The organism is Vibrio sp. R15-SG3-ISO1B (assembly GCF_059833835.1).
On sequence record NZ_JCBDGG010000001.1, the window covers coordinates 1 to 50216 of the forward strand.

General features: G+C 49.6%; 44 protein-coding genes and 1 other RNA gene. 29 read left to right on the forward strand and 16 right to left on the reverse strand.

Annotation, left to right across the window (positions count from 1 at the left end; genetic code table 11):
- The 5 genes from AC6R0S_RS00005 to leuA form a co-directional block, all read right to left on the reverse strand.
- Nucleotides 1-783: DUF547 domain-containing protein (locus AC6R0S_RS00005; RefSeq protein WP_500636950.1), on the reverse strand; the 783-nt coding region annotated here is incomplete at its 3' end.
- A gap of 131 nt (nt 784-914) precedes the next feature.
- Complete coding sequence (gene leuD / locus AC6R0S_RS00010) at nt 915-1517, reverse strand: 3-isopropylmalate dehydratase small subunit (RefSeq protein ID WP_334554132.1); 603 nt, start codon at nt 1515-1517, stop codon at nt 915-917.
- A gap of 11 nt (nt 1518-1528) precedes the next feature.
- A complete protein-coding gene (gene leuC / locus AC6R0S_RS00015; RefSeq protein ID WP_500636951.1) occupies nt 1529-2929 on the reverse strand; it encodes a 3-isopropylmalate dehydratase large subunit in 1401 nt (466 codons plus the stop codon).
- 97 nt (nt 2930-3026) lie between these two features.
- A complete protein-coding gene (gene leuB / locus AC6R0S_RS00020; protein ID WP_500636952.1) occupies nt 3027-4118 on the reverse strand; it encodes a 3-isopropylmalate dehydrogenase in 1092 nt (363 codons plus the stop codon).
- A gap of 55 nt (nt 4119-4173) precedes the next feature.
- Complete coding sequence (gene leuA / locus AC6R0S_RS00025; RefSeq protein WP_500636953.1) at nt 4174-5721, reverse strand: 2-isopropylmalate synthase; 1548 nt, start codon at nt 5719-5721, stop codon at nt 4174-4176.
- Nucleotides 5722-6165: 444 nt separating this feature from the next.
- On the opposite strand from leuA, the gene AC6R0S_RS00030 reads away from it, so the two are divergent.
- From AC6R0S_RS00030 to ilvN, 6 genes are all read left to right on the forward strand, one after another.
- Nucleotides 6166-6693, forward strand: coding sequence for a phosphatase PAP2 family protein (locus tag AC6R0S_RS00030; RefSeq protein WP_487901394.1), 528 nt, complete (start codon nt 6166-6168; stop codon nt 6691-6693).
- Nucleotides 6694-6696: 3 nt separating this feature from the next.
- Nucleotides 6697-7743, forward strand: coding sequence for an MJ1255/VC2487 family glycosyltransferase (locus AC6R0S_RS00035; RefSeq protein ID WP_500631824.1), 1047 nt, complete (start codon nt 6697-6699; stop codon nt 7741-7743).
- 407 nt (nt 7744-8150) lie between these two features.
- On the forward strand, nt 8151-9110 hold the full coding sequence (gene leuO / locus AC6R0S_RS00040; protein ID WP_500626336.1) for a transcriptional regulator LeuO: 960 nt from the start codon (nt 8151-8153) through the stop codon (nt 9108-9110).
- Between the two features lie 166 nt (nt 9111-9276).
- Nucleotides 9277-11085 carry an AMP-dependent synthetase/ligase gene (locus tag AC6R0S_RS00045; protein WP_500631823.1) on the forward strand — a complete coding sequence of 603 codons (1809 nt, stop codon included), beginning with the start codon at nt 9277-9279 and terminating at the stop codon, nt 11083-11085.
- 436 nt (nt 11086-11521) lie between these two features.
- Nucleotides 11522-13246 carry an acetolactate synthase 3 large subunit gene (locus AC6R0S_RS00050; RefSeq protein ID WP_500626338.1) on the forward strand — a complete coding sequence of 575 codons (1725 nt, stop codon included), beginning with the start codon at nt 11522-11524 and terminating at the stop codon, nt 13244-13246.
- 2 nt (nt 13247-13248) lie between these two features.
- On the forward strand, nt 13249-13743 hold the full coding sequence (gene ilvN, locus AC6R0S_RS00055; protein ID WP_334554152.1) for an acetolactate synthase small subunit: 495 nt from the start codon (nt 13249-13251) through the stop codon (nt 13741-13743).
- Between the two features lie 73 nt (nt 13744-13816).
- Here the strand turns inward: ilvN and serA are convergent, their stop codons facing one another.
- The 5 genes from serA to AC6R0S_RS00080 form a co-directional block, all read right to left on the reverse strand.
- Nucleotides 13817-15046, reverse strand: coding sequence for a phosphoglycerate dehydrogenase (gene serA, locus AC6R0S_RS00060; RefSeq protein ID WP_487901390.1), 1230 nt, complete (start codon nt 15044-15046; stop codon nt 13817-13819).
- Between the two features lie 240 nt (nt 15047-15286).
- Nucleotides 15287-15943, reverse strand: coding sequence for a ribose-5-phosphate isomerase RpiA (gene rpiA, locus AC6R0S_RS00065; RefSeq protein ID WP_334554155.1), 657 nt, complete (start codon nt 15941-15943; stop codon nt 15287-15289).
- Between the two features lie 64 nt (nt 15944-16007).
- On the reverse strand, nt 16008-16595 hold the full coding sequence (locus tag AC6R0S_RS00070) for a 5-formyltetrahydrofolate cyclo-ligase (protein WP_500633014.1): 588 nt from the start codon (nt 16593-16595) through the stop codon (nt 16008-16010).
- A gap of 49 nt (nt 16596-16644) precedes the next feature.
- Nucleotides 16645-16826, reverse strand: a non-coding RNA gene (gene ssrS / locus AC6R0S_RS00075) — 6S RNA.
- A 7-nt stretch (nt 16827-16833) separates the two neighbouring features.
- Nucleotides 16834-17139, reverse strand: a complete 306-nt coding sequence (locus AC6R0S_RS00080) for a cell division protein ZapA (protein ID WP_334554159.1) — start codon at nt 17137-17139, stop codon at nt 16834-16836.
- Nucleotides 17140-17376: 237 nt separating this feature from the next.
- On the opposite strand from AC6R0S_RS00080, the gene AC6R0S_RS00085 reads away from it, so the two are divergent.
- Genes AC6R0S_RS00085 through AC6R0S_RS00095 form a run of 3 tightly spaced genes read left to right on the forward strand, consistent with a single transcriptional unit; the run spans nt 17377 to nt 20416 of the window.
- Nucleotides 17377-17955, forward strand: a complete 579-nt coding sequence (locus tag AC6R0S_RS00085; RefSeq protein WP_500636954.1) for a YecA/YgfB family protein — start codon at nt 17377-17379, stop codon at nt 17953-17955.
- A 20-nt stretch (nt 17956-17975) separates the two neighbouring features.
- Nucleotides 17976-19154, forward strand: a complete 1179-nt coding sequence (gene ubiH / locus AC6R0S_RS00090; protein WP_500636955.1) for a 2-octaprenyl-6-methoxyphenyl hydroxylase — start codon at nt 17976-17978, stop codon at nt 19152-19154.
- A gap of 35 nt (nt 19155-19189) precedes the next feature.
- A complete protein-coding gene (locus AC6R0S_RS00095; protein ID WP_500636956.1) occupies nt 19190-20416 on the forward strand; it encodes an FAD-dependent 2-octaprenylphenol hydroxylase in 1227 nt (408 codons plus the stop codon).
- Between the two features lie 124 nt (nt 20417-20540).
- On the opposite strand, the gene AC6R0S_RS00100 is transcribed toward AC6R0S_RS00095, so the two are convergent.
- The 3 genes from AC6R0S_RS00100 to ygfZ all read right to left on the reverse strand — a co-directional run bounded on the left by AC6R0S_RS00100 (nt 20541) and on the right by ygfZ (nt 22780).
- On the reverse strand, nt 20541-20747 hold the full coding sequence (locus tag AC6R0S_RS00100; RefSeq protein ID WP_334554167.1) for a DUF1107 domain-containing protein: 207 nt from the start codon (nt 20745-20747) through the stop codon (nt 20541-20543).
- 598 nt (nt 20748-21345) lie between these two features.
- On the reverse strand, nt 21346-21828 hold the full coding sequence (locus AC6R0S_RS00105) for an aminoacyl-tRNA deacylase (protein WP_500633017.1): 483 nt from the start codon (nt 21826-21828) through the stop codon (nt 21346-21348).
- Nucleotides 21815-22780: a tRNA-modifying protein YgfZ gene (ygfZ, locus tag AC6R0S_RS00110; RefSeq protein WP_500636957.1), complete on the reverse strand. Its 966-nt coding sequence runs from the start codon at nt 22778-22780 to the stop codon at nt 21815-21817. The genes AC6R0S_RS00105 and ygfZ overlap by 14 nt, the downstream gene beginning before the upstream one ends.
- A 180-nt stretch (nt 22781-22960) precedes the next feature.
- Here ygfZ and AC6R0S_RS00115 point away from each other — a divergent pair, with 180 nt between their 5' ends.
- A complete protein-coding gene (locus tag AC6R0S_RS00115) occupies nt 22961-23221 on the forward strand; it encodes an FAD assembly factor SdhE (RefSeq protein ID WP_334554172.1) in 261 nt (86 codons plus the stop codon).
- 13 nt (nt 23222-23234) lie between these two features.
- A complete protein-coding gene (locus tag AC6R0S_RS00120) occupies nt 23235-23639 on the forward strand; it encodes a protein YgfX (RefSeq protein WP_500633019.1) in 405 nt (134 codons plus the stop codon).
- A 2-nt stretch (nt 23640-23641) separates the two neighbouring features.
- On the opposite strand, the gene nadB is transcribed toward AC6R0S_RS00120, so the two are convergent.
- Nucleotides 23642-25270: an L-aspartate oxidase gene (gene nadB, locus AC6R0S_RS00125; protein ID WP_334554174.1), complete on the reverse strand. Its 1629-nt coding sequence runs from the start codon at nt 25268-25270 to the stop codon at nt 23642-23644.
- Nucleotides 25271-25631: 361 nt separating this feature from the next.
- Between nadB and rpoE the strand changes: the two genes are divergently transcribed.
- From rpoE to acpS, 11 genes are all read left to right on the forward strand, one after another.
- A complete protein-coding gene (rpoE, locus tag AC6R0S_RS00130) occupies nt 25632-26213 on the forward strand; it encodes an RNA polymerase sigma factor RpoE (protein WP_334554176.1) in 582 nt (193 codons plus the stop codon).
- A gap of 52 nt (nt 26214-26265) precedes the next feature.
- Nucleotides 26266-26895: an RseA family anti-sigma factor gene (locus tag AC6R0S_RS00135; RefSeq protein ID WP_487901381.1), complete on the forward strand. Its 630-nt coding sequence runs from the start codon at nt 26266-26268 to the stop codon at nt 26893-26895.
- Entirely contained in the window at nt 26892-27854 is a 963-nt protein-coding gene (gene rseB / locus AC6R0S_RS00140; protein ID WP_500631814.1) for a sigma-E factor regulatory protein RseB, read from the forward strand. The genes AC6R0S_RS00135 and rseB overlap by 4 nt, the downstream gene beginning before the upstream one ends.
- Entirely contained in the window at nt 27851-28321 is a 471-nt protein-coding gene (locus AC6R0S_RS00145; RefSeq protein WP_487901379.1) for a SoxR reducing system RseC family protein, read from the forward strand. Before rseB ends, AC6R0S_RS00145 begins: the two co-directional genes overlap by 4 nt.
- Before the next feature lie 167 nt (nt 28322-28488).
- Nucleotides 28489-30282, forward strand: coding sequence for a translation elongation factor 4 (gene lepA / locus AC6R0S_RS00150; protein ID WP_500636958.1), 1794 nt, complete (start codon nt 28489-28491; stop codon nt 30280-30282).
- 123 nt (nt 30283-30405) lie between these two features.
- The gene (gene lepB / locus AC6R0S_RS00155) at nt 30406-31302 is read left to right on the forward strand and encodes a signal peptidase I (RefSeq protein ID WP_500626461.1); all 897 of its coding nucleotides are present in this window, start codon (nt 30406-30408) and stop codon (nt 31300-31302) included.
- 30 nt (nt 31303-31332) lie between these two features.
- Nucleotides 31333-32010, forward strand: a complete 678-nt coding sequence (rnc, locus tag AC6R0S_RS00160; protein WP_334554189.1) for a ribonuclease III — start codon at nt 31333-31335, stop codon at nt 32008-32010.
- A complete protein-coding gene (gene era / locus AC6R0S_RS00165) occupies nt 32003-32977 on the forward strand; it encodes a GTPase Era (protein ID WP_334554191.1) in 975 nt (324 codons plus the stop codon). The genes rnc and era overlap by 8 nt, the downstream gene beginning before the upstream one ends.
- A gap of 91 nt (nt 32978-33068) precedes the next feature.
- Nucleotides 33069-33791: a DNA repair protein RecO gene (gene recO / locus AC6R0S_RS00170; RefSeq protein WP_487901376.1), complete on the forward strand. Its 723-nt coding sequence runs from the start codon at nt 33069-33071 to the stop codon at nt 33789-33791.
- On the forward strand, nt 33791-34522 hold the full coding sequence (gene pdxJ / locus AC6R0S_RS00175; RefSeq protein WP_334554195.1) for a pyridoxine 5'-phosphate synthase: 732 nt from the start codon (nt 33791-33793) through the stop codon (nt 34520-34522). Before recO ends, pdxJ begins: the two co-directional genes overlap by 1 nt.
- Before the next feature lie 5 nt (nt 34523-34527).
- Nucleotides 34528-34911 carry a holo-ACP synthase gene (acpS, locus tag AC6R0S_RS00180; protein ID WP_500633442.1) on the forward strand — a complete coding sequence of 128 codons (384 nt, stop codon included), beginning with the start codon at nt 34528-34530 and terminating at the stop codon, nt 34909-34911.
- Between the two features lie 14 nt (nt 34912-34925).
- Here the strand turns inward: acpS and barA are convergent, their stop codons facing one another.
- Nucleotides 34926-37718, reverse strand: a complete 2793-nt coding sequence (gene barA / locus AC6R0S_RS00185) for a two-component sensor histidine kinase BarA (protein ID WP_500636959.1) — start codon at nt 37716-37718, stop codon at nt 34926-34928.
- Nucleotides 37719-37893: 175 nt separating this feature from the next.
- On the opposite strand from barA, the gene rlmD reads away from it, so the two are divergent.
- The 6 genes from rlmD (at nt 37894) to AC6R0S_RS00215 (ending at nt 47354) form a co-directional block, all read left to right on the forward strand.
- Nucleotides 37894-39213, forward strand: a complete 1320-nt coding sequence (gene rlmD / locus AC6R0S_RS00190; RefSeq protein ID WP_500636960.1) for a 23S rRNA (uracil(1939)-C(5))-methyltransferase RlmD — start codon at nt 37894-37896, stop codon at nt 39211-39213.
- A gap of 50 nt (nt 39214-39263) precedes the next feature.
- Complete coding sequence (relA, locus tag AC6R0S_RS00195) at nt 39264-41483, forward strand: GTP diphosphokinase (RefSeq protein WP_500628645.1); 2220 nt, start codon at nt 39264-39266, stop codon at nt 41481-41483.
- 101 nt (nt 41484-41584) lie between these two features.
- Nucleotides 41585-42394 (forward strand): nucleoside triphosphate pyrophosphohydrolase, encoded by an 810-nt coding sequence (mazG, locus tag AC6R0S_RS00200; protein ID WP_500631809.1) that lies wholly within the window; start codon nt 41585-41587, stop codon nt 42392-42394.
- A gap of 172 nt (nt 42395-42566) precedes the next feature.
- Nucleotides 42567-44207 (forward strand): CTP synthase, encoded by a 1641-nt coding sequence (gene pyrG / locus AC6R0S_RS00205; protein WP_334554207.1) that lies wholly within the window; start codon nt 42567-42569, stop codon nt 44205-44207.
- A gap of 82 nt (nt 44208-44289) precedes the next feature.
- Complete coding sequence (gene eno / locus AC6R0S_RS00210) at nt 44290-45591, forward strand: phosphopyruvate hydratase (protein ID WP_334554209.1); 1302 nt, start codon at nt 44290-44292, stop codon at nt 45589-45591.
- A 389-nt stretch (nt 45592-45980) separates the two neighbouring features.
- Nucleotides 45981-47354, forward strand: coding sequence for an L-cystine transporter (locus AC6R0S_RS00215; RefSeq protein ID WP_500631808.1), 1374 nt, complete (start codon nt 45981-45983; stop codon nt 47352-47354).
- Nucleotides 47355-47436: 82 nt separating this feature from the next.
- Here the strand turns inward: AC6R0S_RS00215 and AC6R0S_RS00220 are convergent, their stop codons facing one another.
- A complete protein-coding gene (locus tag AC6R0S_RS00220) occupies nt 47437-48684 on the reverse strand; it encodes a multifunctional CCA addition/repair protein (RefSeq protein WP_500631807.1) in 1248 nt (415 codons plus the stop codon).
- A 116-nt stretch (nt 48685-48800) separates the two neighbouring features.
- Here AC6R0S_RS00220 and AC6R0S_RS00225 point away from each other — a divergent pair.
- On the forward strand, nt 48801-50216 hold a 1416-nt coding region (locus AC6R0S_RS00225; RefSeq protein WP_500636961.1), incomplete at its 3' end, for an ExeA family protein.

A 50216-nucleotide genomic window follows, 5' to 3' on the forward strand; every position in this document is an offset into this window, starting at 1 on the left:
CACCTTTCGTTCGTTCAGTTGCCAATCGTAATCGTAGCGTATTTTGCCTGAAAACTCGGCCAGTTCCGGGCGGTAGTGGGTTAGGTGATCAAACAGCGCTTCTTTGTCGCCAAAGTCTGCGGCAAACCAATCATAAATTGAGGAGAGAGTGAGTGTCTCACCTTGTATCTCTGCTCCTTTATAACTATTGATAAATGCCTCTGCGGCTTGTTCTAGCAGCGCTTCAGTATTCTCTGCGGTGAACGCAGACGCCTGCAAGTTTGGACAGCCAAGACTGGCGCAATTGACGGCGTAGTGAGTACGAGGATCCTGCCAGATTGGGCGTAAAATGCGGTGCTCGATATCGTTGAGAGTGACCTCTTGGCCATTGATCGTCAGGACATCTTGATCCCAAGGACCAAAGCTAAATAGCCCACCGAGTTTCGTTATGGATGATACGGGGTAGTGGTCGATGATGAGTTTAACGGTGACGGCATTGTACAGGTTTACCCAATAGGCATATTGCTGGTTCTGGCGTAATTGACGAGGGTCGAGCGTCTCCAATGACTCGATATATCGATTGAGTTTGAGTGTATCTTGAGGCTCAAACGCGCCATAACGCAACAGATGGTCTTCGCCTTGCACAACCAGATATTTATCAAGGAGCTCTTGCCATGCTTGATGAGAGATTGACTCAGCGTGTTCCGGGTTGCTTGTGTTCCAATATGCCCAAAGTTTTGATTCGGGTGCAGCCAACGCGGAGGTAGGGGCGAGCAGGAGAAGTGCAGCGAGCGATGTTTTCATCTTATACCTTTACAAATCTGATCTTACAAATCGTACATAATGATTGAGACCCGCCGAGTGGCTGATATATTTCATCTTCAGAGTGGTCAAAAAAAAGCTGGCAGGTTGCCAGCTTTATGGTAAGTGCGAGATTAACGCAAGAACTCGGGGATATTCGCCTCAAAAGCGGCGATCTTCTCTTCGTGTTGTAAGGTCAAACCGATGTTGTCGAGTCCATTGAGCAAGCAATGACGACGGAACTCATCGATCTCGAAACTGTACTCTTTGCCGTTAGCACGCACTTTCATCGCTTCTAAGTCCACTTCCACTTCCGCGCCTTCAGTGGCCTCAACAAATTGAAAAATCTCGTCGACTTCTTGTTCTGCTAAGCGCACAGGGACCATTTGGTTGTTGATCGAGTTGCCGTAAAAAATATCGGCAAAGCTCGGCGCGATCATGGCTTTGATACCGTAGTCGGCTAACGCCCAAGGAGCATGTTCACGTGATGAACCACAACCAAAGTTCTCGCGTGCGAGCAGGATTGAGGCCCCTTTATAACGGGGAGCGTTGAGGACGAAGTCCGGGTTAGGCTGTTCGCCGGCATCATCTAGAAATCGCCAATCATGAAAGAGGTGCTTGCCAAACCCTAAGCGCGACACCTTTTGTAGGAACTGCTTAGGAATGATTGCATCAGTGTCGACATTCGCTGCATCGAGAGGCACAACCAAGCCGGTATGTTGTTTAAATCCTGACATGTGGTGTCTCCTTAGTTTAACTCACGAATATCAACAAAGTGGCCAGCAATGGCGGCAGCCGCGGCCATGGCAGGGCTGACTAGATGGGTACGACCCCCACGGCCTTGTCGACCTTCAAAATTTCGGTTTGATGTGGAGGCGCAACGCTCTCCTGGCCCTAAGCGGTCATTGTTCATGGCAAGACACATAGAGCAACCAGGTAAGCGCCATTCAAAGCCAGCTTCTTTGAAGATGACATCGAGCCCTTCAGCTTCGGCTTGCGCTTTCACTTGCTCGGAACCCGGTACGATCAACGCTTGCACATGAGCCGCCACTTTGCGTCCTTTCGCCACTGCGGCAGCGGCGCGCATATCCTCGATACGAGAGTTGGTACAAGAACCAACGAATACTTTATCAACGGAGTAGTCAGACAGCGCTTTGCCAGCTTCTAGTCCCATGTAGGCAAGGGCTTTCTCAGCAGAGGCTTTCTCGATAGGATCTTGAAAGCTCTCGGGCGTAGGGATTGGACTATCGACGGCGATCACTTGTCCTGGGTTTGTCCCCCAAGTGACTTGTGGTTTGATGTCTGCACCATTTAGCGTAACGACTGCGTCAAACTTGGCGTCATCGTCGGTTTTCAGGGTTTGCCAATACTCTACGGCAGCGTCCCAGTTGGCACCCGTAGGCGCAAATTTACGACCTTTGATGTAATCGAAAGTGGTTTGATCGGGTGCAATCAGGCCTGCTTTAGCGCCTAATTCAATTGCCATGTTACACACCGTCATACGACCTTCCATCGACAGATCTCGGATCGCTTCACCACAGAACTCGACTACGTAACCCGTGCCGCCTGCGGCAGTGGTCTTCCCTATGATGGCAAGCACGATGTCTTTTGCTGTGATGCCTGGGGCGACCTTGCCTTTGACTTCAATCTTCATTGTTTTGGCGCGCGCTTGCTTCAAGGTTTGAGTGGCAAGCACATGCTCAACTTCTGAGGTGCCGATACCGAATGCCAAGGAACCAAAGGCGCCGTGCGTTGCGGTATGTGAGTCACCACATACGATGGTCATACCCGGAAGTGTAATACCGAGCTCAGGGCCCATGACGTGGACAATACCTTGGTATTTGTGGTTGATGTCATAAAGTGTGACGCCAAATTCTTTACAGTTTTTGGACAGCGTTTCCATCTGGATTCGCGCCATTTCACCGGATGCATTGATGTCTTTGGTGGTGGTCGAGACGTTGTGATCCATGGTTGCGAAGGTCTTGCTGACTTGACGCACGGTGCGTCCTTTCTCACGCAAGCCATCAAACGCCTGTGGTGAGGTCACTTCATGCACTAAGTGACGATCAATATAAAGGATAGGGTTTTCACCCTCGGCTTCGACGGCGATATGTGCGTCATACACCTTTTCGTATAATGTTTTACCCATTGCTCTTCCTCGTCGTCCTTGTCGATAAACCCGCCAATGCCAAGCGGCGATTGGCGGTGTCATGACGACTTATAGTCTGTTGTGTTTGGTCTGTCGATTACGAGTTTAAAATGTATCCAGCGATTTTGTCGCCCATCTCTGAGGTCGTCAGAGCGGGGTTGCTACCGGCAAGGTCTGCGGTAAGCTCACCAGCGGCTAGCGCTTTTGACACGGCATGTTCAATATCTTGCGCTGCGGCTTCTTCGCCTAGGCTGTAACGCAGCATGAGCGCTGCAGACAGAATTTGCGCTACTGGGTTGGCGATGTTTTTGCCTGCGATGTCCGGGGCACTACCGCCAGCGGGTTCATACAGACCAAACTTGCTCTCATTGAGACTGGCAGAAGGGAGCATACCCATTGAGCCGGTGATCATCGCACACTCATCCGAGATGATGTCGCCGAAAATATTCGAGCACAGCATGACATCAAACTGAGCCGGATCTTTGATAAGCTGCATCGTGGCGTTATCGATGTACATGTGAGAAAGCTCAACATCTGGGTACTCTTTTGCGATCTGTTCCACCACTTCTCGCCATAGAATCGAGCTTTGCAGTACGTTCGCTTTATCAATTGAGCACACTTTCTTGCGGCGCAGCTGTGCAGACTCAAACGCAATACGCGCAATACGCTCGATTTCAAAGCGGTGGTAGACTTCGGTATCAAACGCTTTCTCGTTGGCGCCTTCACCTTCACGTCCTTTCGGTTGACCGAAGTAGATGCCGCCAGTCAGCTCACGCACGACGACGATATCAAAGCCACGCTCAGAGATGTCTGCGCGGAGTGGTGAGAAGGCTTCCAGTCCAGAATGGATTTGAGCTGGGCGCAGGTTGCAAAAGAGTTGGAAATGTTTACGTAGCGGCAGTAATGCACCACGTTCAGGTTGATCGTTCGGCGGTAGATGTTCCCATTTCGGACCACCTACTGAGCCAAATAGAACGGCATCGGACTCTTCACACGCCTTCACCGTGCTCTCTGGGAGTGGCGTACCGTGGTTGTCGATGGCGATGCCACCCACATCATGCTGTTCACGCTCAAAGCGGATTCCGTGCTTACTCTCAATCGCATCCAGTACTTTATTGGCTTGCGCCATTACTTCTGGGCCGATGCCGTCACCAGGGAGAACGGCAATGTTGTACGTTTTGTCTGTCATGTTAATCCTTTAATTTTAATTATCGTGAAGCCTAGAGACCGGAGTCTCAGGCGTCTTATACGGTTGCGATTTTTTTCTGTTTGATTTCAGCAATTTGGTTTGCACGGTGAATGCTGTTGATCACGTGAAGAAGGGCTTGGCCTGAGGCTTCGACAATGTCCGTTGAAACGCCGGTACCGTGATATTTTCGGCCTTTGTAGTTGGCGATAATATCCGCTTGGCCCAAACCATCTTCCCCTTCACCTTTGGCGGTTAAGTCAAACTTATCCAGCACAATATCATACCCAGTGACGCGATAGATACACTGGTACAAGGCATCCACCGGGCCATTGCCGACGGCTGCTTCGCAGCGCTCTTCATCACCGCACTGCAACTTGATACTGGTGGTGGCCATTACGCTACCAGATTGCACGCTGAGATAGTTCAACTTGTAGTAGTCATCTTCTTCGCGCAAGTTAGAGAAGTGCGTCAAGGCTTCCAAATCGTAGTCAAACACTTGCCCCTTGCGGTCAGCCAGCTTCAAGAAATCTTCGTACAACGCATCTAGGTTGTACTCTTCGCTCTTGTAGCCCATCGAGTCCATATGGCTCTTCACCGCGGCACGTCCACTGCGACTGGTTAGGTTCAACGCTTGGTTTTTCAATCCAATCGACTCTGGCGTCATGATTTCGTAAGTGTTCTTATTCTTCAGCATGCCATCTTGGTGAATGCCGGAAGAGTGGCTAAACGCGTTGGCGCCGACGATCGCTTTGTTGGATTGAATCGGCATATTGCACAATTGGCTGACGAGTTTACTGGTGCGATGGATTTCGTCGTGTTTAAGGCCAGTGTGAACGCCAAGCAGTTCTTGACGAGTTTTGATGATCATCGCGATCTCTTCGAGAGAGCAGTTGCCCGCTCGCTCTCCGATGCCATTAATGGTGCCTTCAATTTGACGTGCACCTGCTTGAACCGCTGCAATTGAGTTGGCAACAGACATACCAAGGTCATCGTGACAGTGAACAGAGATAATCGCTTTATCGATGTTTGGCACGCGGTTGAATAGAGTTTGAATAATGCCGCCAAACTCGTTGGGCACCGTGTAGCCTACGGTATCAGGGATATTGATCGTACTGGCACCTGCATCGATCGCCGCTTCGACCATACGACATAGGTTGTCAATTGGAGTACGGCCAGCGTCTTCACACGAGAATTCGACATCATCGGTATAGTTACGCGCATGTTTAACCGCTTTGACACCCATTTCGACTACATCGTCGTAGCTGCGGCGAAGCTTGTCTTGAACGTGCACTGTAGAGGTTGAAATGAAGGTATGGATACGGAATTGGTCTGCGACTTTTAATGCTTCAGCCGCCGCATCGATGTCTTTTGCCACTGCACGAGAAAGCGCACAGATTCGGCTATTTTTGATATTGCGAGCAATCGCTTGGACGGATTCAAAATCACCCGGAGACGATACAGGGAAGCCTGCTTCAATAACATCAACGCCGAGTCTTTCAAGCGCGTAGGCAATCTGCAGTTTCTCTTTAACTGTCAAACTTGCTGACAACGCTTGTTCGCCATCACGCAATGTGGTGTCGAAAATAATGACTTGATCGTTCATGTTTGCTTCCTTAGTGATTTCTACACATTTGAGTGAGTGAATCGATGACTTCCGGTTTCGTTATAGTAAAAAAAAGCCCGCATATTGATGCGGGCTTTTTGAATCTGTGTGGTGGTTTTTCGTCCACAGCCTACCCGCGCGATTTGGTCACGATAAGGAGGAGGCTCAGCAGGAGAGAAAAACGCATATACATGATTAACGTGTCCTTAAAGGTCGTTATATATCCACAAAATTAAGTTAACAAATTAGTACCGTACTCAACCGCATAGGTCAACCCTAAAGTGCAAGTTTTCTCCTCTTTCTTGTTTTCTTTATTTTCAACAGACGCAAAGTTTTGCGTTCTCTACTGAATGTTGATGTCACGCAACTACAGTGAAACGTTCACGAACCTGTCACCAAAAACGCTTAATTTGTCATCAATACCGTCATGGAAAGGAGTCGGTCATGCGTACTATCGAACCTATCGCAAAGTTAGATTTGGCGTTCTCATTGTTTTGCTTGCAGCACAAGTTTTCTTGGCCTGTGTCTCGCTTGAGCAAAGCCGTTTCTCACACAGGTGATGGGCACCTCTATGTGTTATTTGGCGCTCTAGCGTGGGGCTGGGGTGGCGATACTGGGGCTTGGTTTCTGCTTGTTGGTTTAACGGCGTTTCTTATCGAGCTTCCGATTTACTGGACGTTGAAAAACCTATTTAAGCGCCGCCGTCCGCAGGAGTTGTCAGATCTGGTGCCCTCTTTTATTACGCCATCCGATCGCTACAGTTTACCCTCTGGGCATACGGCAGCGGCGTTCTTAATGGCCACCTTGATCGGACACTTTTATCCAGGCTTAGCGGTCATCGCGTTAGTCTGGGCCTGTTTCATCGCCTTATCTCGTATCTTGTTGGGTGTCCATTTTCTCACTGATGTGTTGTTAGGCGCCGTCTTGGGCATGATGTGTGCTCAAGCTGCCCTCACCCTGATTGGAGGTTAATGAGTGAAAATACTGTATGGCGTTCAAGGCACTGGTAATGGTCATATCGCTCGTGCAAGAGCAATGGCACAGTGTTTAAAAAAGAGCGGGTTGGAGGTGCAGTTTCTCTTTTCTGGGCGAGAAAAGTCTAAGTACTTCTCTATGGAGGAGTTTGGCGACTATCAAACTCGGCAAGGCTTTTCATTTGTGACCAATAAAGGTCAGGTGGATTACCTAAAAACCGCCTTGAGCAATAACCCCTGGCACTTTTGGCGAGAAGTCAAACAGCTCGACTTATCTCAGTACGATCTCGTCCTCAATGATTTCGAGCCTGTGTCTGCTTGGGCCGCACGGCAACAAAACATCCCATCGATTAGCATCAGCCACCAAAACGCCTTTCGCTACCCTGTCCCTTTACGTGGCGCGAGTTGGTTTGATAGACAAGTCATCGAGCATTTTGCCCCAGCCAATTATCACATCGGGTTGCATTGGTATCATTTTGATCAACCCATTTTGCCACCAATTGTGCATACGCACAGAGAAGAAGTGGCAGAAGAAGCGTTTATTTTGGTTTATTTGCCGTTTGAAAGCACCGCCGACATTTCGGAGTTGTTGCTTCGCTTTGTTAACCATCGCTTTATCTGTTATCACCCAGAAATCATCGAACCTGAACTTATCGACAATATCGAGTTTATGCCACTCAGCGTCTCCTCTTTTCATCACCATCTCAATCGCTGCGGTGGGGTGATTGCCAATGGTGGTTTTGAGCTGCCATCAGAAGCGTTGACGTTGGGTAAGAAGCTGCTACTCAAGCCCTTGAGTGGGCAGTTTGAGCAACTGAGCAATGTGGCAACATTAGAGGATCTCGGGTTGGCGTCGTCGATGGAGATGTTGGATGCCTCGATTGTTCGTCGTTGGCTCGATGAGCCTGGAGCAGAGAGTGTGAATTACCCCGATGTCGCACAGGCAATTGTGGCGTGGATTGAAAAAGGGCGTTGGGATGATCAGTTGGCGTTGACCGGTGAACTATGGGAGCGAGTGGATTTTCCAAGTTATGTTACCCCCTCCTAGCGTTGAGATAGGCGCTACGTTGATTCGACAAAAACAGCATCAGTTATTGATGCTGTTTTTGTATCTGCGAGAGTAACTATTGATTCCCTCCATAATAGCGGCGCGATATGGAAATGCGCTAGGCATATAAAATATTTGTATATTTCTATAAAAAACAGCGTTTTAGTTATTTTTATATGTGGATTAACATGTTGATTTGTAAGTTCTTTCTGATTTGTATGATAAAAAATACTGATTAAATATCAATCTAGTTGATAAGCGCAGTTTGATTCGTTGATAGTAGTAATGCGTTAGGAAATATCTGACTTAGAAATACGAGTGCCATCCCGTGCCACGGCTTTCTGTTCCCCACCTATTCGCATCAAAAATATTGAATGAATTTGACGAATTTTAATGAGGCTTGCCAAATGAATGACAAGAAAGAATCGGTTAGCGCTATGTCTAGCTACCGTATGGAAAGTACGTTACGTGGAGTGGATCTCAACCTATTAACCGTGTTTGATGCAGTGATGCAAGAGCAAAACATCACACGCGCTGCGCATAACTTGGGCATGTCTCAACCTGCAGTGAGCAACGCTGTCGCACGCCTAAAAGTGATGTTTAATGACGAACTCTTTATGCGTCAAGGTCGCGGTATCCAGCCGACTCAACGCGCTCGCCAACTGTTTGGCCCTGTGCGCCAAGCGTTGCAACTGATCCGTAACGAGCTGCCAAGTTCTGTGTTTTCTCCTGAAACGTCAACACGTCTTTTCAAGCTTGGTATTTGCAGCCCTTGTGACATGCGTTTTGCACCAAAAATCATGGCAACGATTCACGAGTTGGCACCGAATGTTCAACTGCACCTCGATGCGGAATTTGACCGTCAATTGGCTGAGCGCATGCGTTATCAAGAAATTGATTTTGTGATTGATTACGCCCGTTTTGATGAGCAAGGTTTCTCAAGCACAGAAATCTTCCAAGACGAATTGGTTGTCGTCGCATCAAAAGCACACTCGCGCATTAACGGCAGCGTGAGCGCAGATGACTTGCTGCGTGAGCGTCACGCAAAACTGTCTAAAATCCATGGTCAACGTAGCTTCTCTGAGCAAGCTTATCGTGATCTAGACTTACAAGCGTACTATGAAGGTACGAGCTTGAGTAACGTGCTGTACGTGGTCGGTCAGTCAGAGCTCGTGACTATCGCACCGCGTTGGATGGTTGAAAATGCCGCCAACAAAGAGCAGCTACAAGTACTTGAGTTCCCGTTTGAGAACGCCAGTATCAGTGGCTACCTCAGCTGGCACGAGTCGAGTGAAAAAGACAAAGGCCACATCTGGTTGCGTGATCAACTGATGATGGTGTGCGGTGAAGTGGTCGCTTTAAACTAATTGACACACTTTTCTTGTATTAAAAAACCTTGGGTGGCTCTGGCCTCCCGAGGTTTTTTACTATTTAGCGGCAGAAGTTTGATGAGTGTCAGTTGCCTTTTCAAACTTGAAATGTACACTTGTGCGCTGAAATAAGGCTTACAGGTGTAAGCTAAAGGTAGAAGTGATGGCCAATTTAGATTTTCATATCGTACAACGAATTCGAGACAGAATTGCACAAGGCGCCGAGCGCGCCGCGCTCAAGCACAAAGTGAACGGTGCTTGGCAAGACATCAGTTGGAAGCAGTTCGGTCAGCAAGTGGACGCCGTGTCGCTTGCACTATTGGCTCAAGGATTGAGAATACAAGATAAAGTCGGCATTTTTTCCAACAACATGCCGCAATGGACCATCGCTGATATCGGTGCGCTGCAAGCCCGTATCGTGACTGTTCCTATTTATCCGACCAACACCGCCGCCCAGTCCGCATACATCGTAGAAAACGCAGATGTGAAAGTACTGTTTGTTGGCGAGCAAGCCCAGTTTGATGCGGCGTTAGAGATCACGACACTGTGCCCGCAGCTTGAGTTGATTGTCGCTATGTCCGATGACATCGAATTAGGGGATGCGCCGAACGCGATGAGCTGGAAAGGGTTTATTGCCAGCGGCAGCCAAGCGCACCAAGCGGAGCTTGACGCGCGTTTAAGCCAAGCAAACGCCGATGATCTGCTCACACTGATTTACACCTCAGGTACCACAGGTCAGCCAAAAGGCGTGATGCTCGATTACGCTAACATTGCCGCGCAACTCGAAGGGCATGACAAACGTCTGAGCCTCTCTCAAGAGGATGTGTCGCTCTGTTTCTTACCGTTGTCTCACGTGTTCGAGCGGGCGTGGACTTACTACGTGCTCTACAAAGGCGCGACCAATTGCTATCTGCAAGACACCATGCAAGTGCGTGATGCCTTAGGCGAAGTGCGCCCTACTGTGATGTGTGCGGTGCCAAGATTTTACGAGAAAATCTTCTCGGCCATTCATGAAAAAGTGTCTAAAGCCCCACTGATTCGCAAAGTGCTGTTCACTTGGGCGGTGAATATGGGCGCTAAGGTGTCGGCGTGTCATCAAGAGGGACGAAAGCCTTCTTTTCTACTGAAAAAGTCACATGCGCTTGCGGATAAGTTGGTTTTGTCGAAGTTGCGTGCTTTATTGGGTGGTCGCATCAATTTTATGCCTTGTGGCGGCGCAAAGCTTGATGAAACCATTGGCCGTTTTTTCCATGCCTTAGGCATTAACGTCAAGTTAGGCTACGGTATGACGGAAACCACCGCGACAGTGTCATGCTGGAGCGATACCGGTTTTAACCCTGACTCTATTGGTGTCACTATGCCCGGTGCGCAAGTGAAAATCGGAGAGAACAACGAGATTCTCGTTCGTGGCCCTATGGTTATGCGTGGCTATTACAAAATGCCTGAAGAGACAGCGAAGAGTTTTGACGAGCAAGGCTTCTTGAAGACAGGAGACGCGGGGCATATTGATGAGGATGGCCATCTCTTTATTACCGACCGTATCAAAGAGCTGATGAAAACCTCCGGCGGTAAATACATTGCGCCTCAAGTGGTTGAAGGGGCGATCGGCAAAGATCACTTCATTGAGCAGGTGGCGGTGATTGCCGATACGCGCAAATTTGTCTCCGCTCTGATTGTGCCTTGTTTTGACAGCTTGGAAGAGTACGCCAAAGAGTTGAACATTAAGTATCACGACAGGGTCGAGCTGATAAAACACCACCAAGTGGTCGAAATGCTGGAAAAGCGAGTCAAAGATCTGCAAAAAGAGTTGGCCAACTTTGAGCAAGTGAAAAAGTTCAAACTATTGCCTAAAGCCTTCTCAATGGACGATGGCGAGCTAACGCCAACTCAAAAACTGCGAAGAAAAGTGATTAATGATAAATATCAGGACGAAATCGAAGAAATGTACAGTGATAAGCCGGAACGCAAGTAGTTCCGCGCTAGGATAATTTTTCGATTGATGAAAAATCCCTCAATGGCATACATGAGTCATTGAGGGATTTTTTTTGCGCTTTACTCATCAGCTTTAGCCAATGAGATTAGGGTGATAAGAAGTGATGAAACAATATATATGACTAAAATTTTCCATTACTTTAATGCCTTGTATTGCTTTGGTGCCACTTGGTGAGTATTTAAGGCCCTGTTTCCTTGTTTAGTAGCATCTTGTCAATTTTGCGAGGTAAATCGCATTAGACCTGGTGCTAATTAAACGTTACATTTGTTGCGTTACCTTGCTTTTTGTTACGACAGAGCAGGACATAGCCGAAAAAGTGTATGTATTTCGATTAGGCTACGAATAAGCCCTAGACTATGTAAAACCAGCTCAATTGATTGACCTTATTGATTGAGGTACTGGTAAGGAGAAAAATATGGCAGCAATGTTGTCCGGAGCAGAGATGGTGGTGCAATCTCTGATCGAAGAAGGCGTTGAACAGATTTTTGGATACCCAGGTGGTTCCGTTCTTGATATCTATGATGCGCTGCACGCCAAAACCGACCAAATCAAGCACGTTCTCGTGCGTCACGAACAAGCCGCTACCCACATGGCCGACGGCTATGCAAGAGCAACGGGCAATCCAGGTGTGGTGCTTGTCTGTTCTGGACCCGGTGCGACCAATACCATTACGGGGATCGCGACGGCGTACATGGATTCTATCCCGATGATCGTCATTTCTGGCAACGTGCCCAATAACCTGATTGGCAACGATGCGTTCCAAGAGTGTGACATTGTTGGTGTCTCTCGTCCTGTGGTAAAACACAGCTTTTTGGTGAAAAAAGCGGAAGATATTCCTGAAACGGTCAAAAAAGCCTTTTATATTGCCACTACCGGACGACCAGGTCCTGTGGTGATTGATTTGCCTAAGGATGTGATGAATCCTCTGGTGAAGCTGCCTTACGAGTATCCTTCATCCATCTCAATGCGCTCTTATAAGCCGACAACCAGCGGGCACAAAGGGCAGATCAAAAAGGCGCTGAAAGCGCTGCTCGACGCGAAAAAGCCGGTTCTTTATGTCGGTGGTGGCGCGGTGATCGCCGAAGCAGATAAACCGCTGCTCAAATTGGCAGAAGCGCTGAATTTGCCGGTTGTTAGCACACTGATGGGGCTAGGGGCTTTTCCCGGCACACACAAAAATGCGCTCGGTATGCTCGGGATGCATGGTCTGTATGAAGCAAACATGGCGATGCATAACGCCGATCTGATCTTTGGTGTTGGGGTTCGCTTTGATGATCGCACCACCAACAATCTAGAGAAATATTGTCCCGATGCGAAAGTTATGCATGTCGACATTGATCCCTCATCCATCTCTAAAAACGTCAAAGCGGATCTGCCGATCGTCGGCTCTGCGGACAAAGTACTGCAAGCTATGGTTGATCTGCTAGAAGATCAACAAGCATCCAACGATCAACAAGCATTGACTCGCTGGTGGGACGACATTCAAACATGGCGCGATCGCGCTTGCTTAGCGTATGAAACCTCTCCAGAGCGGATTAAGCCTCAGCAAGTTATCGAGACACTGCACAAGCTGACGAATGGCGACGCTTATGTGGCTTCTGATGTTGGTCAGCACCAGATGTTTGCCGCGCTCTACTATCCGTTTAATAAACCTCGCCGCTGGATCAATTCTGGTGGTCTAGGCACGATGGGCTTTGGCCTTCCTGCGGGTATGGGAGTGAAATTTGCTAAGCCGAATGAAGAAGTGGTTGTCGTGACGGGCGATGGCAGTATTCAGATGAACATCCAAGAGCTCTCTACGGCGATGCAGTATGATATTCCGGTGAAGATCATTAACCTCAACAACCGTTTCTTGGGCATGGTCAAACAGTGGCAAGACATTATCTACCAAGGGCGACACTCCAACTCCTACATGAGTTCTGTTCCTGACTTTGCAGCCATTGCACAGGCGTATGGGCATGTGGGTATCCGTATCGAAACCCCCGATCAGCTGGAAGCGGGCCTAAAGCAAGCTTTGGATATGAAAGATCGTTTGGTGTTTGTGGATATCAATGTCGATGAAACAGAGCACGTTTACCCAATGCAGATCAAAGGCGAGGGTATGGACAAAATGTGGTTGAGCAAAACGGAGAGAACCTAATTATGCGACATATTATTTCACTACTACTGGAAAACCAGCCGGGCGCCTTGTCTCGCGTGGTGGGGCTATTCTCTCAGCGTGGCTACAACATTGAGTCATTGACGGTATCACCGACAGACGATGAGACCTTATCACGCCTCAACATTACGACCATTTCAGATAACATGCAGCTTGAACAGATTCAAAAGCAACTGCACAAGCTGATTGACGTGCTGAAAGTGCAAGAAGTCACCGAGTTTGAGCATATCGAACGCGAACTGATGATGGTGAAAGTCAAAGCCAGTGGCTTTGCTCGCGCTGAAGTGAAGCGCACGGCGGATATTTTCCGCGGCCAAATTGTCGATGTGACCTCTTCGCAATACACCGTTCAGTTGGCCGGGACCAGCGACAAACTGGATGCCTTCATTCAAGCGATTTCTGAAGTGACGGACGTGATTGAAGTGGCGCGAAGTGGCGTGGTAGGCATTGCTCGCGGAGAGCGAACGCTCAAGCCATAAACCCATCTTTAATTAAGTTTATCCCAATAAAAAACCACCTCGCGGTGGTTTTTTATTGCTGCTCAACGAACCATTAGTGCAGGATTCGCGCGCGAATGGTGCCTTCAATGCTTTTTAGCTTCTCAAGCGCCTCTTCAGAGCGGCCCGTTTCAACGTCAATCACCACGTAGCCGATCTCTGCGCTGGTTTGCAGATACTGAGCCGCGATGTTGATGCCGTCTTCTGCGAAGATGGTGTTAATTTGCGTCAGGATGCCAGGACGGTTTTTGTGAATGTGCAGCAAACGCGAGCAGTCACGGTGTTCAGGCAACGACACCTCTGGGAAGTTAACACTCGATAGGGTTGACCCGTTGTCTGAGTATTTCGCTAATTTACCCGCGACTTCTACGCCGATGTTCTCTTGCGCTTCTTGTGTCGAACCGCCGACATGAGGAGTGAGGATAACGTTATCAAACTTCTGTAATGGCGATTCAAATGGGTCCGCATTGGTCTTTGGTTCCACCGGGAACACATCAATCGCCGCGCCAGCTAGGTGGCCTGATTCCATTGCATGGCACAGCGCTTCAATATCCACCACGGTACCACGAGCGGCGTTGATGAAGATTGAGCCTGGCTTCATGCGAGCAAACTCTTCAGCGCCCATCATGTTTTTGGTTTCTGGCGTTTCTGGTACGTGCAGAGAGATGACATCACACTTATTGAGAAGCTCACTCATGGTGTGGACTTGTGTCGCGTTGCCAAGAGAGAGTTTGTTTTCAATGTCGTAGTAGTAGACGCGCATACCCAAGTTTTCAGCGATGATGCCAAGCTGGGTACCGATGTGACCGTAACCAATGATGCCAAGGCGTTTACCGCGTGCTTCGTAAGAGTGATCGGCACTCTTCTTCCAAATGCCACGGTGGGCAAGGGCATTCTTTTCAGGGATACCGCGAAGGAGTAGGAGAACTTGACCTAGCACCAACTCTGCCACACTGCGCGTGTTTGAGAATGGGGCGTTAAACACTGGAATACCGCGAACGGACGCCGCATTAAGATCCACTTGGTTGGTACCAATACAAAAACAGCCAATCGCGACTAACTTTTCTGCAGCATCAATCACTTCCTTGGAAAGATTGGTGCGCGAGCGAATACCAATAAAGTGGGCATCTTTAACGGCTTCTAGAAGCTCATCTTCTGCAAGGGAACCTTTATGGTACTCAATGTTGGAGTAGCCAGCGGCTTGCAAAACTTCGACCGACGATGGGTGAAGGCCTTCTAGGAGTAGAATCTTAATTTTGTCTTTTTCCAGTGAAACTTTGGCCATTATGTTCATCCTTATAATGGGAAATTGGGGCTTAACTGGCGCACATGTTAAATGACAACGTTTTTTCGACACTTAGTGTGACGCAAACGTTTTCCTTGTGCGTCTTCTGCTCACTAAGTTAACAAAAAAAATACAGCTTGGGTAAGAAAATTACGGAATAAGGAATAATTTTTATCGGGCTAAAAAGAAAAACGGCACCTAAAGGCGCCGTTTGTAAGGAAATAACTAAATTAAGTCGTTTTATGCCTCGATTTGGGCTCCGTTTGGTGTCCCGGTGATCACGACATCCGCGCCGCGATGAGCGAATAGGCCAACGGTCACGACGCCTGCGATGGCATTGATCTGATCTTCGGTCTTTTTAGGTTCAACAATCTTCATATTGTGAACGTCGAGAATGATGTTGCCATTGTCGGTCAGAACACCTTCACGGTAGACAGGCTCACCACCAAGTTTAACCAGCTCACGTGCAACGTAAGCGCGAGCCATAGGGATGACTTCAACAGGCAATGGGAATTGACCAAGAACGTCAACGGCTTTGGTGTTGTCGACAATACAGATGAACTTGTCGGAAATCGCCGCGACGATCTTTTCACGAGTCAGTGCCGCGCCGCCACCTTTGATCATTTCACGTGCTGGGTTGATCTCATCCGCGCCATCGACGTAAACATCCAGTTTGGTCACGTCATTGCAATCAAACACTTCGATACCGAGTCCTTTGAGTTTCTCGGTGGAAGCTTCAGAGCTGGATACGGCACCTTTGATGTCGTCTTTCATTGTGCCCAATGCATCGATGAAGTGATTCACAGTGGAGCCCGTACCCACACCGACAATGCTGCCTTTTTCGACATATTGTAGTGCAGCCCAGCCGGCTTCTTTTTTCATTTCATCTTGAGTCATGCCCATCTCCTAAATGCGGTGTAAATATCGGTGAATTGCGCGCGATTATAGCCGCAAATGGCGTCTATTCCCAATCCCATATCCGACTTGGGGTCACTATTTTTGGAAGTGGCACGTCCCATTGCTCAGCAGGTAGGACATCAACGTGTTGGCAATCATGGGCTAAGCCAATTGGCTTTGCGCCTTGCGAGCAGGCAAACCATTTGGCTAAGGTACGATCGTAGTAGCCGCCGCCCATGCCAAGGCGTTGGCCACTGGAGTCAAACCCGACCAAAGGTGTGCAGATTAAATCCAGTTTTTCTACCGGGATGACTTGAGTTTGGTCAAGCTTGGGCTCTGGAATGTAGAAGCGGTTTTCCACTAACGGCGTGTTGGCGTGATAGTGCAAAAACAGCAGGTGGCCTTTGGAAAAAGGATGCAGCACAGGGAGATAGGTTTTTTTACCTTGTTGCCATAGCCATTCGATTAACGGCATGGTGTCAATTTCGCCGTCCGTTGAGAGATAAAGTGCGATGTGCTCGGCAGAGGTGAGCTCTGGAAGTGATGAAAACTGATGCACGAGATCAAGCGCGGCGAGGTGCTGCACATCACTGGCAAGTTGCTGTCGTTTTTGGCGGATGGTTTGACGAAATTGTTGTCGAGACTCAGACATGCTGCGTTACCCCTATCAAAGGGTAAATCCAACGCATGTTGCGCAAGGAGGATACCCCAGAGTGCCGTTGGAGATGTTGACCCTTGAACCAGCTGGTTCAAGGCGGATCAGCAATGATAACCGTAGGCTTCTCGGTGCATGCCGAGCTTGCTCAATAGCTATCAAGTACCGACCCTTGGGTATTGCTTATCGGCTCAGGGACTAATCCCCTCACGCACACTCCAGGGTAAATTCTTGATTATTGCTGTCCTGGCTTTACTTTATTCAATGCATCGTCAATCGATGCGGTGAGCAATTCCATGCGCTCACACATGTGATTCTGTTGCTCTTCCACAGTATCACGGGTTTCGAGTTCATGACAGAAGTTCAGCGCGACGAAGGTCAGCAATTGCACTTCATTGGTCATTTTAGTTTTTGCGGTCATCTCTTTTAGGCTTTCATCAAGGCGCTTTGCAGCTCGACGTAGTGAGTCTTCTTGTCCCGCAGGGCAATTCACTCTCGTCAGCTTTCCTAAAATTTCGACATCTACCGCTTGATTACTCATATCAATTCAAATATTCCGATTAAGATGACAATCCAGCGCCCTACGCAATGTCACCGAGGAGGAAACTATAGGAAAAGCCTAGATAAGATTCAAGCTTTTCACGACCGACTCGGGTGTAAAAAGACACGAAATGGACAATTTGCGTAAAAGCTATTCACTATTGTCGATTCGCGCGTTTTCGCCAGGTGTGGTAAGTGTTAGGATTAGTCCCATTCCTGTAAAATTTGGGTCATTTCTATGAGCAATAAATCCCTACCAGATTACCTCTCTCTCGCTAGCGAACTGCAAAGTGCCGGATTAGCTGTAAACCCTTCTGAGCTACACGGCTTATTGACGGGCATGCTCAGCGGTGGCTTGAGTCTGACTGATAAAAGCTGGCAGCCGATGCTGTTTGACTACACCAACGAAGGCATGGGATGGCCAACCAGTGCGTTAGCACACGCGCAAAAGACGTTGGATGTGACGGTTGCAGATATGACCAGCGCCAGCTTAGAGATGGCCTTGCTATTGCCCGATGAGGAGGCCAGTGCTTCGTTGTTTGATATGGCTGATGGTGTGGCCGATTGGGTAAACCATTTTATCTCTGGGCTTGGCTTGGTAGGCACCAATTTGAAAAAAGCGTCTCAAGAGTGCAAAGAAGCCCTAGCGGATCTTGAGGAGATCTCGAAATTGGGTATCGACGAAGATGATGATCTGCAAGAGCAGGCCGATCTACTTGAGCAAGTGATCGAGCACATCAAAGCGTGCGTACTGACGATTCATGCCGAGTTCGGTCAAAAACCGAGTACGCCCGAGCGCGCACCTACGATCCATTAATTCGTCAGTAAGGAATCAGGATGAAGCAGTATGATGTGGTGATATCAGGGGGAGCCATGGCGGGAATGACGCTGGCTCTCGCGCTGGATACTCTGTGTCATGGTGAGTTGTCGATTGCGGTTGTGGAGTCTTTCGAGTCCGATCACAGTCGACACCCTGGCTTTGATTCGCGTTCGATCGCGCTCTCTTATGGCAGTGCGAAGCAGTTGAAGCAGTGGGGGCTGTGGGCAGCCATCGCGCCAGTGGCAACGAGCATCAATCATATCCATGTCTCTGATCGCGGCCATGCAGGCATGACGTCGATCAGAAGAGAAGAGATCGGTGATCAAGCGTTGGGCTACGTTGTCGAATTGGCCGATGTTGGGCGTATTTATCACCAACTGGTCAGTGAGCGCCCCGCGATTACGCTCTACTGCCCAGACTCCGTGCTACAACTTGAGAGAAGTGCTCAGCACGTTGAGATCGCCCTCTCTAGTGGCGAGCATATTCGAAGTCGATTGCTGGTTGCGGCAGACGGTGCGTTATCACCGAGCTGCGATCAAGTGGGGCTGACCCTCGATGAGCATGACTTTGAGCAAGTGGCGATCATTGCCAATATTCGTGCTCAGCAGCCTCATCATGGACAGGCATTTGAGCGCTTTACTGAAAGCGGCCCTTTGGCGCTGTTACCTATGTCTCAAGAGCGGTTGTCTTTGGTGTGGTGCGTCAAACCTGATCGCGCTAGCGAGTTGCTTTCCCTCTCTGACAGCGTGTTTTTAGCTCAGCTACAAACGGCGTTTGGTTGGCGACTTGGCCAGTTGCAACAGGCTGGCCAACGCGCCAGCTATCCACTGATTTTGCGTACTCGTCGACAAACGATCGCCCATCGTATCGCGGTGGTGGGCAACGCAGCGCAAACCTTGCACCCTATCGCAGGGCAAGGGTTTAACCTAGGTATCCGAGATGTGGCGACGCTGGCTGAGCTGATTGCGGGCGCACCCAACGATCCTGGGCACTATGATCTTTTGTCCAAATATCGCCAGCGTCGAGAAACGGATCGTGAGCAGACCATTGCGTTGACCGCCGGTCTGGTTCATACCTTCTCGAACGATTACTTAGCCATGCGAATTGGTCGAAACGTCGGACTGGCGGCAATGGAGTGGGCGCCGCCAGTGAAAAAGCCATTTTTACAACGCACATTGGGTTTGGTGGCACGTTAACCGGCCATCACATCGTAGAAAAGAAAGGACAGTTCATGCAAAGTGTTGATATTGCTATCGTTGGTGGCGGAATGGTTGGTCTAGCGTTGGCCGCAGCGCTCAAAGAGACCGATTTGCGGATTGCCGTGATTGAAAGTCAGCAACCCGAGCCTGAGCTAGGAGCATTGCCGGACGTGCGCGTCTCTGCGCTCAGTCGTTCCAGTGAACTTCTATTGCGCAATATTGGCGCTTGGGATGGCATTATTTCAAGACGTGCAGCGCCTTATCAAGCGATGGAAGTGTGGGAGCAAGACAGCTTTGCACGTATCGAGTTTGATGCCACGCAGCTCGCCCAGCCCGATCTCGGCCATATTGTTGAAAACCGAGTCATACAGCTCGCGTTGCTTGAGAAAGTGACGCAGCAAGCCAATGTATCAATGTTTATGCCGGCCAAGTGTCAAACCCTTGCGGTCGGTGAAAGCGAAGCGTGGTTGACGTTGGATGATGGTCAAGCATTGACGGCCAAGCTGGTGGTTGGCGCAGATGGCGCGAACTCTTGGGTTCGACAGCAGCAAGATATTCCATTGACCCATTGGGATTATGGCCATAGTGCGGTGGTGGCGAGTGTCGTCACAGAAGATGAGCATCAAAGAGTCGCTCGGCAGATTTTTACTGCGCAAGGGCCGCTTGCGTTTCTTCCGCTTAATGATAGTAAGATGAGCTCGATTGTCTGGTCCACCGATCCGAACCGAGCTCAGCGCTTAGTCGAGATGAGTGACACTGAGTTCAACAAGCAGTTGATGGTTGAGTTTGACGGGCGGCTAGGGCTATGTGAAGTGCAAGGTGAACGCTTCGCCTTTCCTCTTAAAATGCGTTACGCACGAGACTTTGTTGCTGAGCGTATCGCCTTAGTGGGCGATGCCGCGCACACCATTCACCCATTAGCCGGTCAAGGCGTGAACTTGGGCTTGCTGGATGCGGCTAGCCTAGCGCAAGAGATCGTCGAGATTTGGCAATGCGGTGAAGATATTGGCCGCAAGCGCAATTTGCGTGCTTATGAACGCTGGCGTAAAGCGGAAGCGGCGAAAATGATTGCCGCCATGCAAGGATTTAAAGATCTGTTTGCCGGCGATAACCCTGCGAAGAAACTGGTGCGAGGGATTGGTATGTCTTTGTTGGGGCAACTACCGGGCGCAAAAGATGAAGTGATGAAGCGCGCACTTGGGCTTAAAGGCAATCTCCCTGAGTTGGCCAAACGGGCTCGAACACTTCAACACGATTAACCTCACTCAGTGCTTTTATCAATCGCCCATAGCCGGGAAAAGAATAAAGGGTTGGCCACTAGCCAACCCTTTTACTTTACCTCTTTGAGTGTTCCACCCGCGCTCATTGGCGGTATGGAAACGCTCAAGCGTACGCGCAACGGAGCTTCATAATTTCTTGATTCACTTCCTTCACCGCTTTGAAGTGTTTGCTTTCTGCTTTTGCGGGTAGGATGAGCTTGCCATTATCAAACTCAAAACCTCCGACTCCGTAGATGTAGATTCTTCCCTTAAATAGCCGACTCACGTGTTTAGCAATCATACTTGGTGTATAGCGCTTAAACAGTCTCATACGTTGTTCCTTTTCTTTAGCAAGCACTGCGAATCATACTAAATTCCCCAATTATAATGTGTGATTGTTATGGGGGAATATGCAGTTAAAGTCTTTCTATTTGGATATTTGTGTTGCTGTAGGCAAATTTACGGATAAATATCCAAATTGGTGTGATTGTTACCTCATTTATGTTCTGTCGATTCTGTTCGGTTTGGGGTTTCTCAACGTCGGCAATTAAGCCAGAGCAATATGACAGAAATAAGAATAGCCCAAACTAATAGGAAAGTGTTAGGAAATTGTTAACTGCCAGAAAAAATGCCCGCACAAGGCGGGCGAATAGTCACAGATGCATTACACAAAAAGTGGATGTCCTGAAACAATCAGTGGATTCACTTTTTTGTTGGAGAAGGATTACACTACGCGCTTTACACTAGGTGAATAAAATCGCAGTGCCAAGCAATACATCTTAATTCGCTCGATTCTTAAACCAACGCGAGCAGGATACTGCATTTTATTTCTGGTGACTATATATGCTTTAAAAATGAATAAAAATTTTTAATTAGTGATTGCTAATTGCGATCTATATCACACATTGTCTGAAAATGAGAGCTGTGTATCAAGTATGAATGATATCTGATACCAAGGGTTGGCAAAGCTTAAGCAGGTCGTTGCACTGAAGAGCGATACCTGCAAGGGGAGAACCACTACTAATGGTGACAATGGGTTCATTAAGAATGTGAGCATCGAACAGGATCGGCATTTCCTGAGCGAGTAGTAAAGGCACTACAGCTCCGATAGGGTAGCCGGTGATAGTGGGGACATCGTCTATCGGAACGCAAGTCATGCGGCGCCAATTGAGCTGCGCTCTCACTTTTTTCGGGTCAACGCGGCAGTGCCCAGGGGCACACGCCAAGGCGTAGCGATCGCTCATATCACGCAGCAAAATAGACTTAACCATTTGGGCTGGGCGCACGCCACGTTGCCTTGCTGCCTCGTCAATTGTGATCGCTTCGCTCTCGTGAGGCAGCAAGCGATAGGGCACCTGCTGCTGCTCTAGAAATTGCGTGACTTGAGTACGGATACGCTTACGCCTCGTCAAGTGAGTATGGCAACGGTGCAAACGTCAGACGAGAGTGCTCAAGGTGCTTGAAACGAAAGGGCGTCTCTGCTTCTAGATTGTTTGGCAGCACCGCTAACGCGAGGCACACGCCATCGGTGTATTGGTAGCTCGCCAATACATGGCCCGCACTGCGCCAGTTGTCACCGACCGCACGCTCAAGTTCCGCGTTTTCTTCCAGCACTGCATCGCACTGGCCTTTTAAAATAAACAGGGCTCGCTTGTTGATGCCACGGTATTTCGCTCGTGCTACGGTTTCTTGTCCGGTGTAGCAGCCTTTTGTGAAACTAATCCCGCCGAGCGCTTGAAGGTTCAGCGCTTGAGGAATGTGCTCATTTTGCTGTGTTTGAGTAAGGCTAGGGCTGGCTGACTGAATGTCGTACAGGCGCCACAGTGACTCATCGCTCTTTTGCCCTTCAAAGGCATCGACGATTTGAAATGCCGTCTCTTCATTGGTGATCACAACCCAGCGCTGCTGACCGATACGTACCGCGCTGCCTTCGCGTAGCGAACGCACATCACCGCGCTCTTGAGTCAAAGTATCAATAAATGCATCGGCGGCACTGCCCATCACGCCGAGGAGTGTTAGCGAACTTTCACTGAACTCCACTTTGGAAAAAATGGCGTATTTTTTTAGCTCGGCGATCTCTTTCTCAACTAAAGCCTTAGGCTGAAACATCCCATAACCTTGTTGGTGATGAAAGAGATGAAACGCACTCCATACCTTACCTTTCGCATCGCAATGGGCGCCGAGGCGAACTTCATCTTGCGCCAGAGTCACGACGTCACAGGTCAACTGCCCTTGCAGGTAAGACTTACTGTCTTGGCCGGTTGCCTGAATCAGCGCCCAAGACTCCAGTGGGGCTATGGCAAGCGAAGGAAGAGCGTCTTGCGAAGAGAGTGGGAGTGGCGAAAATGTCGTGTTCCAGTCCATAGTTGACTACCTAATGAGTAATGAAGGTGACTTAATTGGGCTATCATAATGCCCCTCTGCGCCCTGAAACAACCTTTGTCTTCAACAGCAAGCGTTCGGACTGTGACTGAGTTAGTAGTTGCAAAGTGCTTTGCTTGTTACACTCGGCTAAAACAACCGACAAGGTGAGGAATAAATAGAATGTACACCGCGGAAGAGAAAGCGCGTATCAAATGGGGATGTCGCCGAGGAATGTTGGAGCTGGATGTGGTCATCATGCCGTTTTTCGAAGAGTGCTTTGATAGCCTACAAGAAAACGAACAGCGTGATTTTGTGTCACTGCTGGAGTGTGATGATCCAGACTTGTTTACCTGGATAATGGGACATGGTCGCAGTGAAAACTTAGGTCATGCAGCAATGGTGGACAAAATTGTCGCCCATAACCTCAGTAAGGTACGTTAACTCCCCTTCATCCATGAGCGTTTACGCTCATCCTTCTTTTATGGCCGCTCAAGTCAACGTCATTGTATCGATGTTGACTTGCTGTCTGCTCATCACAAGCGCCTTACCTTTAGTTGTGACGCCTATTGTGTTGTTGCCTCTGTTTCGATGGGCCAACTCAGACGGGATGCTCCAGGAGTCTCTAAAGGGGGCTATCACATTTGATGCTTATTTTTGCTATCACTACCAAGGTCGACAGTTTGGGATCAAAGCGGTCTCCACCGCTTTGTCTGCGTGGGCGCTGTGTTTGACGCGTAGTGACGGTAAGCGTGTGTTGTTGTGGCGAGACAGCCTGCCCGATGAGCACTATCGACATTTGCTGGTGGCGTTGCGTCAAACCAAGTTGCAGCAAACAAAAAGGGAGCAGCGCGCTCCCTAGTGTTAATTTTTGATCGACTGACGTCTATCTGGCACGAGAATGGTCGGGCCGCTGTCTTTGGCCAGTTCAGGGTAGTCGAGGGTGTAATGCAAGCCGCGACTCTCTTTACGTTGCATGGCACAGCGCACCATTAACTCAGCCACTTGGAGTAGATTTCGCAATTCCAACAGGTTATTCGAGACTTTAAAGTTGCTGTAGTACTCATGTGTCTCTTGCTGAAGCAGTTGGATACGGCGCATGGCGCGCTCTAAGCGTTTGTCGGTACGGACAATGCCCATGTAATCCCACATGAACAGGCGCAGTTCATGCCAGTTATGTTGGATCACCACCTCTTCGTCTGAGCAGCTGACTTGGCTTTCATCCCAAGCCGGTAAGTTCGAGGCCAGTGTCGCCGATGGCAGTTTCTCAATGATGTCTTGTGAGGCAGACCATGCATACACCACACACTCGAGCAGAGAGTTCGAGGCCATGCGGTTGGCACCATGCAAGCCGGTGTAACTCACTTCACCGATCGCATAAAGCTGCGCCAAATCGGTTTGACCATTGAAGTCGACCATCACGCCACCACAAGTGTAGTGAGCAGCCGGAACGACAGGAATCGGCTCTTTGGTCATATCAATGCCAAGATCGAGCAAACGCATATTGATGGTTGGGAAATGCTTTTCGATAAAGTCTGCCGGTTTGTGGCTAATGTCGAGATACATGCAATCGGCACCTAGGCGTTTCATCTCGAAGTCGATAGCGCGAGCCACCACATCTCGAGGGGCCAGCTCTTCTCGCTCATCGAAATCGGGCATAAAGCGGGAACCATCGGGGCGGCGCAAGTACGCACCTTCACCACGCAGTGCTTCAGTGAGCAAGAAGTTTCGCGCCTCTGGATGATAGAGACAGGTTGGGTGGAATTGGTTGAACTCTAAGTTCGCCACTCGGCAGCCTGCACGCCACGCCATTGCGATACCGTCACCGGATGAGACGTCAGGGTTTGAGGTGTATTGGTAGACTTTAGAGGCGCCGCCGGTGGCTAACACCACAAACTTTGCGCGCACGGTTTCGACGTGTTCTTGGTTACGGTTCCAAATATAGGCGCCGATGACTTTGTCTTTATCACCGCCTATTTTATCTTCTGTAATGAGGTCGAGCGCGTTATGGCGTTCGAGCACCGTGATGTTTGGGTGGTTGTGAGCGTTGTCTTGCAGCGACGTTTGCATTGCCATGCCCGTCGCATCGGCAGCGTGCAAAATACGTCGGTGGCTGTGGCCGCCTTCTCGCGTGAGATGGTAGCGAGGCGATTCGCCATTGCCGTCGTCATCTTCTTTGTCGAAGGGTACACCACCATCAATCAACCACTGTACGCATTTTTTTGCATTTTCGGCGATAAATTTGACGCTTTCCTCTTCGCACAATCCTGCACCAGCGATGAGGGTGTCTTGGACATGGGATTCAATACTGTCTGATTCGTCGAAAACGGCGGCAATGCCTCCTTGTGCATAGTAAGTCGCGCCTTCACTACGCGGTCCTTTGCTCAATACAATGACCTTGCCATGCTCCGCCACTCTAAGCGCCAATGAAAGACCCGCAGCGCCGCTGCCCACCACTAACACATCACATTGATGTTCACGGTTTGTGTTCATAAAACTGTTACGTTCCCGAGTTAATTTGTACCCGACAAAATCCATCCTCCACGGTCAGCTGTCGCGTACGGGTAGCCATGAATTGCAATAAAAGCTTGCTCTGGCTTGCTATCATAGCACCGCCAGTGGTGCAATTCTTCGTAAATTACATTGCTTTTCCCCTTGGCACTGCGCACAATCAAATCGTCTTCGTGGCAAGGGCATCACTTCTCAAAAAATAGTGAAATTTGTTTTGAACTTTATTTTTATTACTAGGTCACAATAGTGCTCAAGTAAGCAGTGGTGTCAATACTACATTTTGCATAATTAATGCTCATATCTGAGAGGATAAGAGTCGATAACAATAGGAGTACCCGCTCGAATGAACGAGCAGCTGACCGATCAAGTATTAATTGAGCGAGTTCAGAATGGAGATAAGCAAGCGTTCAACCTGTTGGTGATTCGCTATCAAAACAAAGTCTGTAACCTTATCTCCCGCTACATCAATAACCCAGGGGATGTCCCGGATGTAGCACAAGAAGCATTTATTAAGGCGTATCGAGCCATCCCAAGTTTTCGAGGCGAGAGCGCGTTTTACACTTGGTTGTATCGAATAGCCGTTAATACTGCGAAAAACCATATTGTTGCCCAAGGTCGCAGACCACCCGCGCAAGATGTGGATACTGAAGAAGCTGAATATTACGAAAACGGTAGTGCGCTGAAAGAAATATCGAACCCTGAGAATTTAACGTTGTCCAATGAATTGAAACACGTTGTTTTCAGTGCGATTGAAGCACTGCCTGATGATTTAAAAACCGCGATGACGTTGCGTGAGCTCGATGGCTTGAGCTATGAAGAGATTGCTGCGGTTATGGATTGCCCAGTAGGAACCGTACGTTCGAGAATATTCCGTGCTCGAGAGGCGGTGGAGAAGAAAATCCAACCGCTAATGCAACGTCAATGATAGGTAAATGACAACCCTAATGCCTGATAGATAGGATTAATGGTGAATGATAATGGCTGACAAAGAGAAACTTTCAGCGCTCATGGATGGAGAGTTGGTGGACAAAGGTCTGATTGCAGAGCTCGAGCAAGATGCGTCCAGCCAACAAGCTTGGAAGCATTACCATCTCATTGGTGATGTCATGCGTGGCGATGCGCCGCAAAAGCCTGAATGGAATATCGCAGACAGCGTCGCTTTGGCTTTGGAGTCTGAGCCTGCGCATTCGACTCTGCAAGATACGTCAGTGCGAGAGATCAACGAGACTGCGGTAGAGTCGCAGCCGACGCCTGCTCAAGCCCGTCGTCAGTTGCCTGCATGGCTCAATCAGTTTGGCCAAGTCGCGGTCGCGGCTTGCGTATCGCTGGCCGTTATTTTAGGCGTTCAGCAATACGGTGGGTCTGACGCCGCTGCGCCAGAATCAGACCAGTTACCTGTTTTGCAAACCATTCCGTTTGCGGGCAGTGCAGAGCCGGTCAGCTTGACGCGTTCGTCGGTTGAGCCGCAATCCAGTACGGCGAGTCAAGTCGATGTGCAAGAGCAACGCCGTCGCATAAACGCTATGTTGCAAGATTATGAACTTCAGTTGCGTCTGAACAGTAAAACAGAGCAGATGAATGACCACCCAGAAATGGTAGTTGAATGAGAAAAATCCTGATCAGTGCGCTGGCACTGTTCAGTTTGAATACACCAATCGCCTTTGCAGCCGATGACGCTGCGAAGGCGTTGTTGGATCAAATGAACGATGCCAGCCAGCACCTCAATTACGAGCTTTCTTACATCCTGATCAAGAAAAACAGTATTGAGCCTTTGCTGTACCGTCACGCGCGAGCGGACGACCAACAACTTGCCCACCTTGTCTATCTCAGTGGGCCTATCCGTGAAGTGATTCGCCGTGGCAATGAAGTCAGCTACATTGAGCCTGGTGTCGAACCGTTTACGATTGAGTCGGGTGAAATTGTCGCCCCCACCATCCCTTTGCTTAATGCCGACGTTGATGAATTAAGCCAATTCTACGACTTCGTCCAAGTGGGCCGAGCTCGCGAGGCTGGTACGGCGTGCCAAGTGCTGCGTGTGGTACCCAAAGACGGATTGCGTTACTCCTACGTGCTGTGGGTCGATGAGAAAACGCATTTGCCTCTAAGAGCGGATCTGGTGGATCGTGATGGCGAAGTGTTAGAGCAATATCGCACCATTTCCTATAGCGTCAACGACCATATCGGCACGATTTTAAGTGGTTTGAATGAGGTAAAATTGCCAGAGGTTCTTTCACTGCCCAAAGGCAGTTTAGACAATCCTAATTGGCATGCAGACTGGATTCCAAACGGCTTTGAGCCCAAAGAGCTCAACCGTTATCGTATGGCGAACACTGAGCGCATGGTGGAGAGTCAAATGTACAGCGACGGTCTGTTCAGTTTCTCGATTTATGTCTCCGACAGTGACAACTTGTCACTAAAAGGGCAACTTGTTCGTCAAGGTCGAAGAACGTTGCACAGCTTTGTTAGTGGTTCAGCGGAAATCTCTGTGATTGGCGATATTCCTCCTGCGACGGCAAAACGCATCGCTCAGTCCGTCACGATTGATGCTTCAAGGCACAACCAATGATGACGGCATTGGCGACCGTCTCCTCGGTCAAGGCGCACCATGGCGGATTTCACGTGGAGCTGAGCTGTGAGCAGCAGACCAGTTGCAGCAGTTGCTCGTCGCAAAAAAGCTGCGGCACGGGGATTGTGTCGAAAGCGGTTGGCAATAAATCACTCTACTGGCACTTAGAGACCAAACAAGCGGTACGTGAAGGGCAGGTGGTGGAAATTGGCCTGCCTGAGAAACGCGTGTTGCAGTCGGCCGCGCTGGTCTATCTGTTGCCATTGTTTGGTTTGATCCTGGGGGCTTGGCTTGGCTCCGCTCTCATCGCGCCTTGGTTTGACCTTGGCGAGGGCGTCGTCATTTTGTGCTCCGCACTGGCAACGGCAGCGGGTATCCTCTTTGCCAAGACGTTCGCCTCTCATCTTGAGCGACAGTCGTCGCAACAAGTCACTTTGATACGGATTCTGGGTGAGCCAATTAGCTAGTGCGTAGCGCTTAGAAATTGGGTAGAATCTGCCAACTTGTTTGAAATGCCGTCATATGACGGCTTTCTCATACCAATCTGGATAACTCTCTGAACTGAACTGCTCAGCAGAGGGTTATTTCGATTGGTATTTCGTCCCTATTTGAAAGAGTTTAGTCACACCAAATCATGAAGCACATTCGTAACTTTTCGATCATTGCCCATATCGACCACGGTAAGTCGACCCTATCAGACCGTTTAATCCAAGTTTGTGGTGGTTTAAGCGACCGTGAAATGGCCGCTCAGGTTCTCGACTCAATGGATCTGGAGCGTGAGCGTGGTATCACCATCAAATCGCAGAGTGTGACACTGAACTACACCGCTAAAGACGGTGAAACTTATCAGCTCAACTTTATCGACACTCCAGGGCACGTTGACTTTGCCTACGAGGTGTCGCGTTCTTTGGCGGCTTGTGAAGGTGCGCTGTTGGTGGTGGATGCCGGTCAAGGCGTTGAAGCACAAACCCTAGCGAACTGCTACACCGCGATCGAAATGGATCTGGAAGTCGTGCCTATTCTGAACAAGATTGACTTGCCTGCCGCTGATCCTGAGCGCGTTGCCGAAGAGATCGAAGAGATCGTCGGGATTGATGCTATTGAGGCTACTCGCTGCTCAGCGAAGACGGGTCTAGGTGTCGAAGATGTGCTGGAAAACATCGTTGCTGCGATTCCAGCGCCAGAAGGCGATCCCGATGCACCTCTGCAAGCGTTGATCATCGACTCTTGGTTTGACAACTACTTAGGTGTCGTCTCTTTGGTGCGCATCAAGAACGGTCAATTGAAAAAGAACGACAAGATCAAAGTGATGAGCACAGGTCAAACTTGGGGGGTGGATCGTTTAGGTATTTTCACGCCAAAACAAATCGATAGCGACATTCTTCGCACTGGCGAAGTCGGTTGGGTTGTGTGTGGTATCAAAGACATCTTGGGCGCGCCTGTTGGTGATACGCTGACTTTGGCGAAAAACGGCAGTGAAAAACCACTACCGGGCTTTAAGAAAGTCAAACCTCAGGTGTATGCGGGTCTCTTCCCTGTCTCCTCAGACGATTACGAAAACTTCCGTGACGCGCTAGGTAAACTGAGTTTGAACGATGCCTCTTTGTTCTACGAGCCAGAAAACTCGGCGGCACTGGGCTTTGGCTTCCGTTGTGGTTTCCTTGGCATGCTGCACATGGAGATCATTCAAGAGCGTCTAGAGCGTGAATACGATCTTGATCTTATCACCACTGCGCCAACCGTAGTGTACGAAGTGGAAAAGACCGACGACACGCTGATCTATGTGGATAGCCCAGCAAAACTGCCGGCGATCAACGATATCGAAGAGATTCGTGAGCCAATTGCACGTTGTAATATTTTGGTGCCTTCTGATTACTTAGGTAACGTGATTACCTTGTGTGTTGAAAAGCGCGGCGTTCAAGTGGATATGGTGTACCACGGCAACCAAGTGGCGGTGACTTACGATATCCCGATGGCAGAGGTGGTGCTTGATTTCTTCGACCGCTTGAAGTCTACCTCACGTGGTTACGCTTCTCTGGATTACAACTTCCAACGCTTTGAAGCGTCTAACATGGTACGTGTGGATGTACTGCTCAACGGTGATAAAGTCGACGCGCTGGCGCTAATCACGCACAAAGATCAATCGCAAACTCGCGGCCGTCAGCTGGTGGAAAAAATGAAAGAGTTCATTCCACGTCAGATGTTTGATATTGCGATTCAAGCGGCGATCGGTAACCACATCATCGCTCGTTCTACGGTGAAGCAGTTGCGTAAAAACGTTATCGCTAAATGTTACGGTGGTGACGTGAGTCGTAAGAAGAAACTACTGAAGAAGCAAAAAGAGGGTAAGAAGCGTATGAAGCAGATCGGTAACGTCGAGCTGCCACAAGAAGCGTTCCTTGCTATTTTGCACGTAGGCAAAGATTAAGTTTGCCCATCGGTAAAGATTGAGCGCGATAGTGGGTCGGCGATGTTGACTGGCTTTAGCGCCAACGTTTTGAGTGAAAGGGGCTACCCTTTCACTTTCGTATTTTTGAGATAAGGGAAGTCAATGGCGAACACATTTTCACTCATCCTAGTCATCGTCACTTTGGTGACTGGTATTGTTTGGCTACTGGAGAAGCTGGTTTTTGCTAAGCAGCGTCAACGCCAAGTGATGGATATCGAAGCACAAACCACAGGTTTGGATGACGCGACGTTAGCCAAAGTGAAAAAGCAGCCTTGGTGGATCGAGAACAGTGTCTCCATCTTCCCCGTGATTGCGATTGTGTTGGTGCTGCGCTCGTTCATTTATGAGCCGTTTCAGATTCCATCAGGCTCCATGATGCCAACGCTATTAGTCGGCGACTTTATCCTGGTTGAGAAATACGCTTATGGACTCAAAGATCCCGTTTGGCGTACGCAACTGGTGGAAACAGGCAAACCGGAGCGCGGTGATACGGTCGTCTTTAAGTATCCACCACAACCGAGCATCGATTACATCAAACGCGTGGTCGGCCTTCCGGGTGATACCGTGCGTTACAGCAGCAAAAAAGAGATCTGCATTCAGCCACAAGGTGAGAGCACTTGCCGCCAAGTGGGATTATCGAATGTGGTAGAGAGTCCGTTTATTCAAGACGGCGTACCACTTATCCAACTGAATGAAGAGTTGGGTGAAGTGGAGCATCAAATTTTGGTTAACCCACTTCGCCGTGATCGCGTGTCGGCGTATCAGCCACGCAGTGGTGTGAACGAGTGGGTTGTACCGCAAGGGCACTATTTTGTCATGGGTGATAACCGTGACAACAGTGCTGACAGCCGCTACTGGGGCTTTGTTCCAGAGGCCAACCTCGTTGGCAAGGCCGTTGCAATTTGGATCAGTTTTGAGTTTGATCGTGGTGCAGACAGTGTCTTGCCGACTTGGATTCCAACTGGTGTGCGTTTTAACCGCATTGGTGGCATTAACTAGCTTGTTTATAGCACAAACTATCGAGAGAGCATGAATTCTCCAATCACTAATCTAGAAAACAGACTCGGCTATCCGTTCAACGATGCCGAGTTACTCCAACTTGCGCTGACACACCGCAGCGCAAATGGAAAACACAATGAGCGTCTTGAGTTTCTGGGCGATTCAATTTTAAGTTTTGTCATTGCTGACGATCTTTATCACCGCTTCCCTAAAGTGAACGAAGGGGACATGAGCCGTATGCGTGCGACCTTAGTGCGTGGCAATACGCTAGCGGAACTGGGTCGAGAATTCGAACTCGGAGATCACTTAAAATTAGGTCCAGGTGAGTTAAAAAGTGGCGGTTTCCGTCGTGATTCCATTCTTGCCGATGCCGTAGAGGCGATCATTGGGGCGATATACTTGGATAGCGATATTGAAGTGGTCCGTAGGATTATACTCAGCTGGTACCAGAGTCGTTTGGATGCCATTAAGCCGGGGGTATCGCAAAAAGATCCCAAGACGCGTTTGCAAGAATTTCTGCAAGGGCGAAGAAAACCGCTTCCTGTCTATACAGTGACTACTATTAAAGGTGAAGCACACAACCAGCAATTTACGGTTTCGTGTGAAGTGGCAGGTATCGGAGATCCTGTCATTGGCAAAGGCACCAGCCGCCGCAAGGCAGAACAAGCGGCTGCGGAATTAGCGCTAGAGCAACTTAACAATGACTGACTCAACCGACAACAACGAATTTGATATCGATGCGTTCTTTTCATCAAGTGGTGAAACCGCGTCGCCAGAGAACCAACACTGTGGTTTTATTGCCATTGTTGGCCGACCGAATGTTGGCAAATCGACACTGCTGAATCGCATTCTAGGTCAAAAAATTTCGATAACTTCACGTAAACCTCAGACTACGCGCCACCGTATCATGGGTGTGGATACAGAAGGGGATTACCAAGCGATTTATGTCGATACCCCAGGGCTACACATTGAAGAGAAACGCGCCATCAACCGTTTGATGAACCGCGCGGCCAACTCTTCATTGAGTGATGTCAATCTGGTGTTTTTCCTCGTTGATGGCACCCACTGGACCAAAGACGACGAGATGGTGCTCACCAAGTTGCAGAAGTCGAACTTCCCTGTTGTGCTGTGTGTCAACAAAGTCGACAACGTTCAAGATCGCAACGAAGTGATGCTGCACATGATGGATCTGTCGAAGAAGATGGAATTCGTCGATGTGGTACCGATTTCGGCCAAACACGGTAAAAACATTGATGTGCTGCGCAAGCATGTCCGTGAACACTTACCTAAAGCGGCCCATCACTTCCCTGAAGAGTATGTGACTGACCGCTCTCAGCGCTTTATGGCATCTGAAATTGTGCGTGAAAAGTTGATGCGCTTTACTGGCGAAGAGTTGCCTTATTCGGTGACGGTGGAAATCGAGCGTTTCGATTACAACCCAGACACCGACGGTTTCCACATCAACGCACTGATCTTGGTGGAACGCAGTGGCCAGAAGAAAATGGTCATCGGTAAAGGCGGCGAGAAAATTAAGACGATTGGTCGCGAAGCGCGCCTCGATATGGAAGAACTGTTTGGCCGTAAGGTCTACTTAGAAACGTGGGTCAAAGTGAAATCGGGTTGGGCGGATGACGAGCGCGCACTGCGCTCTCTCGGTTACATCGACGATCTTTAACCGTTGGCTCTCTTAGCGCCTCGCTAAGAGAGCATTCTCCTCACTGGGTTGACGAAGGATCGTAACCTCGTGTCTGTTATGATCAAAGGCTATGTCATCAGAAGGTTTACAACGCTGCTTTGTACTTCATCGCCGACCCTATAGTGAATCGAGCCTGATTCTTGACGTCTTCAGTGAAGAGTATGGCCGCATCACTTTGATGGCAAAAGGCGCGCGCAGCAAACGTTCTAACCTCAAAGGGGCGCTGCAACCCTTCACACCACTACTATTGAAATGGTCAGGCAAAGGTTCAATGAAAACGCTGCGCCAAGCCGAGCCTATCAGTTTAGGTCTCCCTCTCTTTGGTATTCATCTCTATTCTGCTATGTACGTCAATGAGTTGATTGGCCGAGTGTTAATGGCCGAAGTGGCGATGCCTGCTCTGTTTCATGACTACCTGCATGCGTTGACGGAGTTGGCGCAAAGCGAGAATCCAGAGCCTGCTTTGCGCCGCTTTGAGTTGGCGCTGCTGTCGGCGATGGGGTATGGCGTGGATTTTTTACACTGTGCGGGCAGTGGCGAGCCAGTCTCACCGGAGATGACCTATCGCTATCGCGAGCAGAAGGGATTCATTGCCTCAGTGAGAAACGACAACCTGACGTTTTTAGGCAATGAACTGATCGCGATCAGCGAGCGTCGCTTCACCACAAAAGAACAACTCAAAGCGGCAAAACGCTTTACACGACTGGCCTTAAAGCCGTATCTTGGCGGCAAACCTTTAAAAAGCAGGGAACTTTTCATCGCAAGGGTTCCCAGAGCACGGAGTATGGAATAATGAGCTCAATCTACCTTGGCGTGAACATCGATCACATCGCAACTCTACGTAACGCACGCGGGACAAAATACCCAGACCCTGTCCATGCCGCAGAAGTGGCTGAGCGCGCCGGTGCAGATGGGATCACCATCCACCTACGCGAAGATCGCCGTCACATCAACGATCGTGATGTTCGTATCTTACGTGAAACGATTCAAACGCGAATGAATCTGGAAATGGCCGTTACTGATGAAATGGTCGAAATTGCGCTGCAAACCCAGCCAGAGTATGTCTGCTTGGTGCCAGAGAAACGCGAAGAGCTGACCACTGAAGGTGGTCTGGATGTGGTAGGTCAACTTGAGAAAATCAAAGCAGCGACCCAAAAACTCACCGATGCCGGCATTAAAGTCTCTCTGTTCATTGATGCCGATCGCCAGCAAATCGACGCCGCAAAAGCGTGTGGTGCACCCTACATTGAACTGCACACCGGCCACTATGCAGATGCAACCAATGATGCAGACCAACAAGACGAACTGAAAAAGATCGCCGCAGGCGCCAGCTACGCCGCCGATCTCGGCATTACCGTGAATGCCGGGCATGGTCTCACCTATCACAACGTGGCTCCGATTGCGGCCATTCCAGAAATGTACGAGTTGAACATCGGTCACTCTATTATCGGCCGCGCGGCCTTTGACGGTTTGGCAAAAGCCGTGGCTGACATGAAGGCCATTATGGTCGAAGCTAGAAAGTAGTCACTATGGCGATCGTAGGATTAGGCACAGACATTGCGGAAATCGAGCGAGTGGAAAAAGCCCTCGCTCGCAGTGGTGATGCGTTTGCCCAGCGAATCTTAACGCCGCCTGAGCTCGATACGTTTCATACCATTAAACAGAAGGCGCGTTTTCTCGCCAAACGCTTTGCTGCGAAAGAAGCCGCATCAAAAGCATTGGGAACGGGAATCGCGCTCGGCGTGACCTTTCAAGACTTTACCATCAGCAATGACGAACTCGGTGCGCCTGTCCTAACGCTGGCCAATAAAGCTTTAGCATTGGCGAATCAAAAGCAGGTGGCGCATGTCCACCTGTCGATCTCTGATGAGCGCCACTATGCGATGGCGACGGTGATTTACGAATCGGCCTGATGTCAGGCCGAGACCTAATTAAGTGCTAGGTAGTGGGCCGACGCCTCGGTCACTTTTTCCATCTCATCTTGCAACTCAAACAGCTCCGGCTCCACCTCTTCAATACTCGCGTCTGAGCGCAGCGCTTTCTCTAGTGTCGCGCAAATCGACTTAAGACGTGGTACACCGCAATATGAACTGCTGCCATGGAGTTTGTGGACATGATGAATCAGATTCTCTCGACCTTCTTCATCCCCATCCCCCGTGAGCGCCTGTTCGACAACCGAATTGACCTCGGGAATGTAGTCGACCAGCATTTGCAACATCTCTTTGGCAAGCGAGGCTTTGTTGGCGGATTGCTTCAGCGCGGCGGGCCAGTCAATGACGATTTGGCTATCACTCGTTGACGGTGTGCTCTGCACATCCGGTGTTGTGTGGACTGAAAGATCGAGCTTTTCCAACTCTTGCACAGTAGCATTGGGGTTCCAGTGCATCAACACCTGCTGCAATACATGCTCTTCTATTGGTTTGGTGAGGTAGTCATCCATGCCGGCTTTGAGTAGGCGGTCGCGCTCGCCTAGCATGGCATGAGCGGTGACAGCGATCACCGGAGTCTGCTCATTGAGCGGCAGTTTTTTAATCGCTTTGGAGGCGGTAACCCCATCCATTTTCGGCATTTGAATGTCCATAAGGATCATATCAAAATGCTGATGTTCCGCCTGCGCGACGGCGTCTTCGCCATTGCTACAGGTGATCACTCGCTCAACGCGCTCTTTGAGTAGGGCGGTGATGAGTTTCAAGTTCGCGGGATTATCATCCACCGCCATCACCGTCAGTGGCAATTTATCGGTGCTGACAGGCGTACTGGGCTCCAGTATAGGCAGCGCCTCTTGGTTCGCGGCTAACGTCTGTAGAAGCTTACGGCGTGACAATGGTTTGGTGATGCAGTGAACTTGATACTTTTGAATCAAGTGATCAGACAAAGCAAGGGCGGTACTTGGCATGCCGAGGACAACGTGCGGCGCGTAGGCCATGGCGCGTTCCACCAAGCTTTCTACTTCGCTAACGGTGTTATCTTGGCTCGGAGCCAGATTAAGCAGCACGTAATCATAGTTGGCGGCTTCTTCAGGCATCGACGAGCGGTAAGTGACCGACAACCCTTCGCGAGTCAACATGTTTTGTACGATCGAGGCCGCTTGCATATTAGGTTCAATTAGCAGCAACTGGCGCTGCGCTAGGGCTTGCGCTTCGATGAGATCGCTCACCGGCATATCGGTGGCATGCAATCTCAAGGTAAACCAGAAGGTAGAGCCTTGGTGCAAGCGACTGGTTAGGCTGATTTCACCGCCCATTTGACTGACGAGTTTCTGCGTGATGACCAGCCCAAGCCCGGTGCCACCATAGCGGCGCGAGATGCTGGCGTCTGCTTGACTAAAGGCTTGGAAAAGCTGCGCTTGTTGACGCTCTGAGATACCGATACCCGTGTCGCGTACCATAAATTGCAACTCGACCACGTCATCGCGCTGTGAGCGAAGTTCGACGCTGATATCGATGTTGCCACGCTCAGTAAACTTGATGGAGTTGCCCACCAGGTTGGTCAACACTTGTTGGATGCGCAGCGGATCGCCGGCGAGACCCGCCGGAATTTTCGGATCCACTTTGAGCGTCAACTCTAGCCCTTTTTCATGGGCGCTGGTGGCTTGCAGGCTAACCACCTCTTCCAGCGACTCTTGGAACTCAAAAGGAATATTCTCCAGCGCCAGCTTACCTGCTTCAAGTTTCGAGAAATCAAGGATGTCATTGATGATGTTGAGCAAGTTGTTGGCGGAGCGTTCGATGGTCTGCAAGTAATCGGTTTGGCTGTTGGTGAGTTTGGTTTTCAACATCTGGCGAGTAAAACCGATCACACCATTGAGCGGCGTTCTTAGCTCGTGTGACATGTTTGCCAGAAACTCGGATTTCACTCGCGCCGCTTCTTGCGCGCGTTTTTTCGCAATATCGAGCTCGACGTTTTGGATCTCAAGTTGTTCAAGGGTTTCGCGTAGATCGGAAGTGGCTTGGTCGATGCTGTGCTGCATTTCCACATGGTATTCCGACAGCGAGACCGCCATTGCGTTGATGCCGTTTTTCAACGAGTCGAGCTCGCCGTGCATTTTGCCTTCGATACGCACATCCAAATGCCCGCGACGAATGCGATCCACCATGTTTTTCATGTGAGAGATCGGACGGGTAACGTCGTACATCAAGCGGTAGGCGAAGACGGCGGATAGGCCGAGTCCGACGAGCAACACTAACGCAGCGGCAAAAATCTCTTGATACTGCTGCAAGCGCAGCGAAGAGAGATCGAGCTCAATCGAGACATAGCCGAGTGCTGGTGTGGTACTTTGCCCTTCGAGTGTGGCGGTTAAGCCCGCCTCAGAGATAACGGGCGCGCGAAGAATTAAGGTGTTGTCGCGCAAATCAGAGGTGAGTAGCAGCGGGATGGGCTCTTGTTTTGGAAAGGTCAGCGACTCGAAGTTAGGGTGAAAGTTCGAGGTCACGAACAGATCGTGCTTGTAATCAAACACGGCAATACTGCGGACAAATTTCGAGTTCTTACGATGCGCAAAGCTGATGATGCGCCTGACGGCTTCGCGGCTGTTGTTGCGAAGCCCATCTTCACTGGCAATCGCCAAAGGCTCAACGATATTTAAACCTGAATTGATGACCTGAGTTTCCAAATCGTGATAGCGATTAAAGGAAAAGAAGGCGGTCAGTAGAAGACCGATGATCAATGTGGGGGCGAGAGTAAGAGAAATAACGCGGGCGCGTAAGCCATATCTGGTCATTATTGTCTAAACATCGTGGTGTGGATATGGGAAAATAACTTCCATAAATAGAAGCCGCCGAAGGTTTAAGCATAATCAACTCGGTCGGCTCACACAATGATTCTGCTGTAAAAGCGGGAATCGACACTGTAATTAGAGCAAATACAGTCTGTTGACTGCGAAATAGGCACGGCACATGGCGCGTTTCTTCCAACCTAAAAAGAAAACTCAACTCAATACTAAGCATCAATCTATTCTGGTAGAGAAACTCGATCACCACGGTGCGGGCATGGCATACCAAAATAAAAAGCCGATTTTTATTGAAGGCGCTTTGCCTAAAGAAGAGGTATTGATTCAACTGACGGAAAGTAAAGCCAAGTACGCGCGTGCCAAATTGATCAAAGTTCTCACGCCTAGTTCAGAGCGTATTGCGCCATTTTGCCCGCATTACGACATGTGTGGCGGTTGTAACATGCAGCACGTCTCTAGCGCCGATCAACAAGCGCATAAATCGCGCACCTTGGCGCAGTTGATGCGCAAATTCAGCGGACAGGATGCAGCGCTCTCAGCCCTGATTTCTGGCGATGAGCAAGGCTATCGCCGCCGCGCGCGCATCAGTATCAAGTGGGATAAAAAGCAGCGTCAGTTACAGTTCGGTTTTCGTAAAAAACAGAGCCAAGAGATCATCACACTGACCGATTGCCCAGTATTGGCACCAGAGCTAAGCGCGTTAATGGCGCCACTGTATGCCTTGTTGTCGGAGTTCAGTCAGCCAGAGCACCTTGGCCATGTGGAGTTGGTGAAAGGAGACAACGTCAATATTCTGGTTGTAAGACATCTCAAGCCGCTGGCCGAGAGTGAAGAGGCGGCGTTGATCGCCTTTGCGACCACTCACCACATCACTCTTTACCTGATGCCGGAAAGTCATCAGTTGAAGTTGGTGAAGGGCGAGGCTGGGGTCTACCAAGAAGCAGGCGTGACTATTGCGTTTGAACCAAATAACTTTATTCAGGTCAATCAGAAGGTCAACGCGCAAATGGTCCAACAGGCAATGGCGTGGCTAACGTTGAGCGACAGCGATCGTGTGTTGGATCTGTTTTGCGGTCTAGGCAACTTTAGCTTGCCAATCGCTAAGCAGGTTGCGCATGTGGTTGGTGTTGAAGGTGTGGAGGCGATGGTTGAGAAAGCGGCGAACAATGCGGCGCTCAATCAACTCTCCAATGTCGAGTTTTTCCAAGCGAATTTGGAGCTGCCCATCGCAAATAACGCCTGGGCGGGCGAAAAGTTCGATAAAGTGTTGCTCGACCCAGCACGAGCGGGCGCGAGTGGTATCGTAGAACAACTTTCTGCCTTGGGTGCGACTCGTGTCGTTTATGTTTCTTGCAATCCTGCTACCCTAGCAAGGGATTCGCAAAGCCTTCTCGAGCAGGGCTACCAATTAGAAAAACTCGCGATGTTGGATATGTTCCCCCATACCAGCCATTTAGAATCAATGGCGTTATTTGTTAAGGATTAGACCCGCCCGTTGGGCGAGGTTAAAAAAATAAAAAAACTAGGACGATAGAGATGGTTGCGGTAAGAAGCGCACACTTAAATCAAGACGAACAGTTTGAGCTAGAAAAATGGATTGCGAGCCTGAATCAGGACGCAAAAATTGCCCAGCGCTTAAAAGAAGTGTACCGCCAGTGTGAAAAGGTACTTGAGGGTAATGAACAAGGCCCACTGCTGTTATGGCGTGGCCGTGAAATGATCGAAATTTTAATCACGCTGTCGATGGACAAAGCCACCTTAGTGGCGGCGCTGCTGTTTCCGCTCGTCTCGGCTGGTGCCTACGCGCGTGATGCCTTTGAAGAAGACTTTGGCAAAGAAACCATCAAACTGATTGATGGCGTAGAAGAGATGGCGGCACTTGGCCAGCTCAACATCACCATGGAAGGCAGCGCTGCATCGGCGCAGGTGGACAATGTCCGCCGAATGCTACTGGCGATGGTTGATGACTTTCGCTGCGTAATCATTAAGTTAGCTGAGCGAATCTGCAACCTCATTGAAGTAAAGAAAGCGCCCGATGAAGTGCGCCGCGCTGCAGCGAAAGAGTGTGCGAATATCTACGCACCACTGGCCAACCGTTTGGGTATCGGTCAGTTGAAGTGGGAAATTGAAGACTACGCCTTTCGTTACCAGCAACCGGAAACCTACAAACAGATTGCGAAGCAGCTCTCTGAGCGACGCATTGTCCGTGAGCAGTACATCAAAGATTTTGTCGATGATCTCTCCGATGAAATGAAAGAGGCGGGCATCAACGCGGAAGTGAGCGGGCGTCCCAAGCACATCTATAGCATCTGGCGCAAAATGCAGAAGAAAAATTTGGCGTTCGATGAGCTGTTTGACGTGCGCGCAGTGCGCATCATCGCCGATAAACTGCAAGACTGTTACGCCGCACTGGGGATGGTGCACACCAAATACAAACACCTGCCCAGTGAGTTTGATGACTATGTCGCAAACCCAAAACCGAATGGCTACCAATCCATTCACACCGTAATTCTCGGCCCAGAAGGCAAGACCATCGAGATTCAGATCCGCACCAAGCAGATGCACGAAGATTCTGAACTTGGCGTGGCCGCGCACTGGAAATACAAAGAGGGCGGCGCTGGTCGCAGTGGGTACGATGAGAAAATTACCTGGCTACGCAAACTGCTTGATTGGCAAGAGGAGATGTCCGACTCGGGTGAGATGTTGGATGAAGTGCGCAGCCAAGTGTTTGATGACCGCGTCTATGCCTTTACTCCGCGTGGCGATGTCGTCGACTTACCGATGGGCGCGACTCCGCTCGATTTTGCTTACCACATTCACTCAGAAGTGGGGCATCGCTGTATTGGTGCCAAAGTAGCGGGCCGTATCGTACCTTTTACCCATAAATTGTCGATGGGCGATCAAGTGGAGATCATTACCGCTAAAGAGCCCAACCCATCGCGCGACTGGTTAAACCCGTCGATGGGGTTTGTGACCTCAGGGCGAGCACGCGCGAAGATCAATGCTTGGTTCCGCAAGCAGTCTCGTGAGAAAAACCTCGAGGCGGGGCGCGAGATTCTCGAGGTGGAACTGGCGAAAATTGGTGCGACGTTAAAAGACGCCGAGCGTTACTCGCTGAAGCGCTTCAACGTTAACTCGACCGATGAACTGTTTGTTGGGGTGGGCAGTGGTGATTTGCGGATTAACCAGATCATTAATCATATCAATGCGTTGGTGAACAAGCCCACCGCTGAAGAAGAAGACAAGCAAGCACTAGAAAAGCTCCAAGAAGCAGAGCACAAAGCGCCGGCTCAGAGCCGCCCTAAGAAGGATGCGGTTGTGGTCGAAGGGGTCGACAACTTGATGACTCACCTCGCTCGATGCTGTCAGCCAATCCCGGGCGATGAAATCTGCGGTTATATCACCCAGGGCCGTGGCATTTCAGTACATCGCGCCGATTGTGAGCAGCTTGATGAGTTAAGGCACCATGCACCAGAACGTATTATTGATACCGTTTGGGGCAGCGGTTTTGTGGGCTCCTACATTCTCACCGTCCGTGTTGAGGCGATGGAGCGCGGTGGGCTGTTAAAAGACATCACTACGCTGTTTGCTAATGAGAAAATCAAAGTGACCAGCATGAAGAATCGCGTCGACTACCGTAAACAGTTATCGATCATGGATTTTGATCTTGAAGTGAACAACATCGAGGTGTTATCACGGGTGATCAAACGTGTGGAACAGATCCGAGACGTGATGAGCGTTAAACGTTTGGGCTAACCGGAATCCGTAGCAATTATTGACAATGCGCGTTAAGCGCGACCAACAGTTCGAAGGTGAGTGGTTATGCTGCTCACCTTTTCATTTTGTGAGGGAGAGGCATGAGTCATCCAATTGAACAATTAGAGCAAATCATGGCCAAGCTGCGTGATCCAGAACACGGCTGCCCATGGGATTTAAAGCAGTCTTTCGACACCATAGTGCCGCACACCATTGAAGAAACCTATGAAGTGGTGGATGCGATTCACAACCGCGATTGGACCAATCTAAAAGAAGAGCTTGGCGATCTGTTGTTCCAGGTGATTTTCTACAGTCAACTGGCTAAAGAGCAGCAATTGTTTGATTTTTCTGAGGTGGTCGACACAGTGAATGAAAAACTCACGCGCCGTCACCCGCATGTCTTTGGTCAAGCGGAGTTTGCCAGCGACGAGGAAATTAACGCCAATTGGGAGGCGGAAAAAGCCAAAGAGAAAGCGCAACTAGGCAAAAATGAACAAAGTATCCTAGACTCAATACCAGCTTCTCTACCGGCGCTTTCTCGTGCTACAAAAATTCAGAAAAAGTGCGCCAAAGTGGGTTTTGATTGGGACACTTTAGGACCAGTGGTGGATAAAGTACGCGAGGAGGTCGATGAAGTCGTCGCGGAAGCGGTCCAAGTCTCGGTGCAAGATGACAAGGTCGAGATGGAGCTCGGTGATTTGCTGTTTGCGGTGGTGAATCTTGCTCGTCACCTCGGTCATGACCCAGAATCGGCATTGAGTAAGGCGAATCTTAAGTTTGTGCGTCGCTTTAAAGGCGTAGAATCACGCGTTGCGGCGCAGAATAAGACGCTAGAACAGTTACCCTTAGAGGCGCTTGATGCTCTGTGGGATGAAGTAAAAGCGGCGGAAAAAAATACTCGCTCAGAGTAATCACGCGAATTCGTCTGAGTACAGTCAGCCGTCGTGTGAATTTGATTTGAAGCAAAAAAGAAAAAATCACAGTGTGATAGATTTCACGTTGTGGCGGTTAGGGTCTTCTGGTATATTTTCGTCCCGTCCAGAAGAATTCCATTTCCCTCATTCAACCAATTTCAGGTTAAACATGACGACAAATTACATTTTTGTTACTGGCGGGGTTGTATCCTCTCTAGGTAAAGGTATTGCAGCTGCATCTCTAGCCGCTATTCTAGAAGCTCGTGGTCTTAAAGTGACCATGATGAAGCTTGACCCTTACATCAACGTTGACCCGGGCACCATGAGCCCAACTCAGCACGGTGAAGTGTTCGTCACGGAAGATGGCGCAGAGACCGACCTAGATCTTGGTCACTATGAGCGTTTCATTCGCACCAAGATGACTAAGCGCAATAACTTTACTGCCGGTCGTGTTTACGCAGACGTGCTTCGCAAAGAGCGTCGTGGTGACTACCTAGGTGCCACCATTCAAGTTATCCCTCACATCACTAACGCCATCAAAGACCGTGTTATTGCCGGTTCTGAAGGGCACGATGTGGCTATCGTTGAAGTTGGTGGTACGGTCGGTGACATCGAGTCATTGCCGTTTATGGAAGCGATTCGTCAGCTTGCTGTTGAACTCGGCCGTGAACGTGCGATGTTCATGCACTTGACGCTAGTCCCTTACCTTGCTGCGGCGGGTGAAGTGAAAACCAAGCCGACTCAGCACTCAGTGAAAGAGCTGCTCTCTATCGGTATCCAACCTGATATTCTGGTTTGTCGTAGCGATCGCATGATCCCAGCGAACGAGCGTAAGAAAATTGCCCTTTTCTGTAACGTTCCTGAGAAAGCGGTGATTTCGATGAAGGATGTGGATTCGATCTACAAGATCCCTCAACTGATCAAATCGCAAGGTCTTGATGATCTTGTGTGTGCACGTTTTGGTATCGACGCTCCAGAAGCAGACCTGTCTGAATGGGAGCAGGTTATCTATGAAGAAGCGAACCCAACGGGCGAAGTGACCATCGGTATGATCGGTAAATACATCGAACTGCCGGACGCGTACAAATCAGTCAACGAAGCGCTTAAGCATGCTGGCTTGAAAAACCGCTTGAACGTCACCATTAAATACGTAGATTCACAAGATGTTGAGACTAAAGGCGTTGAAGTGCTTGCCGGTCTTGACGCTATTCTAGTACCGGGCGGTTTTGGTGACCGTGGTATCGAAGGTAAGATTCGCGCAGCGCAATACGCGCGTGAAAACAATGTCCCTTACCTTGGTATCTGTCTTGGTATGCAAGTCGCGTTGATTGAATACGCTCGTAACGTTGCGGGCATGGAAGGCGCGCATTCAACAGAATTTAATAAAGAGACGAAATACCCTGTGGTAGGCTTGATCACTGAGTGGGTCGACGGTGAAGGTAAAGTTGAAGAACGTACCGAAACGTCGGATCTTGGTGGTACTATGCGTCTTGGCTCTCAGCTATGTCACTTAGAGAAAGGAACTAAGGCTCGCGAGCTATACGGTAGCGCGACGATTCATGAACGTCACCGTCACCGTTACGAAGTGAACAACGTCCTTCGACCACAAATTGAAAAAGCGGGCTTGAAGGTCTCTGGTCTTTCTGCAGACAAGAAGCTGGTGGAAATGATTGAAAACCCAGCGCACCCATGGTTCGTTGCGGCTCAGTTCCACCCAGAATTCACATCGACGCCTCGTGATGGTCACCCATTATTCGCAGGTTTCGTGAAAGCCGCTGGTCAGCACTCACGCGGCGAGTTTGAGAAGTAAGTAAAAAGGATACGGGCGGCGGCGAAGGTTGTGCTGCTGCCTTTTAAATTTGACATTTATATTTGAACGAGAGGAAACATTAATGTCTAAGATCGTTAAAGTTCTAGGTCGTGAAATCATCGACTCACGTGGTAACCCAACTGTAGAAGCTGAAGTACACCTAGAAGGCGGTTTCGTAGGTATGGCTGCTGCTCCATCTGGCGCATCTACTGGTTCTCGCGAAGCTCTTGAGCTACGTGACGGTGACAAAGCACGTTTCCTAGGTAAAGGTGTTCTTAAAGCTGTTGAAGCAGTAAACGGCGAAATCGCAACTGCTCTAACAGGTAAAGACGCGAAAGACCAAGCGGCTATCGACGCAATCATGATCGAGCTAGACGGCACTGAGAACAAATCTAAGTTCGGTGCAAACGCAATCCTAGCGGTTTCTCTAGCGAACGCTAAAGCTGCTGCAGCAGCGAAAGGCATGCCTCTATACGAGCACATCGCTGAGCTAAACGGTACTGCTGGTCAGTTCTCTATGCCTCTACCAATGATGAACATCATCAACGGTGGTGAGCACGCAGACAACAACGTTGACATCCAAGAGTTCATGATCCAACCAGTTGGCGCTAAGACTCTAAAAGAAGGTCTACGTATCGGTGCTGAAGTATTCCACAACCTAGCTAAAGTTCTTAAGTCTAAAGGCTACAGCACTGCAGTGGGTGACGAAGGTGGTTTCGCTCCAAACCTTAAGTCTAACGCTGAAGCGCTAGAAGTGATCGCAGAAGCGGTTGCAGCGGCAGGTTACGAACTAGGTAAAGACGTAACTCTAGCTATGGACTGTGCTGCATCTGAGTTCTTCGACAAAGAAGCTGGCATCTACAACATGAAAGGCGAAGGTAAAACCTTCACTTCTGAAGAGTTCAACCACTACCTAGCTGAGCTTGCAAGCAAGTTCCCAATCGTTTCTATCGAAGATGGTCTAGACGAGTCTGACTGGACTGGCTTCAAGCACCAAACTGAACTACTAGGTGACAAGCTTCAACTAGTAGGTGACGATCTATTCGTTACTAACACTAAGATCCTTGCTGAAGGTATCGAGAAAGGCGTAGCTAACTCTATCCTTATCAAGTTCAACCAAATCGGTTCTCTAACTGAGACTCTAGCTGCAATCAAGATGGCTAAAGACGCAGGTTACACAGCTGTAATCTCTCACCGCAGCGGCGAAACTGAAGATGCAACTATCGCTGATCTAGCGGTAGGTACTGCTGCAGGTCAAATCAAGACGGGTTCTATGAGCCGTTCTGACCGTGTTGCTAAGTACAACCAGCTAATCCGTATCGAGGAAGCGCTAGGTGAGCGTGCACCTTTCAACGGTCTTAAAGAAGTAAAAGGCCAAGCTTAATTCTTTATTGAATAAGGTCTAGCTTTAAAGCTCTTTAGAAACGCTCCACTTCGGTGGAGCGTTTTTTTTTGGAAACGCTCGGTGAGCGTGCACCTCCATATTTCAAGGAAGCGGTCTTAAAGAAGAAAAGGCCAAGCTTAATTCTTCATTGAATAAAGTTTAGCTTTAACGCTTTTTGGAAACGCTCCCTTCGGTGGAGCGTTTTTGTTTTTCTATCCACAATATCAATGATATTTACGACCTGTTTACATCATTGCTCATTATGCACTCAGTTCTATAACTAAAGTATCTAGATAATGGAAATTGAGTATTTTCTATTTTGCCAACAAACCGTTACCGTATTTGTCTTACATTATTCAAATAACAACGTTGGTTAAAAAGGAAACATCATGAGTGTCGCAGTGATTGCAAATTTAGTGGTATTTGCAGCGCTTCTTTTCTTCTTGAATCTTCAGCAAAGAAAAGGCGCAACACTATCAAGACAAGTGCTGATTGGATTGGTGCTAGGTAGTGGATTTGGTTTAGCGTTACAGCTGATTTACGGTGAAGGTAGCCTAGCGATTGGTGCGAGCCTAGACTGGATCAATGTGGTTGGCCGCGGTTATGTTGGTTTGCTGCAAATGGTCATCATGCCTTTGGTACTGGTCTCAATGTTTGCGGCGGTAGTGAAGCTTGAGAACTCGGCCTCCCTTGGCAAAATTAGTGGCTTAACCATTGGCGTGCTGCTGTTTACCACCGCGATTTCTGCTTTGATTGGTATTGCAGTGACGCAAGGCTTTGGTCTTTCTGCGGAAGGCTTAACAGAAGGTTCGCGTGAAGCGGCGCGTCTGTCTGCCTTAGAAGGTCGAATGGATCGTGTCAGTGACCTGACGATTCCCCAGATGTTAGTCAGCTTTATTCCAACCAACCCCTTTGCTGATCTGACGGGTGCGCGTTCGACCTCGATTATCGCCGTGGTGATCTTCGGTATCCTTTCTGGCGTTGCCGCGCGTAAGGTGATGTTGGAAAAAACCGAACTGGCGGCGCCGATTCGTACCTTTGTTGAAGCTGTGCAATCCATTGTCATGCGCCTAGTGAAAATGATCATGGCTCTGACGCCTTACGGTATTGCCGCTTTGATGGCCAAAGTGGTCGCGACCTCAAGTGCGAGTGATATTCTTAATCTGCTGGGCTTTATCATCGCCTCTTACTTTGCGATTGCGTTGATGTTCCTTGTGCATGGTGTGTTGGTCTCTTTTGTTGGCGTGAGCCCGAAAGAGTACTTCACTAAGATCTGGCCAGTATTGACCTTTGCTTTCACGTCACGCAGCTCGGCAGCGACCATTCCATTGAACGTTGAAGCGCAAATCAGCAAATTAAAAGTGCCGCCTGCGATTGCCAACTTATCCGCCTCATTTGGTGCCACTATTGGTCAAAATGGTTGTGCGGGTATCTATCCGGCGATGTTGGCTGTGATGGTCGCGCCGACGGTTGGTATCAACCCAATGGACATCAACTTTATCCTGTCGTTGGTGGCGATCATTACTATTAGCTCATTCGGTATTGCTGGTGTAGGTGGCGGCGCGACCTTTGCTGCACTGATTGTGTTGCCTGCGATGGGGCTGCCGGTAACAATTGCTGCACTATTGATCTCGATTGAGCCGTTGATTGATATGGCACGTACAGCGCTCAATGTCTCAGGCGCGATGACAGCCGGTACGATTACCAGTCGCTTGTTAAAACAGAAAGCGGATGAGCGGGAACTCAATGAGCAAAGCGCATAACCGTTACTCTGTGTAGAGTGGAAAGCCTAAGCCTTGTTGCTTAGGCTTTTTTCGTTTCGGTGACGATTTTTCTTTTAAGCATCTACTCTTCGTTTTGGTCACTAGAGAGACGCTTCGCTTTGCTTTGGGCAATCGCTTCGACGCGGCGTTGATTGAGCGCTTGGCGAATCTCTGCACCTTGATAACCAGCGGCAATGATGTCTTTGACTTCAACGCTCAGCGCCGCTTGGTAGGCTTGTTCGAACCATAGTTTTTGTGGATAGGGTGCGGTCTCAAAGCCTTTTCTTCCCTGGCTATCTGCCATGCAGCAGAGCAGGATATCGTCTAATCGTTCAGGCTTTCGCCAGACGTCAAAGGTATCGAGCACTTTGAGTAGCGTTGCCGGCTTGAGCTCAGCGGCGCGATGAATATTGGAGTGGTATTGGCAGACGAGCAACGCCAAGTCGCGGTATTCATTGGGAATCTTTACCCGCTCACATAGATCTCTAATCAACTTGAGTCCGGTATGACAGTGCAGTTTATGACTCGGCCACTCATTTTTTGGCGTGACCCCTTTGCCGAGGTCATGCACTTGAGCGGCAAAACGCACGCTTGCAGAAGGCGACAAGCGCGCCGCACGCTCAGCGACCATTAGCGTGTGGATACCAGTATCGATTTCTGGGTGCCATTGCTCTGGTTGCGGTACGCCAAATAGGGCGTCAAGTTCGGGCAGAACGACTGCGAGCGCGCCGCATTCGCGCAGTACGGAAAGAAAAATGTGCGGGTTCTCTGTGGTGAGCGACTTTTGCCACTCCAGCCAGATTCGCTCAGGGGTAAGTTGAGACAGTTCTCCCGACTCGGCAATGGAGCGCATCAAGCCCAGCGTTTCTTGAGCGACCTCAAAGCCTAAATGATGGAGTTTTGCTGCGAATCGAGCGACTCTTAACACGCGCAGCGGGTCTTCCACAAACGCCTCTGAGACATGACGAAGTTGGCGCAGCTCGATGTCGTTTAGGCCACCGTAGGGATCAATCAGCTGTCCCTCACTGTCTTGCGCGATGGCGTTAATGGTCAAATCGCGGCGGCGTAAATCCTCTTCGAGCGTCACATCCGGTGCGAAGTAGCAATCAAAGCCAGTGTAGCCCGCACCGGTTTTCCGCTCTGTGCGTGCAAGCGCGTACTCTTGCTTCGTCTTAGGGTGAAGAAAGACAGGGAACTCTTTACCTACGGGGGTATAGCCTTGCGCGATAAGATCATCGGGTGTGGCCCCAACGATCACCCAATCCTGATCGTAAACGTCAATATTGAGCAGGTGATCGCGTACCGCGCCACCGACAAGGTATCGTTTCATGGCCACTCCTTCTCATTTTAAAACATAGCCGTTGGCTAATTGGGTGTGCAATGGTACTTTTCTTATCAATAAATGCCCAGCAACAAATAGTCGCCACCCACTCAGAGACGAGATGCATGTACAAACACCACTTTGCTTTTCATGAGCTCCCTTTCTCGATTGTGCCTAGCTCTCGTTTTCTCTATCTCAGCCAGCGTCACAAAGAAGCGATCTTTCGCCTCACCTCTGGTTTAGGGGAAGGGGGCGGTTTTGCCATGTTAACCGGAGAAGTGGGGACGGGCAAAACCACAGTGGCCAAGGCGATGTTGAATGACTTGGATGTGATCGTCGATCAAGGACGCCTGCAAGCTGGTTTTATACTCAACCCAACCTTTTCCGAATCAGAGTTGCTAGAAGCCATCTGTGATGAGTTCTCCATTGCCTATTCTCATGACGCCTCACTGAAGCAATTGAGTCAGGCCATCCACCAGTTTTTAATTGAGAGTTACGCGCAAGGTCGACAAACCTTGTTGGTGATTGATGAAGCTCAGCACCTCAGTGCGCAAGTGCTTGAGCAGCTGCGCCTATTGACCAACCTTGAAACCGAGCAGCACAAGCTATTGAAAGTGTTATTAATTGGTCAGCCTGAGTTACAGCAAAAATTGCAAATGCCGATCTTGCGTCAGTTGGCGCAAAGGATCACGGGCCGCTACCATTTGCTCCCTCTAGACGGTGCCGAAACCGCGAACTATGTTCGTCATCGGCTGACACTCGCCGGCGGCGATCCTGATCTTTTCTCTTCGCGCTCGCTCAAGTGGATCGCCACCCAAACGCAAGGGATCCCAAGGTTGATCAACTTGGTGTGTGACGCGGCGCTGCGTCATGCCTACTCGAGCGGTGAGCTAAAGCCTAGCCATGACAGTGTGCAGCGTGCCTGTGATGAGGTGATGAGCTTCCAGCCTTCGTTTCAAGTCACTCGCCCTCGCCATTCGGTAAGAGCCTCAGGTGCACCCTATTGGTTTGCGGCTGCAATAGGTATCGCGTTAAGTGTTGTGGGTTATCAAAGTGCGGCGCTTTGGGCTGATGATCTGATTACGCAGCAAGTCGCCCGCAGTCACCCTATCCAGCACCGTGAACCGACGATCAACCACGTGCTGCCAGATACGCTGAAAACGGCACTCGACTCCGCTATCAATCTTGAGCAAGGTTTAGCGAACTTGTATCGCGTCTGGGGCTATCAGGCATCCGTGTTGGATAAGCTCTGTTTGGAGAATGAGCAAAGCGTGTTTCAATGCCAACTGACTCAAGGGGATTTAGCCACTTTGGTGCAAGCCAATCGCCCAGTGCTGCTCACGTTGGGGGAGGCAGACTCCCCACGTTATGTGGTGTTGTATCAACTCGATTCAGATCACGCAACGCTGTTGCTTGACGGGCAGTTGTACACCTTGCCCAGCGCCGAACTTGAGAGGCGTTGGAATGGCGAGTATCGACATATTTGGCGGCGCTATTGGGGAGGCACGCTCAAGCCTGGCATGGAAGGGAAGGCCATTGCC

Bases quoted from the DNA above. Each gene is read 5' to 3' on its own strand.
- AC6R0S_RS00135 (WP_487901381.1), top strand. From the start codon at position 26,266: ATGGCTGACAAAGAGAAACTTTCAGCGCTCATGGATGGAGAGTTGGTG.
- AC6R0S_RS00120 (WP_500633019.1), top strand. From the start codon at position 23,235: ATGAGCGTTTACGCTCATCCTTCTTTTATGGCCGCTCAAGTCAACGTC.
- era (WP_334554191.1), top strand. From the start codon at position 32,003: ATGACTGACTCAACCGACAACAACGAATTTGATATCGATGCGTTCTTT.
- rseB (WP_500631814.1), top strand. From the start codon at position 26,892: ATGAGAAAAATCCTGATCAGTGCGCTGGCACTGTTCAGTTTGAATACA.
- relA (WP_500628645.1), top strand. From the start codon at position 39,264: ATGGTTGCGGTAAGAAGCGCACACTTAAATCAAGACGAACAGTTTGAG.
- leuA (WP_500636953.1), bottom strand. From the start codon at position 5,721: ATGAACGATCAAGTCATTATTTTCGACACCACATTGCGTGATGGCGAA.
- acpS (WP_500633442.1), top strand. From the start codon at position 34,528: ATGGCGATCGTAGGATTAGGCACAGACATTGCGGAAATCGAGCGAGTG.
- barA (WP_500636959.1), bottom strand. From the start codon at position 37,718: ATGACCAGATATGGCTTACGCGCCCGCGTTATTTCTCTTACTCTCGCC.
- AC6R0S_RS00220 (WP_500631807.1), bottom strand. From the start codon at position 48,684: ATGAAACGATACCTTGTCGGTGGCGCGGTACGCGATCACCTGCTCAAT.
- AC6R0S_RS00215 (WP_500631808.1), top strand. From the start codon at position 45,981: ATGAGTGTCGCAGTGATTGCAAATTTAGTGGTATTTGCAGCGCTTCTT.
- rpoE (WP_334554176.1), top strand. From the start codon at position 25,632: ATGAACGAGCAGCTGACCGATCAAGTATTAATTGAGCGAGTTCAGAAT.
- lepA (WP_500636958.1), top strand. From the start codon at position 28,489: ATGAAGCACATTCGTAACTTTTCGATCATTGCCCATATCGACCACGGT.
- AC6R0S_RS00050 (WP_500626338.1), top strand. From the start codon at position 11,522: ATGGCAGCAATGTTGTCCGGAGCAGAGATGGTGGTGCAATCTCTGATC.
- lepB (WP_500626461.1), top strand. From the start codon at position 30,406: ATGGCGAACACATTTTCACTCATCCTAGTCATCGTCACTTTGGTGACT.
- recO (WP_487901376.1), top strand. From the start codon at position 33,069: ATGTCATCAGAAGGTTTACAACGCTGCTTTGTACTTCATCGCCGACCC.
- AC6R0S_RS00145 (WP_487901379.1), top strand. From the start codon at position 27,851: ATGATGACGGCATTGGCGACCGTCTCCTCGGTCAAGGCGCACCATGGC.
- nadB (WP_334554174.1), bottom strand. From the start codon at position 25,270: ATGAACACAAACCGTGAACATCAATGTGATGTGTTAGTGGTGGGCAGC.
- AC6R0S_RS00085 (WP_500636954.1), top strand. From the start codon at position 17,377: ATGAGCAATAAATCCCTACCAGATTACCTCTCTCTCGCTAGCGAACTG.
- ilvN (WP_334554152.1), top strand. From the start codon at position 13,249: ATGCGACATATTATTTCACTACTACTGGAAAACCAGCCGGGCGCCTTG.
- pdxJ (WP_334554195.1), top strand. From the start codon at position 33,791: ATGAGCTCAATCTACCTTGGCGTGAACATCGATCACATCGCAACTCTA.
- AC6R0S_RS00080 (WP_334554159.1), bottom strand. From the start codon at position 17,139: ATGAGTAATCAAGCGGTAGATGTCGAAATTTTAGGAAAGCTGACGAGA.
- AC6R0S_RS00030 (WP_487901394.1), top strand. From the start codon at position 6,166: ATGCGTACTATCGAACCTATCGCAAAGTTAGATTTGGCGTTCTCATTG.
- AC6R0S_RS00115 (WP_334554172.1), top strand. From the start codon at position 22,961: ATGTACACCGCGGAAGAGAAAGCGCGTATCAAATGGGGATGTCGCCGA.
- rpiA (WP_334554155.1), bottom strand. From the start codon at position 15,943: ATGACTCAAGATGAAATGAAAAAAGAAGCCGGCTGGGCTGCACTACAA.
- ubiH (WP_500636955.1), top strand. From the start codon at position 17,976: ATGAAGCAGTATGATGTGGTGATATCAGGGGGAGCCATGGCGGGAATG.
- rlmD (WP_500636960.1), top strand. From the start codon at position 37,894: ATGGCGCGTTTCTTCCAACCTAAAAAGAAAACTCAACTCAATACTAAG.
- AC6R0S_RS00095 (WP_500636956.1), top strand. From the start codon at position 19,190: ATGCAAAGTGTTGATATTGCTATCGTTGGTGGCGGAATGGTTGGTCTA.
- leuB (WP_500636952.1), bottom strand. From the start codon at position 4,118: ATGACAGACAAAACGTACAACATTGCCGTTCTCCCTGGTGACGGCATC.
- serA (WP_487901390.1), bottom strand. From the start codon at position 15,046: ATGGCCAAAGTTTCACTGGAAAAAGACAAAATTAAGATTCTACTCCTA.
- ygfZ (WP_500636957.1), bottom strand. From the start codon at position 22,780: ATGGACTGGAACACGACATTTTCGCCACTCCCACTCTCTTCGCAAGAC.
- leuC (WP_500636951.1), bottom strand. From the start codon at position 2,929: ATGGGTAAAACATTATACGAAAAGGTGTATGACGCACATATCGCCGTC.
- leuD (WP_334554132.1), bottom strand. From the start codon at position 1,517: ATGTCAGGATTTAAACAACATACCGGCTTGGTTGTGCCTCTCGATGCA.
- leuO (WP_500626336.1), top strand. From the start codon at position 8,151: ATGAATGACAAGAAAGAATCGGTTAGCGCTATGTCTAGCTACCGTATG.
- rnc (WP_334554189.1), top strand. From the start codon at position 31,333: ATGAATTCTCCAATCACTAATCTAGAAAACAGACTCGGCTATCCGTTC.
- pyrG (WP_334554207.1), top strand. From the start codon at position 42,567: ATGACGACAAATTACATTTTTGTTACTGGCGGGGTTGTATCCTCTCTA.
- AC6R0S_RS00045 (WP_500631823.1), top strand. From the start codon at position 9,277: ATGGCCAATTTAGATTTTCATATCGTACAACGAATTCGAGACAGAATT.
- AC6R0S_RS00100 (WP_334554167.1), bottom strand. From the start codon at position 20,747: ATGAGACTGTTTAAGCGCTATACACCAAGTATGATTGCTAAACACGTG.
- mazG (WP_500631809.1), top strand. From the start codon at position 41,585: ATGAGTCATCCAATTGAACAATTAGAGCAAATCATGGCCAAGCTGCGT.
- eno (WP_334554209.1), top strand. From the start codon at position 44,290: ATGTCTAAGATCGTTAAAGTTCTAGGTCGTGAAATCATCGACTCACGT.
- AC6R0S_RS00070 (WP_500633014.1), bottom strand. From the start codon at position 16,595: ATGTCTGAGTCTCGACAACAATTTCGTCAAACCATCCGCCAAAAACGA.